Here is a 43,202-nt window from a genome sequence, read left to right as displayed (position 1 = left end):
TTCCAGATCTCCATTACGCGGGGATCGTCCATATTCACCAGATCTCGGCCGGGTTTCTTTTTACGTTCTTCATCTGAACGGAGATCGATGTGTACTTCCGAGCAAGGTCCGCATGGACCGGTTTCGCCCATCTCCCAGAAGTTGTCTTTTTTACTGCACTTCAGAATGTGGTCATGATCAATACTCGTCTCGCTTTTCCAAAGCTCGATGGCTTCGTCATCCACGGGTAATCCGTCAGCTTCATCTCCTTCAAAAACGGTGGCGTAGAGTCGGTCGGGATCGAGACCCCATTTTTCAACCAACAGCTCCCAAGCCCAACCGATGGCTTCCTTTTTGAAATAATCGCCAAAGGACCAGTTGCCCAGCATCTCAAACAACGTGTGGTGGTAGGTATCATGACCCACTTCTTCCAGGTCGTTGTGCTTGCCGCTTACGCGAATACATTTTTGGGTATCGGCTGCACGTTTCCAGGTTTTCCCATCATGCTTAAGGGCATCCTCTTCCCCAAGAAAAATAGATTTGAACTGATTCATCCCTGCGTTGGTGAATAGCAGGGTTGGATCGTTTTTGGGGACTACGGGGGCACTGTCAACAATGGCGTGATCTTTTTCAGCAAAGAAATCAAAAAATTCCTGGCGGATCTGAGCAGAAGTCTTGTGCGACATTAAATTTGATGTGTGAATGTTGAATTTTACAGAGCCTTAAAGATAGGAAAAATATGGTTTGAACTCATGTGTGGTTCGAAATTCGTTAATCGTTAATTGATTAATCGCAGAACAGGTAATCATAGTTCATCAATTATTTTGTAATTAATCATATTAAAATTTATCTAAGTACATATTATGCTAACCATAAATTAAACGGGAGGCGGGGAAAAATGACATCATTAAAAGGAAAAAAAGTACTTGTAACTGGGGCTACGGGATTTTTGGGCTCACGTTTAGCAGAACTTTTAGCGGATAAAGAAAAGTCTGTGGTAACCGGTATCGGACGTAATCTTGAACGGGTTGCTCATCTTAGAGAAAAAGGAATCGACCTTAAAAAAGTGGACATCCTTAATACGGAAGATATCGAGAAGGTTGTTACCGGTCAGGATTATGTATTTCATTCCGCAGCTATCATCGATGGTGATCATGATGCTGGACAAAAGGTAAATGTTGATGCAACAAAAGCATTGGTTGAGACCTCCGGGAAAAAAGGTGTTTCCCGTTTCATCCATGTTAGCACCCTGGCGGTTTATGATATGCCACAAACCGGCGAGATTGGGGAATCAACACCGCTGGCTCTAAATCACTCAGCGATGTACAACCGAACCAAATCTCAAGCGGAAAAAGTTGCAAGAGAGATGGCTGAAAAGACAAATCTGGAATTGTCAATAATTCGACCTTCCATGATATATGGTCCTGGTTATGGTATCTGGAGTGAAGGAATGTTCAATCTTATTCTGAATGATAAACCCGTGTATATAGGAGATGGCTCTACAAATTTCTACCCGGTATATGTAGATGATGTGGTTCAGGCTTTAATACTTTGTGCTAAATCTCCCAATGCAGTAGGTGAAGCCTATAACATCGTGCATGAAGTAACTGACTGGAAGACTTTTATGGATCACTATGCAAAGATCGTCAATAAGGAAACCAAAGGAATACCTTTATTTATTGCTCGCATGATGGCTTGGGGAAATAAAATTCCCGGTATAAAAACTCCTATCGATCAGGGCTTTATAGAAATGGCAAATTCTTACAACACTTTTCCAACTCAAAAAGCAAAAAACCAGCTCGGATGGAAACCAGAAACATCGCTCAGGGAAGGCCTTCAAAATACCACAGAGTGGCTCAAACAAGAAATTTATAAGGGTTAAAGTTATCAAAATTATACTACTAGTGAGTCAGTGATAAAGAAATTAGAATCCGATTTGAAGAAACAAAATTATCCTTGGCGACATTTACCCTCCTCTTGTTATCCTCCCGGGAGGAGAAACTCTTTGGCTAGCACGTAAGTAAATATCAACCTTTGAATAGTAGCAATCCGCGGAATCCCCTAATCCGCCAAATCTGCGGTTCAAACTATATGGTAGCCAAAACATGAAAAGCAGAACTTCAACAGAAGTAAAAGAGTAACACACTCAATGAAATCATCTTTAGACTTTCTTTGTTAAGTAATTACAATAGGATCAGTTAATTAGAGTATCTAATTAATCCTAACATACTATGTTTGTAACTTATGATGAATTCAAAGATGCGTTAAAAAATTTTCACCCCGAAAAAATTGGTTATACCTACTGTACATTAAATCATGGTTGGATTGATGATGAAAATTCTCCTACCTATAAGTTCACAGAAGGTGATGGTACATGGATGTTATGGTTAGTAAAAGAAAAACCAGAATCCCATGTAGAGAGTGTAACTCAAAATGAGCCTTTACAAACTCGCAACCTATTACATAGGTTAGATATAATTGCTCTTGAAGATTATTGGCAAGAATTACACGATGATCATGATTTAGATTATCCTTAAGACTAAACCTCAAGCAACCTCTGAAAAAGAGCTCCACGGGTGCTCTATAGATAGTATCCACAAACACGAAGAACAGAATCTCCAATAGGAACGATACGTAGCATAGGTGGGGATCATATTAATCTCGTTCCCAATGCCCGTTTAGAATGCTATCTTCATCCGCATGCAGCTAAACCATGGTCACTATTCAATATTCATTCCCACGGAGCCGGGAAGCCAGTAATTAGAATCGAGCTTATTAAAACAGGCTAATCCGTGGCGGTATTTACCCTCCTCTTGTGCTCCTCTTGTGCTCCTCCCAGGCGAAGAAACTCTTTGGCTAGCATTGGAGTAAATATTCGTCACAACATCGTAGAGATCAGCGGAATCCCCTCATCCGCCAAATCCGCGCTTCAAACTATCAGACTTCCACCTCCACAGATATGATCCCAAAAAACTTCTGCGTTGGATGTTGGATGTTCCTTGTTCGATGTTGAAATCCCCTCTTGAACTTTCCATTTTTAAAATTGAGTGAATTATTGAATATTCCGAACAATAAACACAACAAACCAACTGATCGCTATTTTGTTTATGGTGTTCAAAAAACCGCCTTTCAGCTATGAAGAATGACAAAAAAAAATCCACTTCTATCTCACGAAAATCATTTATTAAGAAAAGCGCTCTTGCCTCTTCCTTCTTCTTTGTACCGAGGCATGTACTTGGCGGAATCGGTTATACCGCTCCCAGCGATCAGTTGAATATTGCCGCTATTGGGTCAGGTGGAAAGGGATTCAGTGATATTCGAAATGCTTCGGTAAACGGAAGAGAGCGGGTAGCGGCCCTGTGTGATGTGGATTTTTCCGGATCTGCACAGCGGGCTGTGGAAGCATTTCCGAATGCAAAAAAATACAGTGATTATCGTGTAATGCTGGATGAAGAGCCTGACTTAGATGCTGTAACTATTTCCACTCCGGACCATAACCACGGCCCTGCTGCCAAAAATGCAATGGAGCGTGGAATCCATGTGTATGTCCAAAAACCGATGACCCACAATATCAGAGAAGCACGACTTTTGACGGAAATGGCACGTGAACAAAAAATAGTGACCCAAATGGGAAATCAAGGAGCTTCTAACCCCTTGCTCAACATGGTACAGGATTGGATCGATTCCGGAGTTTTGGGTCGCATATCCGAAGTAAAAGTTTGGACAAACCGTCCCGTTTGGCCTCAGGGATTTGCCATGCCCGAACCGGATCCAAGTCAGAAACCTGACGCCTTAGACTGGGATTTGTGGCTGGGGCCTGCCGAATACAGGCCGTACACCCCAAATTTACATCCTTTTAACTGGAGAGGCTGGTGGGACTTTGGAACCGGGGCTTTGGGAGATGTAGGCTGCCACCTGATCGATATTCCATACAGAACACTGGGCCTCACCTATCCTACCGATGCGGAATGCAGTGTAGGTACTATTTACACACAAATGTGGACTCCAGATTATCATCCCGAGGGCTGCCCTGCTTCTTCGTTCATTACCATGCACTATGAAGCTACTGATAAAACAAAATCACGGGTCAAAATGACCTGGAGTGATGGTGGAATCAAGCCATCTCGTCCTGAGATCATCCCTCCGGACCATGATATGGGAGGGCCTGAGAGTGCAAACGGTGTTTTGATCATCGGAGAAAATGGTGTGATATCAACCAATATCAATGACAGCTCACCCATTATGCCTAAACTGTATCTGAATGATGGAACTACCGAATTTGGCCCGGAAACGGAAGAAAACGAAGAGCCGGAATACGGGCACCACAGGAAATGGATCGATGCCTGTAAAGCAGGTTTTGACAGTGCCGAACACCGGGCTCTAACCTCATCATTTGACTATGCCGGTCCTATGACAGAAACCGTGCTGATGGGAAATCTTGCCATCCGCAGCTACTTGTTGAGAAGAGAGAATAGCGAGGGACAACTGGAATACTACGGCCGTAAAAAACTACTCTGGGATGGTGAAAACATGGAGATCACAAATCTCCAAGAAGCCAATCAGTTTGTCGGGCGCACCTATCGCGATGGCTGGGTAGTCTGATCTTCTAGACCTTTGTAACATACAAAATCACTTAAATTGAATGGTAGTGTTCTCTGTTCAATGTTCCATCGGCCTTAGAAAAGAGAGCGTTAAGAAGATGATGGAATGGAGCGTTAAGAAATAAATCATACCGCTAAGAACCAATGAAACAAATAATTCCCGTGATGGAGCATTGATTTATTTTAGCGGAATGGAATCAGCTTTAGCTCTTTTTTTCGCTGCCGGGAGTTTTTGGTTCTTTTGTCGGCACAAAAGAACAAGGAAATTGAATCAGGCATTAATTCATTACAAAGCACCGGAAGGTCACCTTCGTAACCAGAGCTAAGATTCCTGCCTCCGCAGGAATGCCCCCTAAATACTTCTTCCTTCGATGTTGAATGTTCGATATTCTAAAAATTTTCACTTTCCCTATTGCAAAACAAAAAATTCATACTTACTTTGAAATAAAAAGTACTTTGCATGAAAGAAGAACAAGATTACATTAAGGATATCGCAGAGATACGTTCCATGATGGAGCGATCTTCTAAATTTTTATCGCTCTCGGGATGGGCAGGAATACTGGCAGGTGTTTATGCCCTCTCCGGTGCATGGATCGCTTACAGCGTTCTTGAGTTTCATCCAAATGAGGCCTTCTATTCCTATCCGGATCTGACCAACATCATATTAACAGCAACCGGAGTTCTCTTCCTTTCACTGATAAGCGCCCTTCTGGATTCCCGAAGAAAAGCCCGTAAAAATGATAAGAAAGCCTGGAATGCAACTTCCCGCAGACTATTGACAAGTATGGCCATTCCACTCTTCACCGGAGGAATTTTGATCGCGCTTCTGATCTCCAAAGGTCTTCTAGGATTGATCGCTCCACTCACCCTCCTGTTCTATGGACTCGCTCTTTACAACGCAGGATCTTACACCATCAAAGAAGTGCGGGTAATGGGTTTTACGCAGATGATCCTGGGATTATTGAATGTGGCTTTTATCAGCTATGGACTCCTTTTTTGGGCTATCGGGTTCGGTGTAGTTCACATCGTGTACGGTATTTATATGTACTTCAGGTTTGAGAGGTGATAGCAAGTGAATGTATCATTCGACGATTTGCATAAAGCATTTGAGAACCGGGTAAGACTGGGGATCATGTCGGCCCTGGCCGTCAACGATTCTCTGGATTTTACCTCTCTGAAGGAGTTTCTGGAAGTGACCGACGGAAACCTGGCCACACATATAAAAAAGCTGGAACAGGAAGGATTTGTGGAAGTAGAAAAATCCTTCATTGATAATAAACCAAACACCAGTTACTCCATGACACCGAAAGGAAAAAAAGCGTTTGACGAACACCTCAAAGTCCTCGAAACCATCATTAGATCACAAAAATAACTATGGAAACAGATCACTCAAAAAAACTAAAAATGCACAAGCGGCTTTCACTCTTGACCATCTTCATCGGCCTCCTTTTGGTGACCTTCATGATCGTAGTTGAAAGTGAACCGGGTGCACTTCCACTCGCGCTGATCTTAATCGGAACCGGATGGTATTTCATTACCCGATCCAAACTTCGTTCTCAGCAGATTTAACTAAACTCAAAAAAATTTAACCAATCACTTTGTAATACAAAGTTCTTTCAATCTGAAATTCTAACTCCATAATAATCATGACCACACTTCAAAAGTCTGCCGATAAAAATGCTTTTACCGAAGCCTTAGTTGCTTTCTCCCTCGCGATTGCAGCAGCTATACTCGTTAAGTTACCTTCACTATTTGGCCTCGACCTGGATCAGAACGAGAGTTTCTATATCCGAAACATAAGTCTCTTCGTGTTGCCACTCCTAACCGGCTATTTTGTGTGGAAACGGAAGATTGAGTCCCACACTCTTATCCTGCTGGTTTCTGCTTTTAGTCTGGCATTGCTCTTCGCCAATAGCTATCCCTTTGAACAAGGAGGTGATACCGAGGCTCTTTTTGCCTTGCATTTGCCGATCGCACTGTGGCTGATCGTTGGGGTCGCATTTTCAGGTGGAAAGTGGAGTGAGGTTAGCAGCCGCATGGATTTCATCCGGTTTTCCGGTGAGATGTTCATCTATTACGTATTGATCGCTCTCGGTGGCGTGGTTCTTGTCGGGTTCATGGCCCTAATATTCGGAACCATCGGCATTGATATTGAACCGGTATTTGAATCCTGGGTTCTTTCTTGTGTAGCCGGAGCCGTTATTATTGCAGCATGGCTTGCTGAGATTAGAAATGAATTGGCCGGGAATTTTGCTCCGGTCCTGGCTAAACTGTTCTCCCCTCTTTTTGCCATCGTGATCATCGCCTTCCTGGGAACTCTCCTATTTACAGGAAATGAGTTGATCATGGATCGCGACGTGCTCATCGCTTTTGATCTGCTGTTGGTCATGGTTCTATGCCTTCTTATCTACTCCATTTCTGCACGAGATCCTGAAGCTACCCCTGGTGGATTTGATGTGATCCAGGTTATACTTGTGATCAGCGCCCTACTAGCGGATGGCGTCGCACTTTGGGGTATCTCGGAACGAATTGCAGAGTTTGGTTTTACCCCCAACAGAGTGGCCGCTCTTGGTATGAATTTGATTCTTTTGGTAAATCTGACTTGGTCGGCAGTACTGTACATACGTTTTCTGCGTGGGCGTTCATCATTTCAGGCTCTCGAAAAATGGCAAACCGATTATTTACCAGTCTTTGTCGTTTGGGCAGCGGCCGTTGTGATCATTTTCCCTCTCGTATTTGGCTTTCAATAACACTTAGTAATCTTTTTATAAATTCATTTTAAACAACAAACATAACATAGGTAACACCATGAATTCAGAACATAATATAAAGCAAGCAATCACCTACCCTGCAATCGCTACAGCCGCTCTTTTAATGATACCCTTGATCGCCATGCAGTTTTCAAATGATGTCGTATGGACACTTTCCGATTTTATCTTTGCCGGTATAATGATCTTCGGAACCGGATTCACCTATAAACTGGTCACCGGAAAATCAGGAAATGTGGCCTATCGAGTCGCTGTTGGATTTGCCCTTTTTACCGGTTTCTTTCTTATATGGAGCAATCTTGCCGTAGGCCTAATCGGCTCCGAAAATAACGAGTTCAACCTGTTATACTTTCTAGTGATCGGTGTAGGAGTAATGGGCGCTTTTATCGCAAGATTCAAAGCTATTGGCCTGATGATTACCTTATTATCTATGGCCGCGACTCAGGCTATAATTGCCATAGCCGCGCTTTTCTCGGGTATGGCCGAAGTACCGGAAAGTTCCGCATATGAGATTCTGGCTGTAAACGGATTCTTCGTCACCCTATTTGTTGTAGCAGCTATGTTGTTTCGTTATGCAGCAGAGGAACAAGCATCGGAAAACGAATAGAATCCATCAAAAATTGGTTGATCTATAATAGTTAATCGGTTTTCTCAGATCAATTACACAAAGGCACTGAAGGCTCAAGTTTGCAGGAACATGTTCTGAAGAATTATCTTCGGAACTCGTTCTAATCTCGAAGCTTAGAAAGGGTATTCACATCTTTTACGTTTAAATAGTAGATTCAGATAAAATCAAAATCATCTGTGCTACTATGAAAACCATCCTGAATTATTTCTTCCGCGGAATGCTGATCATTCTGCCTCTCTTTGTAACCGGTTATGTTGTGTATGCCACAATGATCTGGATGAATGATCTGTTCAATAACCTGCTGTTCAGTTGGTTTAAATACGAAGTTCCGGGACTTGGGATCATTACAGGTTTTCTGCTTATCACCTGCTTTGGTTTTATTATGACCCAAACGTTCACCAAGCCTATTCTATATCTCTTTGAAAAACTGATCACAAAGACACCGCTGATAAACATTGTGTATTCTTCATTCAAGGATCTGACTGAAGCTTTTGTAGGCGATAAAAAGAAATTCAAGAAACCGGTTTATGTGGAGTTCAGTGAGCCGGCAGGCATGAAGCGATTCGGGTTCATCACAGAAGAATCGCTGGAGCATTTTGGCCTGGAAGATGAGGTAGCCGTTTATTGCCCGCATTCTTATAACTTTTCAGGGAATTTATACATCGTCCCAAGAGATAAGATCACCCCGATCAAAACTGATTCTACCGATTTTATGCGTTTTGTGGTTTCAGGAGGAGTTACGAAAATTCATTCTTAGAAATATCATTCCACCAACCAGTAGGGGCGCGTATTGCAATACGCCCCTACTGGTTGGCTATTTCAAACATTTGGTCTAATACACTTCCTCGAAACAACGGGAACCGGGTTTTACATTTCGGCGCATTTCTTCCCAGTCCCACTCGTCAGGATTCATATCCACATAATCTCCTTTAAGGAGTAAGTATTCAGAGTGTCCTTTTTTAGCCAGACTTTTATAGATCCCGGCCTCCATTCCTTTTATCCCACAAATATAGATAAGTGTATTCTCTTGGCTTAAGATCGGGTCGAGGATATCTTCTTCATCTTCAATGGCTGTTTGCACATAATATTTTGACCCGTCCGGTCGCCGGTCTTCCCTTGAAATTTTGGCTATGTATCTAAAATTTTCATGTTTCTTTTCCATCTCCATGAAATAATCGGGATAGATAAGATCGGTACGATAGGCTGCTCCAAACACCAAGGCGATTTTTCCTTTATAGTCCGATTCCAGCAGCTCCATTATCATTCCCCTAAAAGGAGCAATCCCTGTTCCCGTAGCAAAAAATACATAATTGAAGTCTTTTGGATTTTCCGGGAGTAAGAACCTCTTGCCACTCGGGCCGGTTGCTTTCACTTTATCACCGGGTTTCAGATCAGCTAAATAATTGGAACAAACTCCTGTGTATAGTTTTCCATCCAGTTCTTCTATCGTTCTTTTTACCGTTGTGGAAATCAGGTTAGACTTACCTTCTTCACCTTTAGTGGGAGAAGAAACAGAATAGAGTCTAAGTTTGTGCGGTTTCCCTCTTTCATCTTCTCCGGGGGGAAGAATCCCGATGGACTGGCCAATTTGTACTCTGCCTTCCAGATCGGTTCCTGAAACATCAAAAGTTACATGTCGCACAAAATTAGGACTGCTTTCTTTAGTGCAAACATAATTTTCGACTACTGTGATTTCTGTCGGGTCTTTCGGTGAATAAATATTGAGCTCAACTTCAGGAAGCGTTATTTCCGCCATTATACTTTTCGGTAAATTAAATTCATAAAAAAATCCCGCATCGGTTTTGATGCGGGATTATAAAAGTAAGGCTTTTTCAGCTTAGAAATAAAATGTGAGTCCGGCCGATATTACATTTCCGCTATATTCTTTTTCAGTGATGTCATCATTCCCGTTAAGAAATAAGTAGCGATAATCAATATTGAAGGCAGCAGATTCAGATAGAGCTACATCAGCACCAAAACCTAGATGGTAACCCACATTAACATCGGTATCATCACCGGGATTAAGAAATCCACCTTCATAATCGTAGATAGTATAATATGCTCCTAAACCGGCCAATCCATACGGCGAAAAATTTTGAGCAAGAGGAGCAAACAACAAGAGTGATCCCGTCAAAGGAATTTGCCGGACTGTTAATTCACCGTTTGTCGTATTGTATCTTTGCTCACCTCTGTATTCAATAGAAAACTCAGCACCCAGATATTTAGCTTTTGTTCTGGACTGAAGTCCAATGAACATGGTGCCATCTTCAGCATCGGGAGCTTTATAAAAGCCGAATTTAGGCCCTATTCCGGATGCATTTTCGATCAAATATTGTTGTGCATTAGCCTGAGAAAACATGGCTGTAATAGCGATTACGGATATAAAAGTAACTAACTTTTTCATTTTAGTATTGTTTAATTTGTATTCACTACTTGAACTGAATTAAAGCAGATATTGTTCCAAATAATAATCCTACTGATTACTTATTCGGTTCCGTATTAGTTCATCAACGGTTGGCCGTTCACCTTTTTCATTAATGAGCTGTTCAGCCTGCTGATGAGTCACCCCAATATTCCTCATTCTGATAAGATTCTCCTTGGTCAGCTCTTCCATTGTGTAACCTAGATCAAGCATGTTACTAGTAAAATATGCCGTTACATCTCCCGCTTCGAGATCCAGTAAATCCTGAACCGTAAGTTCGTAACCCAATTCACTCATCATCCGGGTGAATGTAGCACTAACCCCTGCATTTTCTAACTCTATGATTTGATCAAGGGTGATTTCGGAATAACCGGCATCCTGAATTTCAGTGATATACGATGCACTAACCCCTGCATTTCCTAATTCAATCATTTCCTCGAGGGTGACATTCGTAAAACCAGCCTCTCTGACTTGAGAAGTAAACGTTGCAGTTACCCCTTCATTTCGTAAATTTATTAGCTCCTCGTGTGTAAAGGTGCCGTATCCCATCTCTTCCATTGAGGCTCCCATTTGGTTCAGGAGATCTTCACTGGGTTGATTGAGTCCCTGAACAAAATTTTCGATAGGATTTAACTGAATCCCCGAAAAATTAAGCTTTGATCCTGCATAAAATGTCAGAGTAGCTATAAAAGCAAAAAGCAGAATATAATTTGCTAGTTTAGAAGTTGATCTTCCTGACGACGTTGATGAGCTTCCATCAATTTCAAACTGCCCTTCATGTTCCAGGTCTTCCAGATCATTCTTTAGATTTCTAAATTTTGTACTCATAGTATTTGCCCATTTTTTTATAGGTACTAATGTACGTTAGAGTCCTAAAAAAGATTCAAAAAAATGCTTAGGAAATTAAGTCGAGCGATCTGGTCAATTCACCTATAGTAAAAGGTTTTGAGATCAGGTCAATACACCCTGAATCTTTAGCCCGATCATAGTTTGCCTTATCTGAATTCCCGGTCAAATAAATAACAGATGTTTCGATATGTTTTTTTATTTCGGTGACCGCTTCAATGCCATCCATATCACCTTTTAACCTGATGTCCATTAAGATAATATCGGGTTTATGCTCCATTGCTAACTCAATTGCTTCATTCCCGGAAGCCGCCTTACCAACTAAATCATGTCCTAATTTTTTGATCATGTTTTCAACAACTAACGAAATGATCATATCGTCTTCTACTACAAGTATCTTTTTTACTGATTCTGCCAAAGTACTTCCTTTTCAGCTTGTGATTAATGTTTTACTTACCCTAACTGTTAAGAGTATTCAAACGGAGAAATGTTACAGTTTTAAATAAACTTTTTAATTTTTTTGCTGGAACTCTACTTGTTTTGAGACCAAGTCTACCAAAAAACCTTCCTCAATATCTATATAGGCTATCCAGCCGGGGAAATTTAAGTTCACTGTATTTATTGAAACAGCCCAGCATGTCCTGACCTCTAATTCATTTCCGCTATCGCTCTTTATGGGTAAATAAACCTTTTGTGGAATTTCTGTTAAGTCTCCCTCCTGAACGGTATAAATAAATTCTTCTCCATAATACTCGGTCATATCAATTTCCCAACCAACCATTCCCTCTTGTACTTCCAGATAACCAAAATTCACAAAATCCGGAACTTCAAGGTCCGGGTACCAGTTACCCCAGATTCTGTTAACTCCTTTAGCATCAATAAAGACTGTGATCTCTGTATCCATTACTTCCGTTGAGTCAATCAATTGATTCTCAAAAGTAAGCTTCCACTCAATATCAGCACTGTACTCATCAGGTCGCCCACAATTAATACAACCCGGCTGTGGGAGCATTTCTTCCAATACCAGCTCTGAGGAATCGTTTACGCCCGTATATTTGCTATTTTGTACGATCACCCGCTTAGCGGCAGCAAGTAATGTGTCTGTATTGTCTATTCCGATTCGCACAACATCACGATTAACTCTTTCACAAGGATTTTTGCCGTCTTCAAAAAGAACTTCACTGAAACCAGTAAAACCATATTCATTTAAAGTGGAGCACAAACGACCATTATTTTCCTTTTTGTACTCTGCATTCAAGGCCACTAGTTCAGCCATATCAAGGCTGGGATATTTGGTCGGATACGCCTGTTCTTCAAGACTAACGGTAAGTAAATCACAGGAATATGTACCTAGCAGAAGAGTTAATACTATTGCAAGAAAAGTTAGTTTTTTCACGTATTTAAAACCTGTATGGTGAATAGTAAAAGTACCAAAATTAGTCACTTGAAACAACATCAATAAACTTTGAACAAACAGTTTATTTGAATTTCAAAGCTACTATATTTTAACATGATAAAGAAAAAAACAGTATGCATTATCGGCTCCGGGGTAAGTGGTCTATCTTGTGCATTCATATTGTTGAGACAAGGCTGGCAAGTAACTATCATTTCAAAAGACGATCCAAGGTCAACAAGTCCAGACCCGGATTTTGCAAGTAAATTTCCGGCCGCTTCAATTATTCCCCACTCAGTATACTCTGATAATTTGGAAGAGATCTTCCTCAAGAGTAAAAGCTATTTTCAGCATTTATATGATCAACAATTTCCGGGTATAGATATTCATGAACATTTTGAACTTTTTGCAAATGAACACGCGGTTGAGGATTATTTGCTGCTGATGGATAATGTCCGTGGGTTTAATGATTTTAAAAGCGAATTTTATCCCAAACATCCTGATATCCAGGTTCAGACCGGTTGGCAGTTTAAATGCTTTTTTGCTGATTGGAATTTGTATTGGCCTGCTTTGGTCAAAGAAGTAGTGAACAAAGGCGCAGATATTCAGCTAAAAAAGTTAATCAAAAGCGATATAGACAAACTTCCCTTCGACTATATCATTAATTGTTCCGAACTGGGATCCGTCCGGCTTTTTGAAGATCAAAATGATCTTATTTACCGGGGGCATATCATACATATATTTGATGCACCTAAATTACTGGACAGTAAGGGAAAAGTGGTTTCTTATAATTTTTCGCCCGGACCCGATATTTATATGACAGAATCAGGTGTTTCTCAGGATGTATACTGTTATTCCCGAAGTGACGGGTGGGTCTTAGGCGGGAGCAGGCAACAAGGTAAAATAGATAAGTCCGGAGAATGGAAAGGTGAAAAGAATATTGCTCCCATTCTTAATTTTGACGGGTTAGAAGTACCTGCACAAATTATTGACCTGCACTCTAAGATCATTAAAAATACTTTTGACATAAACTTAAGTGAGTTTAAAAAGACAAGATCCAAGCTTGGATACCGCTATATCCGCAGTAAAGAAAAGGGGCTGCGGCTTGAACCTGAGATAAAGGGTAATAAGTTGATCATACATAACTACGGTCATGGTGGAGCCGGTGTAACCCTAAGCTGGGGGTGTGCCCTAAAAGCAGCTGAACTCTTAGAAAAAAACCTATCGGCTTAGTACTGATTGGGACTGACGAACCTCTTTATTTCATAATTGCGTTTCTTATGGTGTTTGGTCTTTCGTCCTGAAACCCGCTTTCTCCACATCTTGAAGCTGGAAGACTTCATTTCTGATCGCATGAACTCAATAGTTTCTTCCTCAGTGAGTCCGAATTGAAATTCGATGGCATCAAATGGTGTACGGTCTTCCCACGCCATTTCTATGATCCTGTTTTTATCAGCCATTGAGAGTTTCTTTGATTTATCCATAATCTTCTTTTTCCCGGAAATACAAAGATTATGAGAATTTCAGTCCGATAAAATTACAGGGGATTACAAATATGCCCTTTACAATCAACTTATTTACGCTGCCCGAAGATCCTCAACAGCATAATAAAAAGGTTGATGAAATCCAGATAAAGGGTTAACGCGCCCATAATGGCACCTTTGCTTCCCTCTTCAGAATCCACATCCAGTTCCAGGCTCATCTTTTTGATCTTCTGCGTGTCGTAAGCCGTAAGCCCCACAAAGACCAAAACCCCGATATAAGTAATTCCCCAATACAACATCTCACTTTGGAAAAAGAAATTAACTACGCTTGCAATAATGATCCCTATCAAGCCCATAAAAAGAATATTCCCCCAGCTGGTGAGATCTTTTTTGGTGAAATAACCATAGGCACTCATCACTCCGAACGTACCGGCAGTAATGAAAAAAGTTGAGGCTATAGAGCCTGAGGTATACATCAGAAAGAGTATCGAAAATGTGAGTCCGTTTAATGCAGAGTAGAGTAAGAATAATGAAATTGCCTTAGTCGCATTCATACTCTCAATTCTACTTGAAAGCCAGATTACAAGTCCCAGTTCAGCAATAATGATCCCAAAGAACAATATCTGATTACCTGCTAGTACATCGACCAATCCGGAATTAGCTGTACGTAATGCTACAAATCCTGTAATAGCAAGCGCCAAAGCCATCCATCCATATACTTTATTGATAAAACTAACCTGAATCGACTTAACCTGTTCTGCTGTTAAATGCTGTGTATTCATTTCTTCTTTTTGATAAATAGTTAATTAAAATTCTTGCTGTAGTAACAAGTTCACAAAACCTTCAAAGATAATGTTTATTGTGGGGTGAAAATACTAAAACTAATTATCGTTTGTATACTTTGTGTACTGATCATTACAGGTTTGGCATTTGTTTTTGAACGAATTTTCTAACCAAAAATGAGATCATTATGAAAAATAATATGGGTTCTTCCGACAAGATTATTCGCTTTATATTGGCTGCCATTTTTGTGGCATTATATTTCACAGGCACTGTTACCGGAACCTGGGGAATTGTATTGCTGGCACTGGCCTGTCTATTTGTGCTAACCAGCCTGATCAGTTTTTGTCCGCTTTATGCTCCTTTTTGGTTAAGCAGTTGCAAGACAAGTGTAGAATAGTCTTGTAAAAAGTAAGGGCGCAACTAAGTGCGCCCTTTTTTACTGCAAAATAATATTGAGCCGGTCGGAAAGCCCTTGATCAAGCTACATGATCATCAGTTACCAAACCAGTAACTCAGCTTTACTAAGAATACATTTGTGGGTTTGGCTCTGAATAATCCATCCAGATCGCGACCAAGATCGAAATTTCCCATTCCTACGAAATCGCTGCGTTGTTGCTGCCATACAAAGTAAAGGGTTGACCCGGGCATGTACTCCCATCGGAATACGGCATTCCCTTGTACCGAGCGGAAGTTGAAATCAGGATCTGAGAAAGTAATTTCAGGTGAACTTCCGGCACCATCGGGATCAATGGTATATGTTCCGTTGGATTTTGAAATACTTCCTTTATCCTCCCCATACACATCAAAATTAAAGGTTCGCGGTTCAGCAAATTCTTTGTAATTCGTATAGGCTCCTGTTGAGACAAATGGCCGGAAGTAGGTTTGTAAACTCATGGTTGTAGAAAACGTCCAGTTTAACCGAATGCTTGTCATTAAAGTATGCTGTTTGATATCGGCAAAAACATAGCGGTTGCCATAGGTCTGAGTAGCATTTAGATCAGTGGCTGTGGTTATATACTGGTCGGTATCCTTCTGATAACTGTACTCGGGAGAAACTGATATCTGCAGATAAGGAGCAGGATTCAAATTCAATCCGATCCAAATATTATTATCAAATTCTCCGGACACATCTTGTCTTTGATGGGTTCCCGCATTGAAAGACACCTTTTTACTGGGATTTGAATTTATGTTCAGATTCATACTCAAATCATTTGGGCGCTTCATCACCGGGCCTCCCCTGGTGATATTATCCATATACTGGTGTAGATTCCACTGAAGTTCGTAATTGATATTCCAAAGGTTTTCAAACCGTAGAAACCCTCCAGTTACAATCCAATTGCTTATTAAATCTCCATCATAATTCCAGGCAGTTCCTTTAAACATAAAATTCTCAAAATATTGTATGTTTTTTGGATCGATCTCCCTGTAGATCAAACCGCCATTTAGTGAACGGTAATTCGCCCGGTTTTGGAATCCCAGGTCATTGGCTTCATAACCGGGACTTACTTCCGAATATGTGAGCGAGGTCATCCAGTTATCATCTCCCCCGCGCTTTTGAATGCTTACTTCCGTTGCAAATCCGGAAAGATTGGTCTTTTCGGGATCAACCGATAATACATCCGAATCCACACGATTGTAATATCTGACCGGAGATCGCTGGGCTAATTCAATGGCTTCAGGGCTTCCATTTATGCTGCTGAATGAAAGTGCTCCGCTGGTAACCCAGTTTCTGTTATTAAAACTATGTTCGAAATCCACACCACCCAAATATGCCGAAGAACGCAGAAAATCTTCGAAATAACTTCCGTTGATATTCCGGTTCACTGCACTGGCAAATCCGCCAAAATAAGTGTTACCCGAGTTGAAGTCTTTCTTGGTTCTGGCCACCATATAATTAGTTGCAGGCTCTACAGTAAATGCATTTTCATCGCCTGAAGGAGTTACATAATTTGCGTCTTCATTCAGGGTGTAAGCATCAAGAAATCCTATTGACCAACCACTTTTGGTCTTACCACTCAGCTTAGCTGCTGTCGCGATGGTCGTAAAATCAGGGCGATCCACATATTCTGCATTCACTCCTGCCCGGCTTGTACTACCCTGCGGAGAGCGACCAATCCTTCTTGAATAAAAAGTAACCGGATTACCCATTCGGCTGAAGGTCTTTGTATTCCCAAATTGGAAAATATCGCTTCCCTCTAAAAAGAAAGGGCGGCGTTCTGAGAAAAAGTTTTCATTTGCTGTCAGATTTATAACCGCCGGATCAGCTTCAACCTGACCAAAATCGGGGTTAATGGTAGCTGTGAGAGTCAAGTCTGAGGTAATACCGTACTTAATATCTCCTCCAACATTTCCGCCAAATTGATTTCGACTGTAATAGGGATTGTCCGTAGAAATTTCAGGAACACGGGTTACCTTGCCGGAAACATAAGGGCTTATTTCTAGTCGATTAGGCTTTTTCAGATTTGCAATACCGTGCAATCTTCCAAATCTGGATACCATTGCGTTATCATTTTGTGAGACCGGTGCCCAAAAAGAGATCTCACCATTTCTGGATATTCGTCGCTGAAAGTTGACTCCCCATTCCTGCACTTTATTACTGGAGCTGTAACGAAGCTGAGAAAGTGGGATCTTCATCTCAGCCGTCCAGCCATAATCTGTAATATTTGTCTTAGCCTCCCAAACGGCATCCCATAAAATATCTTCGCCGGTATCATCAAAATAAAGGACATCTTTTTGTACTCCTTTTGGGTTGACAGCAAAAGTGAATGCGGTTCGCCGGTCGTTGTAGCTGTCAAAACTTACATACACCCAATCACTTGATTGTTCTCCATCCCTCCGGAAAAGTGGGGCTTTAATGGAATCAGGATTAGACTCAAAAGCAGTTATCCCTACGTAAATATGCGTATTAGTATACAGCAGTCGAACTTCTGTTCTTTGAGAAGGACGCTCGCCGTCACTTGGAAAGCGCTGGGTGAACTGTGAGGCAGCAGGGGCATTCATCCATTCAGATTCAGATAATTGTCCATCTAAATCAATCACCTCTCCGGAAGAAATCCTGATCGCCTCCATAGTTGGATTTTCAGCCAAACCCGATCTCAGATCTCCTTCACTTACTTTTATGGTATCGCCTTGTTTCTGATAGGAATTTTGAGCTGAAGCACTCGTTACAAGACATAGATATAGCACGGGTAGTAATAGTAGTTTTCTCATAGTTTTTTCTTTTTGGAAGGAGTCCTATCCCTGTAAACACTTACGAGGCCATGTGTTACAGCTCCTTGTTTATATTTAAATCTTACACGAAAAGCAAAAGAGAAAGTTACTCTTTAATTTATTTTTTTCGGATTGAAATATCTCCGTGCAGCGTCTTGAATAAAAACTCAGGTCCGCCACCATTTACTTTTCCAAAGATCCATCTGTTTACTGCAACCTTAAAGGTACCGTCCTCAGAATCTGATTGGTTGCTGGTTCCTTCCCTTTCGATATCCATATCGAAATTAGTGTATACATCACCCCATTCGGTCTTCATTTTTGCAGTGAATTTAGCGTCTGAGGGGAAGGCAACTTCTATATCTCCATTTACGCCGGTAAATGACATGGGTGAATTTTGGGGAATACGATTAAAGTCGATATTCATATCTCCATTCACACTGTTTACCAATACGGTTCCTGAAATATCAGAAAGTTCAATGTCTCCATTTACCGCACTTATTTCCATCTCACCGGAAAGTCCTGATACACTCACATCCCCCTGAACAGTATTAAGCTTCAGAGAAAAATTACGGGGTACCAGCACCACCATCTCAAAATCACCTGTGGGCATAGGTCCGGTGGTTATACGGACTTCATTATTTTCTTCTGTGACCTCAAGGCCAAGTCCGCCCCCGGAAATACGTCGCATTCCGTTTTTCATGGCATCTTCTTCCTCTTCCCTAACATTATCGCCATCGTAATTCACAATTACGTTATTTTGATTATGCGTACGGATCTCGATCTCATCCGAGAACATGGCACTGATAATCAGCTTCCCGGGCTGATCCGGATTTGTCAGAGGCACTTCGATGTTATTTTGTGCAAGCGCCGGGATAGTAAAAACGCTAATTAGGATTCCTAAAATTAACTGCTTAGTTCGTCTTTTCATGATATTAATTTATGATTGTCTATGATTTTCTTTGTTTGATGTAGGCGTTTCCATTTAATAGTTGTAAACGCATTTCGGGACCGCCTTCGCCAAATTGTATCGGTGAAGATCGTTCGATCTTCAATCGGTGATTCCCATCCGAATTTCTTTTCACCCGATTTTGCAGATACTCGATCTGTTCGAAGTCGGTATATAGTTCACCGTGCAAACTCTTAAAGGTTACAACTGCAGATAAGTCTTTTGGCGCTATCACTTCAATTGTTCCATTCACAGTGTGAAAGTCAGCTGTGCCGGAAGGAGTTTCTTCATACTCTACCCTGATATTCCCATTCACGGTCTGGGCTTTAACCGGGCCGGCTACATTATTCACGAAGACGCTTCCATTTATATTCGCTGCATTTATTCCATTAGACATGCCCTCAACCACTACTTCTCCCCCATTGATAGTTGAAATATGAGACATCAGGTAATGAGGGATCTTAAGCTGAAGGTTGAATTCAAATTCCAGGGAATTCTCATTCCAGCTTCTTTTATTTTTTCGGTTTGATGTATAGTGAAGCTCATCTCCCCTCACCTCCACCTCGACACCGGGATGTTGAACAAACACGAAAATACTGTTAGTTCCCCTGAGCCGGTCAAGATATATCTCTTCCGGATTGAAGTTGTCCCTGGTTGCGGGATTACCGGTCACGATCTTAGTTCCGGTGATAAGAATTTCATCCCCGTCATATCCCACAGCATTAAGATCTCCATTTATATTTTTAAGATGAAAAATGGTTTCATCATTAAATTCCGAAGCAGGAATCCGCATTTCAACGTTTTCGTTGGTTCGCTGTGACACCACCGGCGTTTGGGCTTCCACAGAATGACCAAGCACCCAAATTATAATTAATAACATCCACTTCATTGTAACCTCACAGTATTGCAGCGATGCTGCTTTGCAGTTTTTGTTGTACGGTATAGTCAAGTTCTCGTTCACGGAGCAGCTGCTTAAATTCCTGAGCTCCGTTTTCAAGTTCAAGTTCTATCATGGCATCGGCCAGTTCAATGATCACTATAGGGGATTCTTGTTGTGCAATAGCTCTTACCAATCCTTCCCTCACAACCTCATTTTCTCCCCAACGCTTTAATGCTTCTATCGTTTGAACGCGCACATTCACGCTGGGATCATTATTCAAAGTAAACAGCAGCGCATGGATGGCTTCTGAATCTGCCCTTGGCAGCTCCGTGCTGATATTCACTGCTTTGAGGCGGTCTGCCGCCGAAGCTCCTTCCAGCATATTCACCATCATCATTTCTTTCATGGTTTGCATTTCCTGACTCAACTGCTCGATCTCGGATTGGCTTCCATTTATCTGTGAACCTATGAATCCGCCGAGCACCAGTAAAACTATCGCATAAGCCACTCGTAGCATAGTGAGTTCTGCCAATGCTACTTTGAATCTCATAAATAAAAATTCGGTCCAACTTTCTCGTTGATTTTGCTTTTCCTCTTCCAGCATCGCATAAAAGCGGCTGCTCATTTCCTTGCCGGGTTTTGGTGTGGTGATAGAGCCTAGGTCTTCGTGCATTTTCTCAAGCTCACGGAATTCCATAAAGTCGATATCGCCTGCAGCGATCAGTTCCTCGACTTTGCTTTTGTCCTCGGCACCTAAATCTCCGGATAAATAATCAGCGATCAGTTGTTCATGTTTTTCATTCATAGCTGCATTCCTCACTTAAAGTGGTTACCAGATCTTTTAACTCTTTCATTGCCCTAAACATCTTTACTTTTATCGCGCCTTCCGTAGTATTCAGGATATCGGCGATCTCCTTGTATTTCAATCCTTCGTAGCGACTCAGGATCACGATCTCTCTTTTTTCTTCATCCAGACGCTCGAGCGCCATTTCCAGCAAACTCTTCTTTTGTTCTTTTTGATCAATGATGGCGGTTTCATCCTCTTCAACTTCCAAACGCTCTTCATCAATTTCAACCGGGATTGCACGTCGCTTCACTTTTCTATAATGATCAATATGTGCATTTCTTGCGATACTGAACATCCAGGTAGTAAAGGTGCCGCTGCCGGTATAGCTTTCCCGATATTTCAGCATGCGCTCAAATACGGATTGCACCAGGTCTTCGCTGGTATCGGAATCTTTGCACATCCGGTAGAAAAAACTGAACAACGGACGGTTATACCGTTCAAAAAGAAGCCCCAGTTTATCCAGGTCCCCTTTTTTCACTTTCATCATTAAAGCCTTATCCGAAGTTGAATCCACCTATTTATCCCGGGTTTTGTGTTTTCACCCTTATACACTGATGAAATAGGAAAAGGTTACACTTTTTTTCGTTACCGGTTATTCGTTATTAGAAAATCGTTATCAGTTATTAGCAAATATTGCCAACCAATAACTATTAACGATTTAACGAATAACCAAAATTATATTCAACATTTCCCCATTCCCTTCTTATTTTCAGTATCTAAATTTTGAAATTAATATCATCAATGAGCGATACCAAGATCTTTAGTTTTTTAGCATCTCAACTTAATTTTTCAGGTAAACAGATCAGCACCGTAGCCAAGTTTTTGGATGAAGGTGCTACGGTTCCTTTCCTGGCCCGATATCGAAAAGAAGCCACCGACGGGCTGGACGAAGAACAGATCCGTGCAATCCGCGACGGACTCGAAACACAGCGTACCCTGGAAGCCCGCAAGGAAACCATTCTGAAATCTATCAAAGAACAGGATAAACTGACGCCGGAGCTGGAAGAGCAGATCAAAGCCTGCACCGACCTTAAGACGCTGGAGGATATCTATCTCCCCTATAAACAAAAGCGCAAAACACGTGGAGATAAAGCCAAGGAAAAAGGCTTGGAGCCGCTTGCAAAATTGATCTGGGAACAGGAGATCACTTCAGGTGATCCTATGAAATACGCCAAGGAGTATATCGATCCGGAAAAAGAAGTAGAAACCGTGGAAGAAGCATTTGACGGAGCCACTGATATTGTAGCCGAATGGATAAACGAAAACCTGGAGGTTCGAGAAATGCTTCGGAAGGTATTTTCGGAGCACTCGAACATCGTCACCAAGAAGAATCCAACAGTAAAAGATCGAACCAATTTTGAGGATTATTACGAGTTTTCAGCGAAAGTCAGCAAACTGAAGCCCTATCAAATTTTGGCCATCAATCGCGGGGAAAGAGAGAATATTCTATTTGTGAATGTGGATATTTGGGAAGAACGAACGCTCGAAAATATTGATGATATTGTTATCAGCAACGACCGGAGCATCTTCACCGAATACCTTCAAGATTCTGTGGAGGATGCCTACAAACGACTCCTCTTCCCCTCCCTGGAACGTGAACTCCGCAGCGAACTCACCGACAAAGCCGATGCCCATGCCATTGAGACTTTTGCTACCAACCTCGGTAACCTGCTCATGCAACCACCCTTAGATAAGAAAGTTGTTATGGGTATTGACCCTGCATTCCGAAGTGGGTGTAAAGTAGCAGTTGTGGATCAACATGGAAAGTATCTGGAAGGTACAACAACCTATCCTACTCCTCCGCAAAAGAAAGTAGCTGAAGCAGAAGTTGTATTCGAGCAATTTATCGACAAATATGGGGTGGAGTTGATCGCCATTGGTAACGGAACAGCGAGTCGAGAGACAGAACAAATCGTAGCCGAGTTCATCCAAAAGCGAAAAGAGAAGCATCCCAATGAAGAACTTCACTATATGATCGTTAACGAAGCCGGTGCTTCGGTCTATTCTGCTTCAACTATTGCCCGCGAGGAATTCCCGGAACTGGATGCCGCTCAGCGTGGCAATATCTCTATCGCCAGAAGAGTTCAGGATCCTTTGGCTGAGCTTGTAAAGATCGATCCGAAATCCATTGGTGTAGGGTTATATCAACATGATGTAAACCAAAATCAGCTTTCCTCAAAACTAGACGACGTCGTGGAGAGCTGTGTGAATGAGGTTGGCGTTAATTTGAATACTGCCAGCGCGCCACTTCTTGCTCATATTTCAGGACTGAGCAAAAAAGTTGCTCAAAACATTGTGAAGCAGCGAGAAGAAAAAGGCATTTTCATCGACCGCGAGCAAATCAAGAATATAGACGGCGTGGGCGATTTCCGTTTTCAGCAGGCGGCCGGTTTCATGCGTATCCCCGAATCCAAGAATCCGCTGGATAACACTGCCATTCACCCCGAGAGTTATGAAGCGGCTGAGAAACTGTGTAATCTCTTTGGCATAAATCTGGACAACCTCTCTCAAGAAAAAGACAAGATCGCAGGCAAGTTCAAGAACGTGAATTTGAAGGAAACGGCAGAGCAGGTCGGTGTGGGTGTTCCAACGCTCGAGCTCATTATCGAAAATCTTCAGAAACCCGGTCGTGATCCGCGGGAATCCCTGCCCAAACCATTACTCCGCACGGATGTCATGAAGATGGAAGATCTAAAGGAAGGTCAAAAGCTGGAAGGCACAGTTCGCAACGTAGTTGATTTTGGCGCTTTTGTGGATATCGGTGTAAAACAGGATGGATTGCTTCACATCTCCAATATGGCAGAAAACAGAAAGATCGAAGATCCTCACGATGTTGTAAGTGTGGGGGATATTATCAGTATTGAAATTCTTACTTTGGATTTAGAACGAGGACGAATCGGACTCAAATTGGTTGGTAGCTAGTTTGGTATTAAAAACCAAAGGTTCAGCAGGCGTTCCCAACCCGCGGTTGGGAACGAGAGCTACTGTGAGAACTATACTCAACAATTATTTGATTTCTTGAATCAACTTTTGAGTTGCATTCTTCATGAATAATTCCAGTTCAGATTTTGATATATACTGAAATGGATCATCGTTAGGTTCTTCCTCTTCTCTCTCAACTATTGCGTATGCTTCATATGTTGTTGTATTTATTTTGATTGGACAACCTAACTCACATGGTGCATATGTGAAAGAATAACTTCCTGCAAATTCGTTATCCTTTAATAGTACAACCCTAAATTCAGCGTTTGCACCATAATATGTAATTGAATTATTACCTCTAAAAGTTTCTTTTTTTTCGTCACTAAAGTAGGCATTAGTTGTGAAAGGAACTTCTGTATCAAAATCTACTAACTCTAAAATCAAATCAGTATCAGTTTGTTCACTTAATTTAGAATAGGACGTTTGACTACCAGATTCGCTTATTCTATTAAAAACTGCTCTATCACGAACAACAAAATCAGCTTTTAGCAATTCTTTTTCTATTGTATTAAAGATTGGACTCAAAGTACCATCTTCTGTAAGACTTTCAGATTCATAAGCTGTTCTCAAAACTATTTTAATCTCATCCTTATCTGATAGAAATGTATTTAATTTATTTGTAGTTATAAGCTCAGGTTCTGGCTCATCAAACTTAACTTGGTAAGTTGGAGAGCAGTTTGATATACAAAGCGAAGTCTCATAAAGTTAAGCTCTTATAAATCCTAGTCATTCATCAAGGTTTTTTATCTTTTCTGAACTCGTTCCGAACGTCTCGTTCGGAATGCATGCTGGAACCTCTGATTCAATTGAGGAATCCAAATCCTGTCTTATTTTGTTATATTGTCGGATATAACATCAAAGCCTTTAGCTCATGACAACTTCTCAATTAGAAAAAGAGTTAATTAAGTACACCAAAGGACTTCCTAAAGAAGCTCTAAAGGAGATTTTAGAGTTTGCGCAATTTGTTCGTCAAAAGAGAATCAAGAAATCTGCGGACAGTATCTCTGGAGAGTTATCATCACTAAGCGATTCACAAACAGCTCATCTCGAAGAAGAGTTTAACGACTATAAAAAGCTCTATCCAAGTGAATAAGTATGTTGCAGATACAATGGCATTGATTCTCTGGCTGGAGAAAAGAAAAATGCCCGCCAATGTTAAGAAGACATTTCAACAAGTTGACCGGGAACAAGCTGAAGTTATTATACCAGCTATGGTTTTTGCAGAGTTGGCTTACTTATCAGAGAAAAGCCGAATCGATACAACCATTGATGAAGCACAACACTTAATCAAGAATAACTCTAGTGTCTTCGAACATCCTATCTCTTTAGAAACCGTAACGCATGCATTCGAAATTGATGATATTCCTGAATTACATGACCGGTTAATCGCCACTTCGGGTAAAGAGTTAGGCCTTCCTATTCTAACCAATGATCCTGATATCCAAAACTCAACATTTGTGAAGACTATTTGGGATTAGAAAATAATTCAAATTAACGCTCTTGGCTAACAACTAACCAATACACTCTTACACCAATAATCACATGGACAAAGCACAGCAGCTTGAAAAACAATATCACTTCCAGGTGTATAATCGCCTGCCGGTAACACTTTCACATGGCAAAGGTGCACTGGTTTGGGATACCGAAGGCAACGAGTACCTAGATGCCTTTGGCGGGTTGGCGGTGAATAATCTTGGCCATTGTCATCCAAAAATTGTTGTGGCCATCAAGGAGCAGTCGGAGAAGCTGCTGCATGCCTCTAATTTCTTTTATAATGAACCACAGAGTTTGCTTGCTGAGAAACTGGCTAAAGTATCAGGATTGGATCGGGTGTTCTTTTGCAACAGCGGCGTGGAGGCGATGGAAGCTTGTGTAAAACTGGCTCGCAAATGGGGTAAAAAACATGGGAAGTCCGGAAATTTCATTACGCTGAATGAAGGTTTTCATGGGCGTTCGCTGGCTACCATCGCAATGGGAATGCCAAGTTACACCGAAGGTTTCGATCCCATGCCGGAAGGATTTGAGCAACTACCTTTTAACGATTTTGAAGCACTTAAAGCCGCAGCAAATGAAGACACGATCGCTATTGCCTTTGAGACCATTCAGGGCTCCGGCGGGGTGAATGTGATCGATGCAGAATTCATAAAGAAAACCAGGCAGCTTTGCGATGATTTAAACATCCTGATGATCATTGATGAAGTGCAGTGTGGTGTGGGAAGATCCGGGAAATTTTATGCCTATCAACACTTTGATGTAATGCCTGATATCGTGGCTTCAGCCAAAGCACTGGCCGGAGGAGTTCCCATTGGTGCCATCATGGCAAAAGAAGAAGTGGCCTCGGCTTTTGGTTTCGGAGATCACGGTACCACCTTTGGAGGTAATCCCTTTGCCACACATGTAGCCAACGCCGCGCTGGATGCCATCGAGGAAGAACACCTTGTGGAACAAGCCCAAGAAAAAGGGGCTTTTATGATGAACCTGCTGAAAGAAAAATTATCCAAAAATCCATCTGTAAAAGACATCCGCGGACTTGGACTCATGATCGGCGTTGAACTGGATCGCCCCGCCCGACCCGTTGTCGATAAAATGTTTGAGCATAAGGTGCTTGGAAATGCCGCCCATGGAACGGTTGTGAGATTCTTACCTCCCCTTGTCATCACTATAGAACAAATTGAACGGGTGGTTGAGGTACTTGTTTTGGCTCTGGAGCAAACACCTTAATTGAGCATAAATGGCACTGATATTGTATTAATCATTCAAACTAAAATGAATGGCTAGTGAATTTCATCCATCATTTTTGTACTATTATTTTAGACAAATTAGAGTGAATCCCATGGATGCAATTCAAATAAATCCGAAAATTTTAGGTGGCACCCCTGTTTTTAAGGGAACTCGTGTCCCGGTAGAAACCTTATTTGACTACCTTGAAGAAGGTGCCTCTATTGATACTTTTCTTAAAGATTATCCCACAGTAAAAAAAGAACAAGCCGTAGCCGTTTTAGAAGTGGCCGGGAAAGTAGTTTCTTCCAAAGATTTCAAATCAAAATATGAAGCTACTTCTTGATGAAAATATTCCAAATCCCTTAAAAAAGGAACTTTCTGATTTTGATGTGTTTACAGTTCAGGATCAAGACTGGCAGGGAAAAGAAAATGGTGAGTTACTTAAGTTGATGTTTGAGAATAATTTTGACGCATTAATTACAGCCGATAAGAACCTCCAAAGTCAACAAAACTTTAAAACCTATCCCATTCCTGTTTCGGTTTTAAATGTGCCTCGACTAACCTATAAGCATATTCTTGAGCTGATTCCTAAACTAAAGGAAATTTTAAATACAGATCTGAAACCCGGCTCAGTTGTTATTAAAAATAATTAACGATTCATTTTCCAAACTTGAATCTTGAATTTCCTACCCAGGCAAACTTATCTTCCCCAAATGCACTTTCTCTTCCGTTACTCCCGGAATCGAGAATCCCTCTCCTGCCACTAATTCGTTACCGAAAAAGGCCATCATGGCGGCTTCTTTGGCATCAGCCGGAATACCTAATTCTTCAAAGGATCGAAAATCAGCTTGAGGTATTCTTTTTCGCAGATCATCCATCAGGGTTTTGTTATGGATTCCTCCGCCGCTTACAAAGCATACAAATTTCTGATCTCCGGCAACTTCATCTACCGCTCTGCTAATACTTTGGGAAGTTATGGCCATCAGAGATGCCACCACATCTTCCGGCAATAACTCAATTTGATGCCCCTCCATTAACTCTTCAATGTATGTCAGTCGGAAATCTTCCTGTCCTGTTGTTTTTGGAAAGGGTTTACGGAAATAGGGCTCAAGCAGGACATATCGGACCAATTCCGAGTGGACCATTCCTTTGGCTGCGACTTTACCATCTTCATCATAAGGTTGCTGAAAATACTTTTGCATGGCTTCGTTGATGAGTGTGTTGGCCGGACCGGTATCACTTGTAATGACCTTTTCTCCACTTTCAATCGTCGGCAGCCAGGTGAAATTTGCAATACCTCCCAAATTCAACAGCATTCGGCTTTGGGATTCCGATCGAAACAGGACTTCATCAAATATTCCTGCCAGTGGAGCACCTTCTCCCCCAACCGCCGTATGTTTTTGTCGAAAATCTGATATGGTGATGATGCCTGTCTTTTGACCAATATGATCTCCATCCACCATTTGAAAAGTCGCGTTCAGGTTGTTTTCGGTTTCGGCGGGGGCGTGATAAACGGTCTGTCCGTGGCTGGCGATCAGGTCAATATCTTCAGTTTTGATTCCCCACTCACCTAAAACACTCAATATCCAATCTCCATAAAAATCCCCTAATTCTGAATGAAGATAGGTGAGTGACCGGGTATCGATCTTATCTTTAGATTGTATGGCTGCTAATTTACCCCTCGATTCCGAATCATACTCAATGGTCGTGAACCTAATTACTTCGATACTAGAAGACCGGCCTGTACCCGATATTTTACAGAGAGCAATATCAAGTCCGTCAAGTGAAGTTCCGGACATCAGACCAATAATTAGTCGTTCCGGTTTTTCAGAAATTTCCCGGAGTTTTGCTATGTATTTATTCATAGTTTCAGGCTTAACATTTAAGTAAGAACCTACACAAAATGAGCGAACCTACCGAAGACGAAATTAAAGCATTTATCGAAGATGTGGAATTTCTGATCAATACGCTGAAGGATATCTTTGAATCTGATGATGCTCAGTTTTTCATTGATGAACAAAATGAGATCCTGTATGTGAAACTGGAAGGACTTAATGATTACACTGAGGATGAAATTGAAGAAATTGCCTCTCCTGTTCTTTCTGAATTAGATCTCGATTTCGAGGAGATCATTCTTCTTCCATTGTAATCAGATAAGCTGAAAAAGCGCTTTTTTCTTAATTTTTTGATACCTTCAGGTTCATAAAATCTGAGCGAATACCAACTTATTTCCTAATGAAAGCAACAAATTCCGGATATACAATGAGCTGCATCATGTGCGGCCGGGAAAATAACGAAAGAGAGACGAGTACGTACTGTACCTATTGCGGAGGTGTGTTAGAAATAGAGTACAAGGAGTCTGCAAAGAATATTCAATATCCGCTCAAAGAAATTCTACCTGATCCGCTCAAAAATAATTATACAGCTTTGAAGAGACTCAACCGGCTCTCAGAAAAGTACGGAGCTGATTTATACGGTAAGCTTGAATTTGAACACCCTACCGGTTGCTTTAAAGATCGCGGAAGCTATATTGAAGTTCAGAAAGCCTTAGAGCTTGGCGCCGATGCCATTTGCCTGGCCTCAACAGGTAATATGGCCGCATCTGTGGCTGCTTATGCCTGCTACTTCAAGATCCCATGTTTTGTGTTCGTACCGGAAAAAACCCCGGAAGTGAAGCTTGCTCAGGCCACGATATACGATGCCAACATAATTAAGATCAAAGGCGATTTCATGATTTGTGAAAAGCTCTGTCGTGAATTTGCCAAGTCAGGTAATTACTATTTGGCCGGTGATTATGTTTTCAGACAGGAAGGGCAAAAATCATTCTCGTATGAACTGCATGATCAGGGAATGACAGACTTTGACTACATTTTTGTGCCCATTGGGGCCGGAACTAATTTCGCTGCGATATATAAAGGATATAAGGAACTAAAAGCAGCCGGACAGATCGATAAGATCCCGAAATTTGTAGCGGTTCAACCCGAACAAAGTTCACCGGTTGTAGAAGGAATTTTCAAGAAAGACAAGATCGTAAAGGATCAGGTGAACACGATGGCTGATGCTGTGGCAGTTGCTGATCCTCTGGATTTCTACAAAGTATTTCGTGGTATTGAAGAAACCGATGGGCTTGCTTTCACGGCTACCGAAAATGAACTCCTGGATTCCATGAAGGAAATGACGGTAGAAGAAGGATATTTCACGGAGCCGGCCTGTGCTATTCCATTGGCTACATTCAAAAATAACCTGGATACTTTTAAAGATAAAAAGTGCCTTTTTGTACTCACGGGAACCGGACTCAAGAGTTCGCATATTGTAGCCAAATATTCTCTCTCATCCCCTGTACTTCCCCCAAACACCGAACGAATTCAACAGTATATCGAATCCGGTTTTATTGATATGCAAAAAAACAGCTGGGGACAGACCCGTAATACCGGTTTTGAAAATGTGAATATGGATGAGGGACACACCAAGCTTTACGATGAATATGTTCACAACATCAATCGTAAAGGAAAAACTTTAAAAGAAGAAGAGATAAAGGTTCTGCGCTCGCTGGTTTATAATGAAGATACCGACCTGAAATATCCTGTTGAGGTGGTAGATTATAAGATCACTATGCGAAAGCACGGATTGGTTAGTGCTGCTGTAAAACTGAAGATCGAGGACAAAGATGAGGTTATTTCATTGGATCAGGGTGTTGGCCCGATCGATGCCATCCTCACGGCCATAAAAGCAGAAACCGATGGATTTCTACCGCTCGAGGTTATCAATCACGAAGTGGAGATTTTAAGTCCTGATACAGATTCATTGGTGGTTGTTACCCTCACTCTCGAAAAAGAAGGACATAAATTTACCTCAAAAGGAGCCTCCCCTGATACGTTGGAAGCCGTTATTCAAGCCTTTGTGAAGGGACTTGCCGTAGCTAATAAGGCGCTGGCAGTATAATTCAAAGTGTTACGGTGTGAAAGTGTTAAGGTGTTACCGTTTTATAAGGAAACAACCTTAACACGGTAACACCTTCGCGCAGTAACACTATCTAAGCGCATTTTCTAATTCAAGAGAGGCGTTGCTTCCTTCATCTCTGTACTTCACAATAATAGGGCACGCCATGCTGAGGCCTTTTTCTTTGGCCCAGTCGTTATTTACGGGACGGGTTCCGGGAATTACAACCGCATTTTCAGGAATGTCAGCACCGCGATCCAGCATTTTTTCATTCACAATGTCATACACTGGAACAGCTTTGGAAAGCGTAACACCGGGAGCTATTACCGCTCCTTTCTTCACTAAAATTCCCTCTACAATCACCGCGCCGGCACCGATAAAGCAATCATCTTCAATGATCACCGGATTCATTCCAACAGGCTCTAATACCCCACCGATCTGAACACCGGCAGACAAGTGTACATTTTTTCCAATTTGGGCACATGACCCAACCAATGCGTGACTATCAACCATAGAACCTTCGTCCACATAAGCTCCAACATTGATGTAAGCCGGAGGCATGATGATCACTCCTTCAGAAACAAAAGCTCCTCTTCGAACAGAAGAACCGCCAGGCACTAATCGCACTCCGTCTTCGGGTGCAAAAAATCGAGGCGGGAGATTGTGCTTATCTACAAACCCCTCATATATGCCCTCATAAGATGTATTTTCGCCATCTTTGAAGGAAGCAAGGATCGCTTCCTTCACTTCAACATTTGCTTCCCAGCCGTTTTCCGTCTTATTCGCGGCACGTAAGGTTCCTTCTTCTAATTGATCTAAAACTTCTTCGTAATTCATTCTGTGTTTTTGATTATTGAATTCATTTCTTGAGTCATCCTGATCCCGGTTTATCGGGACGAAGGATCTGCACATATCAAATTTGTGAAGGTTCTTCGCTTTTGCTCAGAATGACTTTATAGTATCATTACTGTTTTTCCAGCCAGCTGCTGATCTCTTTATCCGCTTTGAGAAGCTCCTGCTCTACTTCTTCGGAAATATCTCCCAATGATAGTGGCAACCGGACGGTATCATTTGTAATCCATCCTTTTCGGTTCAACAACACTTTGGCAGGAACCGGATTGGGAGCCTTGAACAAAGCATCCGTTGCATTTTTCCAAAGGGGAAACAGATTATCTGTATTTCCTTCTATACACATTTCCGTATATCTGTGAGTTGCTTTTGGCCATACATTTGAGGCTACGGAAACCAATCCGACCGCGCCCTCTTTGGCAAATGCAGGAGTTAATCCATCATCACCACTGTAGAATTTCACATCCGGAGCTTCTCTTCTGAATGCCTTGAATTCTTCCACACTTCCGCTGGCTTCCTTCACTCCCATCAGGTGATCAAATTCCTTGCTTAATCGCGCAGGAATGGAAGGATGCATTTTAACCCCCGTTCTGGATGGTACATTGTATAGCATACATGGAATTTCAGTCTCACCCATCAGCTCACTGAACCATTCAAACTGACCCTCGGCACCGGGTTTGGCATATAACGGAGTCACTAAAAGCAAGGCATCCGGTTTGATCTCATTACAAAAATGGATGAAATCGGCTTGAGCCGGAAGGTCAAATCCTCCAACACCAACCATCATTGGCACGACCAAATCCAAGCCATTGGTGAACTCAACTACTTCTCGTTTTTCTTCTTCATTTAAATTCAGTCCCTCACCGGTACTTCCCAACACCAACACGCCATTTCCGGCTTCTTCTTGTTTTCTAAGTAGCATCTCAAAACTTTTGTAATCAACGCTTCCGTCCGTATTCATTGGGGTTACTATTGCTGTCCAAAGTGGAAATTGTTCCATTATTTTTGTTCCTCTATTACTTGATCAAATAACTGTCCAAAGGTACGAATTCCTGCTTCCATCTTCGAATTGTTGACCAACTGTTTGGCAGCCCAAATTGCGCCTTCGGCAAATAAAGCCCGGTCCAGGGCTTTGTGTCTCAAGGTGATCTCTTCTGTTCCGGTTTTCATAGTCAATTCGTGAATTCCTTTCACATCACCTTCGCGGGCTGAAGTTACTTCAGCTTCTTTATCCAGCCATTCTTTCCATGAAAGAGCTGTTCCACTTGGAGCATCTTTTTTGTGAATATGATGTACTTCGTGAATGTGAAATTCCGGATCCTTCAGAATAGTTGATCCTGCTGAAATAGCTTCAATGCTTTTTCGGATGACGTTCATCCCCAAACTAAAGTTGGAAGCCAGCACCCATTTGGCATTTTTAGCTTTAATTCTTTCTTCAAGATCATCCGGCCAATCGTAACCTGTACTTCCCCAAGCTGCAGGGATTCCTGATTCAATCACATCATCAATAACACCCGAGACTGCATCGCCGGGTACAAAAATTATTACGGCATCTGCCTGTTTCAGTTTTTCTGCGGTAGGTTTGTTGCTTGCATCAAAAGCTTCTGAAAGCTCATCACCAAGCAATTCGACTACTTTCCCACCGGTTTTTCCTGTTCCTATAACTGCAATTTTCATATTCTCTTTGTTCTATTCCTTTATAAATTTCTCGTGAAGCGTACGTACAACATCTTCGGCCTGATCATGATCTATCAAAAAGCATAAGTTATTGGGACTTGCACCGTGACAAATAAGCCGCACGTTGTATTTCTCCAAAGCAGTAAATAATGGTCCGCCAAGTCCGGATGTCTTCTGCATATTATTTCCGATCAGGGCTATAAGCGCAAGACCTTCCTCAACCACCACTTCTGCAAAGCGACCCAGTTCTTCCAGCACTCTATCTGTCAGTTCAACTTTATTGGCCGCATTAACAGCAGTATCCAGTGTCAAAGCCACACTTACCTCACTTGTACTTACCAAGTCAACTGAGATCTTATGCTCTGCCAATACTTTGAACAAATGCGCCAAAAATCCATGTTGGTGAAGCATTTCCAGGCTATTAACAGTAAGCAAAGTCTGATCTCTTCTTAAAGAAATGGCCCGGATCGGGGGTTTTTTATCTGCTTCTTTCACGATAAAAGTGCCCGGATTATCCGGATCAGAACTTGATGCCACCCGAACATTTACTCCCCCACGAATGGCCGGTTTTAATGTTGCGGGATGAAGAACCTTTCCTCCAAAAACAGAAAGCTCGGCAGCTTCATCAAAAGAGATCTCATGTATTGGGAATGCACCCGGAACAATTCTTGGGTCGGTCGTGTAAACTCCGGCAACATCCGTCCAGATCTCAAGGGTATCAGCACCAACTGCTTCAGCAAATAAGGATGCCGAAAAATCACTCCCTCCCCGCCCCAGTGTAGTCGTATTTCCAAAAACATCAGAACCGATAAATCCCTGAGTCAAATAGGTCTTTCCCTGTTGAATATATTTTTTAGCCTTCTTCTGTATGGATTCCCAGATCGGCTCGGCATTTCCAAAGGTGGAATCGGTTTTCATAACCTCACGCGCATCAAGCCATTCGGCATTAACACCGTTCTCTTTCAGCACTTCCACAAATATCTTTGTGGACATCAATTCCCCAAAAGAATACAGCCGGTCTTTCCAGCGCTTATCGCGACCTACAAAATCCAGGTGTTCACGAAGTTCTGAGAATTGGGTATAAAATCCTTCCCGGAGTTTCTCTTCCTCCTTGCACTGTTCAATAATTTCAAGATGCCTTTTTTCAATATTTCCGAGCAGTTCTTCCCGCATGGTGGAATCAATATTAGCGGCAGAAAGAGCTACAAGATCATTGGTAGTACCTGAAGTTGCACTTATCACAATAAGTCGGCGGTTTTCATCAGCCGCCACTATGTTGGCACTGCGCTGCATGGCTTCAAACGTGCCTACGCTGGTGCCTCCGAATTTAGATACGATCATTCTTTATTAAATAGTTGATTTGATAAAATGAGTAGCATCAAAAATAAAGACAAATCGACCCAATACCTTATTTAAATAGTTTATCAGAATGATTTTCATATACTTTAATAAGTGATCCACACTATGCCAGGTAGTAATCACGCTTCTGATTTCTGGGCACAAAATCAAAACTGTCACATTCCTCAGAATTTTGTATTCTCACACAAATTTATAATCTGAAAATAATCTACTTCATGGACTCAGCACTGATCACCAGCGATGCGGTTACCTTTGGACTGTTGATGGCAATTTTAGCCGGAATCTTTATCACCTCGCATAGTGATAATCCCAAATGGCAGAAATTTTATAAGTTCATTCCTTCTTTGTTGCTTTGCTATTTCCTGCCCTCGCTCTTAACAACTTTCGGGATCATATCCGAAGCGGATTCCAATCTATATTATGTAGCTTCCCGTTATCTGCTGCCTGCGAGTTTGGTTTTGTTAACCCTCAGTATTGATTTTAAAGGTATTCTCAATCTTGGTCCTAAAGCGGTGATCATGTTTCTTGCCGGTACTTTCAGCATTATGCTGGGTGGCCCCATTGCCATTTTAATAGTAGGCACTATAAATCCGGAGATCATTGGCGGAACCGGACCTGATGAAGTTTGGCGCGGACTTGCAACGGTTGCCGGAAGCTGGATCGGTGGCGGTGCAAACCAAACCGCCATGCTGGAGATCTATGAACCGAGTGCCGATCTGTTTGGAGCCATGGTTACGGTAGATATTATAGTAGCTAACATCTGGATGGCCTTCCTTTTATATGGAGCCGGAATTTCGGATAAAGTAGACAGGTGGTTTAAAGCAGACTCCTCTGCCATTGAAGAACTAAAACACAAGATCGCAGACTATCAGGCTGAAATTGCAAAAGTTCCAACCCTGGTTGATTTTACTAAGATCATAGCGGTGGCATTTAGTCTGGTCGCCCTTGGACATCTTGCCGGAGACTCCATTGCTCCATGGATCACTGAAAATGCTCCAAATTTATCCCGCCTTAGTTTGAATTCCTCCTTTTTCTGGATCATTGTAGTAGCCACTACAGGCGGTCTTATATTATCCTTTACAAAAGCACGTAACCTCGAAGGTGCCGGAGCTTCCAAGATCGGGAGTCTTTTCCTCTACATTTTGGTCATGACCATAGGAATGAAAATGAACATTGCTTCTATGTTGGATGCTCCCGGCTATTTCGTTATCGGTGCGGTATGGATCCTGATTCACGTTATCATTTTATTGATCGTTGGAAAATTCATTAAGGCACCGTTCTTTTTTGTGGCGGTTGGAAGTCAAGCCAACGTAGGCGGTGCAGCGTCTGCCCCCATTGTAGCATCAGCATTTCATCCGGCTTTAGCACCTGTAGGTGTTCTGCTCGCTGTTCTTGGTTATGCACTCGGGACCTACGGAGCGTGGATCAGCGCTGAGATGATGCGCATTGTGTCCGGTTTCTGATCATAGCTAATTGTTACTCGTGGATAAGGTTAATTCCGAATTCACGAATAACAATTATCTGTTACAAACTCAGGATAAGCTCTTTTCTTCTTTGTATCTTTAGGCTGAAATTATAATCCTGTTTAAAATCTCATTTCTTGAAGAGAGCTCTAAAATTTTTATTCATCTTTCTGTTCGTTGCGGCTGCTGTTTTTGCGATGGTTATAGGCCTCAATTATTCCGGTTTTAAAACCCTTTTTGAAAATAAAGCCGGAATGGCGGAAGGCAGTCAATACATCGAAAACACCTATTCACTAGAAGGGCTTGCCCAATTTGTAGGTGAACATCCTGAGTGGGTTTCCATCACTTCCTATAATGTGAATGATCCTGATTCCGGGATCTTTTATCAGGAAAATATTCCCAGAGCTTTGGGTGCTACCTCAAATATTTTCTTATTGATGGAATATGAACGTCAGGTTGCGGAAGGGATAATTGATCCTGCCGAAATAGTGACTCTTGAAGAGATCAAAAAGTTTGCCCTGCCGGAGATCAGCGAAAATAATCATCAAAAATTGGTAGAGAAATTCGAGGGCAGAAGTGCCACACTTGATGATATAGTAAAAGCGATGCTGCAAAACAGTGACCTAGTTGTTGCTGACTATTTGTGGTTTAAACTTGGTGAACAAAATATCCGTGCCTTGATGGACACACTTAATATGCCTGAAACTTCACTCCCCCTTCCTTTTTCAGGGATGTACATGAGGATCAACCCAAGTCTTAATGACACCGCCGGTTTGGATTCTGTGAGTTACAGCGAATTTGCGGAACAGGCTATCGAGTCTGCCCGAAACCTAAAAGACGATTCAATCTTCAACATGGAAGTAAAAGCACAATTTGAAGATGACCGGCTTTCCCTGAGCTTTATGCAAGAACGAGATGCACTTGCCTATTTTCCGCAGGCTACGACCAGAGAATTGGCAGACATGATGGCCCTTTTACTCTCTGATGAAATATTATCGAAAGAGATCTCTCAGCAAATAAAACAAAAATTGAGGTGGCCCATGGGATCAGAACCAATTGCCCGGAGCTTTTCAGATTATGGTGCTATCTATGACAACCGGATGGGACTTTTAGGCGGTATCGATTTCGGTACTTCTATTTATGACGGACATACTTCTGTACAGGCTGTATTTTTCGATCAGCTTCCGGTTGGGTTTTGGGTGCATATGTCGGCCAACCACATGCAAGAAGATTACCAACAGCGACTGATATGGGATCCGGCTTTGTATGAAACTACCATCAAAGAAATTGCCAAGAACAATGAATAAATACCGGCTTTTAAATCTCTATTGGGTTGTGCCTGCTTATCTTCTCTTTTTGGTGTTCCAACAAGGAATGGTTTACAAAGGAGCCATTGATACCTACGAAAATGGAGAAACCTATCTTGCTGAAGTTACCGATTTCGATATCAAGCAAATTGCAGCTCAAAGTAATGGATACGTTGATCTCCGGTTTGAGGCAAATGGCGATGTGATAGAACGAAGAATGTCGCTATCCATACAAATGGCACAGGAACTGATGGAAAGCTCCAATATTCCCATTCGCTACCAACCGGATTCATTCCAGGAGATCGTACTCTATCCAACTTATCAAATACAGAAAAGTACCTCTCTTGTTAATATGGGTGTGGCTTTCATTGGATTGGTTGTTACTGTGATAGCCGGCTTTTTTGTAAACCGATACATCCGCCGAAAAGTGGCTGATGAAAATGACGAGAAATTTGAAATTGAAATGGTTTATTAATGGCTGGTACTTTATACCTCATACCAACTACTCTTGGTAATACACCTGAAAATAACACCATACCGGAATACACGCTAAGTATCCTAAGGGAGCTTGATGTTTTGATGGTTGAAAATATTCGCAGTGCTTCTTCATTTCTTCAGTGGGTTGGCAATACTGTTCCTGAGTATGAAATAGAATTTTATCATCTCAATAAGAACACTCCCGATCAGGAGATCCACTCCTTTCTTAAACCTGTTAAACAAGGAAGAAATGCGGGTGTTCTTTCAGAAGCCGGAGCTCCGGCCGTAGCTGATCCCGGTGCAAAACTGGTGAAAATGGCCCATCAAAGTGGGATCCGGGTAGTTCCATTAGTTGGACCCTCTTCTATTCTTTTGGCTTTGATGGCATCAGGATTCAATGGACAAAATTTCGCCTTTCATGGATACTTACCTATGGATCAAAACAAGCGAAGGTCTATGATCACTCAGTTAGAAGGGGAATCTCGCCGGCATGACCGCACACAGATTTTTATGGAAGCTCCCTATCGTAATAACGAAATTTTGAAGGATATACTCTCAACTTGTTCTGAAGCTACTCACCTTTGCACGGCAACAGATATAACACTTCCCACCGAAGAGATCACTTCTCAATATATCTCTGATTGGAAATCAGCTAAACTTCCGAACCTCAATAAACGCCCTACTATTTTTATTATTTACGGGAAGTGATCTTTGGTTAACCCCTCCTAAAATCTTACTCAGCATTTTATCAGATATCAATTATATTAGAGCACGGCTTTTTGACCTAACGACTGTTGTCCATGCAATTATGGATCAAGCACAAATAATTCAGGCTTAGTTCTTTGCGCTGAGTCCCATAAGTTTTGATATTCATAAAGCCGTTCTGTGGATTATAACTCTCACTAAAACGAATTCTCTATGAAACTCAGCTACCGTAAAACAGCATTCTTTTCTTATGCAGTTCTCATCTTTGTCATCCTCTTCAGTTTTAGTTCATCAAACTCAGCTAATGCTCAGGTTTTTGGACACGGCGAGGACATTAGTAACCCTGACTACGAACAAACATTATTTCAGGAATTAGAATACAGGAATATTGGGCCATTCCGTGGCGGACGTTCTGTAGCCGTTTCAGGACATGCCGATCAGCCTCATACCTATTATACGGGATTTACCGGGGGTGGAGTTTACAAAACCACTGATGGTGGAATTAACTGGTATAATGTGTCAGACGGATATTTTAAAACCGGTTCGGTTGGTGCAATTTCTGTTGCTCCATCCAATGCAAATGTGATCTATGCAGGAATGGGCGAGACTTGTATTCGCGGAAACATGTCGGCCGGAGACGGAATGTACCGTTCTGTGGATGGCGGTAAAACCTGGGAACATATCGGTTTGGGAGATTCTCATTTCATTGGTGAGATCGTCGTACATCCGGACAATGAAGATGTTGTTTGGGTAGCCGTATTAGGTCATGCTTTTGGAAACGAAGGTAATTCAGAACGCGGTGTTTTTAAAACCACTGATGGTGGCGAAAATTGGAAACGTGTACTCTATCACAATGAAAAAACGGGTGCCGTTGATGTTGAGATAGATCCAAATAACCCCCGAATTTTATATGCCTCTTTATGGGAAGCTTATCGTAACGCATGGGAAATGTCGAGTGGCGGCGAAGGCAGCGGTCTTTACAAAAGTACAGATGGCGGTGAAAACTGGGAGAATATATCCCAGCGCCCAGGACTTCCTAAAGGAATTTCGGGAAAGATAGGTGTTGCAATCTCACCATTGAATTCAGAACGAATCTGGACAATCATCGAAAATGAGAACGGTGGACTTTTCCGTTCTGATGATGGAGGTGAAACCTGGAATCGAACTACAGCTGACCGCAATCTTCGTCAGCGTGCATGGTATTACACACACGTTGTAGCAGGAACCAACCACGAAGATGAAGTTTATGTATTGAATGTTGGATTCCATAAATCTACCGATGGAGGAAACAGCTTTGAACGCATCGGAACACCTCACGGCGATCATCACGATCTTTGGATCTCTCCTACAGATGGTAACCGCATGGTTATTGCCGATGATGGCGGTGGACAGGTGAGTTACAACGGTGGTGAAAGCTGGTCATCTTATTACACATCCGCTACGGCACAGTTTTATCAGGTGATCACTGACAATCAATTCCCATACAGAATATACGGTGCCCAGCAGGATAATAGTACCGTTGGAATTTTGAGTCGTACTGCCGGCAGTGGAATTACTGAAAGAGACTGGGCCCCTGTTGCAGGTGGTGAAAGCGGATATATAGCACCCGATCCGGATAATCCAAATGTTACTTATGGAGGAAGTTATGGTGGTTACTTCAACAAGTTTAATGACTTCACCAACCAAAGTGATCGTATCGATGTTTGGCCTGATAATCCAATGGGAGCCGGAGCTGAGGATCTGAAATATCGATTTCAATGGACCTTTCCTATCTACATCTCTCCTCATGATTCTGATATTCTGTATGCTACATCACAGTACGTACACCGATCGGATGATGAAGGAATGAGCTGGGAAACCATTAGTGGTGATCTGACTCGCAATGATAAGTCGAAACAAGGCGAATCCGGCGGCCCAATCACCAAAGATGATACAAGTGTTGAATACTATAATACAGTCTTTACCTTTGCAGAATCTACCGTTCAGCCCGGAGTATTATGGACCGGAGCTGATGATGGCCTCATTCATGTAAGCCGGGATAATGGGGAAACATGGACCGAAGTAACACCCGAGGGAATGCCGGAAGCCATGGCAAGTATCATAGATCCTTCTCCACACGATGCGGGTACCGCTTACTTGGCCGCTACCAGATATAAGTTCGATGACTTCTCTCCTATGTTGTACAAGACCACTAATTATGGTCGCAGCTGGACCGAGATCACCAATGGGATTCCTGAAGGAGATTTTACACGGGTGATTCGCGAAGATCCTAACAAAAAAGGTTTGCTATATGCCGGAACCGAAACCGGAGTCTATGTCTCATTTAATGACGGTGACAAATGGCAGCCTCTTCAATTGAATTTACCTGCTGTGCCTATTACAGATCTAACCATCCACAAAAGAGATAAAGATTTGATTATAGCGACTCAAGGGCGTTCTTTCTGGATCCTGGATGATCTTTCAGTGTTACACCAGCTTAGTGACGAAGTGAGAAATTCAGAGTATTATTTGTTCAAGCCCGAAACAACCTATTTATTTGGACGACACAGTGAACCTTCACCCGGGGAAACCTTAGGAGAAAATCCTAAAGACGGCGTGGTGGTTTATTATAACCTTAATAATGTTCCTGATAGTGAAGTTAAACTTCGGTTTCTCGAACCTGATGGATCAGTTATCAGAACTTTTTCCAGCAAAGAAACATTAGAAGGTGACCCCGTGGAAGAATCTGATGAATTCTATGAAGAATCCCACAATGTTCCATCAGATGTGGTTTCAACTAAACAAGGAAACAATATCTTTGAATGGAATATGCGCTATCCTGGGGCAACAAACCTGGATGGTATCCAGATCTTATGGTCCGGAAATACTAATGGTCCCAGAGCTATACCCGGAACCTATCAGGTTCAACTTCTCGTAGATGACGAAGTAGTTGGAACTCAAAGTTTTGAGTTAACTAAAGACCCTCGTATTGAAACTACACAGCAAGATTTCCAGGCTCAGTTTGATCTTCATCAAACCATCGTTGCTAAACTTGATACCACCCACAAAATGATCAACCGAATCAGGGAAGTGCGTTCGCAGATCAATGAGGTGAAATCCGATTATTCCGATAATACTGAGATCCAGAAACGTGCCGACGCCATGCTAAAAGTTCTTGAAGAAGTAGAGGGTGAGTTAGTACAAACCAAAGCCGAGTCTTATCAGGATGTGTTGAACTTCCCTATAAAGCTGAACAACAAATTAGCTTCTCTTGCAAATACCGTGGCTACCGGAGACGGACGCCCAACCCAGCAGCAATATGAGGTCTATGTTGACCTTGAAAACCGAATTGAAGAACAATTTGAACGAATTGCTCCAATATTTGAAGGTGAATTACCTAATTTAATTCAGGAGATAGAACAACGAACTATTCCTATCGATAGTTAACCAAGTCATGGAAAACAAAAAAGCAGTGATAGTTTCTATCACTGCTTTTTTTTATGAATAATATTTTTAGTTACTAACTATTAGTGTGCCCCTGCAGCATTTAATAATTCAACTACATTATTGTGATGATGGGTTATAGCTTGATCTTTAGCTGACCATCCTCTGTCGTCATAAACATCAACATCTCCACTATGTTCAATCAGATACTGAACTATGGAATGATGGCCATTGCAAGATGCCCAGTATAAAGCCGATGTCCCTCTATTATCACGAATATCTACTTCAGCCCCATGTTGTACCAAAAACTCAACAATATCCTTATGTCCATGCTTGGCTGCTTTTAACAATGCAGTTCGGTCATGATTGTCTTTGGTGTTAACGTCGATCCCATCATTAGCTAATCCCACGATGGTTTCCAGATCGCCGGTCTCTGCGGCTTCGAGAAATGATTCTTCATTCATAACGTATCCTCCTCAACTATGTATTTTAGATTGGCACTTGTATTGTAATTTGTGGATGGTCAAATGTCAAATTAGAAATACCACCCTATTTTGAAGATTGAATGAATTCAGAAAAAGGAAAGGCATAAAAAAACCCGATATCCATTTTCGAGGTTAAGAGTGAAAAGCTACTTTCTATTTATTCTCTTACAGATATCGGGCCTAAAAAGCTACATACATAAAGACGAAAGCCAACGTAAATAGTTTCTTTCTTTGTGTAAAAAAGTATAAACCTTTAAAAAAGATTTAGTTGTGCCCCTTTAATGCGGATAAAATGGTCTGTCGTCAAATGTCTTTTAGTTTCGTTCAAACCCAATCTTTTAGTATGGACTTTAAAAAGATCTGAGATCTGCTTTGCAAAGTTTCCTTCCCCTTTCATCCTTGTGCCCCATTCCGAATTATTCAATTTTCCATCTCTAATATCCAGGATCTTCCGTAATACTTTCTTCTTACGTTCAGGGTAATGCTGTTCCAGCCAATCAATAAATATGTCTTTAACTTTATAGGGCAGACGCACTATCGTGTAACCTGCAAAAGAAGCACCTGCCAAAGATGCTTTTTCCAGGATCTTAACAACCTCGTGATCCGTAAGTCCGGGTATGATCGGGGCTACATTGACTCCAACCGGAATCCCGGCATCAGATAATTTACGAATGGCTTCCAATCTTCTATTCGGTCTTGATGTTCTGGGTTCCATTACGGCTGTTAAGTCGTTATCAAGGGTTGTAACCGAAACAGTCACACTTACGCATTGAAAATCGTTCAGTTCACAAAGCAGGTCGATATCCCGGGTTATAAGATGATTCTTGGTTATGAGTCCTACAGGATTTCGAAATTCCGCAAGTACTTCAAGGCAACCACGGGTAAGCTTTAATTTCTTTTCTATGGGTTGATAGATATCGGTCACCCCACTCATAGCAATTACTTGGGGTTTCCACTTGGGGGAACTCAACTCTTTCCTGAGTAACCCCGGAGCATCATATTTCACCACGATCTTTGATTCAAAATCG

The 43,202-nt window shown here is 41.8% G+C and carries 45 protein-coding genes; 24 read left to right on the top strand and 21 right to left on the bottom strand.

Annotation, left to right across the window (positions count from 1 at the left end; translation table 11 throughout):
* A partial coding sequence (locus VFM80_RS07795) for an alanine--tRNA ligase-related protein (RefSeq protein WP_395071210.1) occupies positions 1 to 665 on the bottom strand: 665 nt, incomplete at its 3' end.
* Between the two features lie 212 nt (positions 666 to 877).
* Between VFM80_RS07795 and VFM80_RS07790 the strand changes: the two genes are divergently transcribed.
* The 9 genes from VFM80_RS07790 (at position 878) to VFM80_RS07750 (ending at position 8,733) form a co-directional block, all read left to right on the top strand.
* Positions 878 to 1,861 (top strand): NAD-dependent epimerase/dehydratase family protein, encoded by a 984-nt coding sequence (locus VFM80_RS07790; protein ID WP_395071208.1) that lies wholly within the window; start codon positions 878 to 880, stop codon positions 1,859 to 1,861.
* Between the two features lie 349 nt (positions 1,862 to 2,210).
* Positions 2,211 to 2,516 (top strand): hypothetical protein, encoded by a 306-nt coding sequence (locus VFM80_RS07785; protein WP_395071206.1) that lies wholly within the window; start codon positions 2,211 to 2,213, stop codon positions 2,514 to 2,516.
* A gap of 598 nt (positions 2,517 to 3,114) precedes the next feature.
* Positions 3,115 to 4,581 (top strand): Gfo/Idh/MocA family protein, encoded by a 1,467-nt coding sequence (locus VFM80_RS07780; RefSeq protein WP_395071204.1) that lies wholly within the window; start codon positions 3,115 to 3,117, stop codon positions 4,579 to 4,581.
* Positions 4,582 to 5,040: 459 nt separating this feature from the next.
* Positions 5,041 to 5,646, top strand: a complete 606-nt coding sequence (locus VFM80_RS07775) for a hypothetical protein (protein WP_395071202.1) — start codon at positions 5,041 to 5,043, stop codon at positions 5,644 to 5,646.
* Between the two features lie 6 nt (positions 5,647 to 5,652).
* The gene (locus VFM80_RS07770; protein WP_395071200.1) at positions 5,653 to 5,952 is read left to right on the top strand and encodes a winged helix-turn-helix domain-containing protein; all 300 of its coding nucleotides are present in this window, start codon (positions 5,653 to 5,655) and stop codon (positions 5,950 to 5,952) included.
* A gap of 2 nt (positions 5,953 to 5,954) precedes the next feature.
* Complete coding sequence (locus VFM80_RS07765) at positions 5,955 to 6,149, top strand: hypothetical protein (protein WP_395071198.1); 195 nt, start codon at positions 5,955 to 5,957, stop codon at positions 6,147 to 6,149.
* Between the two features lie 77 nt (positions 6,150 to 6,226).
* Positions 6,227 to 7,330 carry a hypothetical protein gene (locus tag VFM80_RS07760; protein ID WP_395071196.1) on the top strand — a complete coding sequence of 368 codons (1,104 nt, stop codon included), beginning with the start codon at positions 6,227 to 6,229 and terminating at the stop codon, positions 7,328 to 7,330.
* Between the two features lie 58 nt (positions 7,331 to 7,388).
* Positions 7,389 to 7,955 carry a hypothetical protein gene (locus tag VFM80_RS07755; protein WP_395071194.1) on the top strand — a complete coding sequence of 189 codons (567 nt, stop codon included), beginning with the start codon at positions 7,389 to 7,391 and terminating at the stop codon, positions 7,953 to 7,955.
* A gap of 205 nt (positions 7,956 to 8,160) precedes the next feature.
* Positions 8,161 to 8,733, top strand: coding sequence for a DUF502 domain-containing protein (locus VFM80_RS07750; RefSeq protein WP_395071192.1), 573 nt, complete (start codon positions 8,161 to 8,163; stop codon positions 8,731 to 8,733).
* A 75-nt stretch (positions 8,734 to 8,808) separates the two neighbouring features.
* On the opposite strand, the gene VFM80_RS07745 is transcribed toward VFM80_RS07750, so the two are convergent.
* From VFM80_RS07745 to VFM80_RS07725, 5 genes are all read right to left on the bottom strand, one after another.
* A complete protein-coding gene (locus VFM80_RS07745) occupies positions 8,809 to 9,732 on the bottom strand; it encodes an FAD-binding oxidoreductase (protein ID WP_395071190.1) in 924 nt (307 codons plus the stop codon).
* A gap of 81 nt (positions 9,733 to 9,813) precedes the next feature.
* Positions 9,814 to 10,380 (bottom strand): outer membrane protein, encoded by a 567-nt coding sequence (locus VFM80_RS07740; RefSeq protein ID WP_395071188.1) that lies wholly within the window; start codon positions 10,378 to 10,380, stop codon positions 9,814 to 9,816.
* 69 nt (positions 10,381 to 10,449) lie between these two features.
* The gene (locus VFM80_RS07735) at positions 10,450 to 11,226 is read right to left on the bottom strand and encodes a hypothetical protein (RefSeq protein WP_395071186.1); all 777 of its coding nucleotides are present in this window, start codon (positions 11,224 to 11,226) and stop codon (positions 10,450 to 10,452) included.
* A 67-nt stretch (positions 11,227 to 11,293) separates the two neighbouring features.
* Positions 11,294 to 11,662: a response regulator gene (locus VFM80_RS07730; protein WP_395071184.1), complete on the bottom strand. Its 369-nt coding sequence runs from the start codon at positions 11,660 to 11,662 to the stop codon at positions 11,294 to 11,296.
* Positions 11,663 to 11,755: 93 nt separating this feature from the next.
* Positions 11,756 to 12,640, bottom strand: coding sequence for a hypothetical protein (locus VFM80_RS07725; RefSeq protein WP_395071182.1), 885 nt, complete (start codon positions 12,638 to 12,640; stop codon positions 11,756 to 11,758).
* Between the two features lie 114 nt (positions 12,641 to 12,754).
* On the opposite strand from VFM80_RS07725, the gene VFM80_RS07720 reads away from it, so the two are divergent.
* Positions 12,755 to 13,870, top strand: coding sequence for an FAD-dependent oxidoreductase (locus VFM80_RS07720; protein WP_395071180.1), 1,116 nt, complete (start codon positions 12,755 to 12,757; stop codon positions 13,868 to 13,870).
* Here the strand turns inward: VFM80_RS07720 and VFM80_RS07715 are convergent.
* Together VFM80_RS07715 and VFM80_RS07710 are read right to left on the bottom strand one after the other, a co-directional pair.
* Positions 13,867 to 14,121, bottom strand: coding sequence for a TIGR03643 family protein (locus tag VFM80_RS07715; RefSeq protein WP_395071178.1), 255 nt, complete (start codon positions 14,119 to 14,121; stop codon positions 13,867 to 13,869). The genes VFM80_RS07720 and VFM80_RS07715 overlap by 4 nt on opposite strands.
* An 89-nt stretch (positions 14,122 to 14,210) precedes the next feature.
* Positions 14,211 to 14,903, bottom strand: a complete 693-nt coding sequence (locus VFM80_RS07710; protein WP_395071176.1) for a Bax inhibitor-1/YccA family protein — start codon at positions 14,901 to 14,903, stop codon at positions 14,211 to 14,213.
* 188 nt (positions 14,904 to 15,091) lie between these two features.
* On the opposite strand from VFM80_RS07710, the gene VFM80_RS07705 reads away from it, so the two are divergent.
* Positions 15,092 to 15,301 (top strand): YgaP family membrane protein, encoded by a 210-nt coding sequence (locus VFM80_RS07705; RefSeq protein ID WP_395071174.1) that lies wholly within the window; start codon positions 15,092 to 15,094, stop codon positions 15,299 to 15,301.
* Between the two features lie 95 nt (positions 15,302 to 15,396).
* Here the strand turns inward: VFM80_RS07705 and VFM80_RS07700 are convergent, their stop codons facing one another.
* The 5 genes from VFM80_RS07700 to VFM80_RS07680 all read right to left on the bottom strand — a co-directional run bounded on the left by VFM80_RS07700 (position 15,397) and on the right by VFM80_RS07680 (position 21,274).
* Complete coding sequence (locus tag VFM80_RS07700) at positions 15,397 to 18,114, bottom strand: DUF5916 domain-containing protein (protein ID WP_395071172.1); 2,718 nt, start codon at positions 18,112 to 18,114, stop codon at positions 15,397 to 15,399.
* A gap of 118 nt (positions 18,115 to 18,232) precedes the next feature.
* Entirely contained in the window at positions 18,233 to 19,042 is an 810-nt protein-coding gene (locus VFM80_RS07695; protein ID WP_395071170.1) for a DUF4097 family beta strand repeat-containing protein, read from the bottom strand.
* 19 nt (positions 19,043 to 19,061) lie between these two features.
* Positions 19,062 to 19,940 carry a DUF4097 family beta strand repeat-containing protein gene (locus tag VFM80_RS07690; RefSeq protein ID WP_395071168.1) on the bottom strand — a complete coding sequence of 293 codons (879 nt, stop codon included), beginning with the start codon at positions 19,938 to 19,940 and terminating at the stop codon, positions 19,062 to 19,064.
* A gap of 16 nt (positions 19,941 to 19,956) precedes the next feature.
* Positions 19,957 to 20,745: a hypothetical protein gene (locus tag VFM80_RS07685; RefSeq protein ID WP_395071166.1), complete on the bottom strand. Its 789-nt coding sequence runs from the start codon at positions 20,743 to 20,745 to the stop codon at positions 19,957 to 19,959.
* Positions 20,738 to 21,274, bottom strand: coding sequence for an RNA polymerase sigma factor (locus tag VFM80_RS07680; protein WP_395071164.1), 537 nt, complete (start codon positions 21,272 to 21,274; stop codon positions 20,738 to 20,740). Before VFM80_RS07680 ends, VFM80_RS07685 begins: the two co-directional genes overlap by 8 nt.
* Positions 21,275 to 21,528: 254 nt before the next feature.
* On the opposite strand from VFM80_RS07680, the gene VFM80_RS07675 reads away from it, so the two are divergent.
* Positions 21,529 to 23,709: a Tex family protein gene (locus VFM80_RS07675; protein WP_395071162.1), complete on the top strand. Its 2,181-nt coding sequence runs from the start codon at positions 21,529 to 21,531 to the stop codon at positions 23,707 to 23,709.
* Positions 23,710 to 23,793: 84 nt separating this feature from the next.
* On the opposite strand, the gene VFM80_RS07670 is transcribed toward VFM80_RS07675, so the two are convergent.
* The gene (locus VFM80_RS07670) at positions 23,794 to 24,339 is read right to left on the bottom strand and encodes a hypothetical protein (protein ID WP_395071160.1); all 546 of its coding nucleotides are present in this window, start codon (positions 24,337 to 24,339) and stop codon (positions 23,794 to 23,796) included.
* Between the two features lie 301 nt (positions 24,340 to 24,640).
* On the opposite strand from VFM80_RS07670, the gene VFM80_RS07665 reads away from it, so the two are divergent.
* The 5 genes from VFM80_RS07665 (at position 24,641) to VFM80_RS07645 (ending at position 27,143) form a co-directional block, all read left to right on the top strand.
* Positions 24,641 to 24,862, top strand: coding sequence for a hypothetical protein (locus VFM80_RS07665; RefSeq protein WP_395071158.1), 222 nt, complete (start codon positions 24,641 to 24,643; stop codon positions 24,860 to 24,862).
* Positions 24,855 to 25,247, top strand: a complete 393-nt coding sequence (locus VFM80_RS07660; RefSeq protein WP_395071156.1) for a type II toxin-antitoxin system VapC family toxin — start codon at positions 24,855 to 24,857, stop codon at positions 25,245 to 25,247. The genes VFM80_RS07665 and VFM80_RS07660 overlap by 8 nt, the downstream gene beginning before the upstream one ends.
* Before the next feature lie 64 nt (positions 25,248 to 25,311).
* A complete protein-coding gene (locus VFM80_RS07655; RefSeq protein ID WP_395071154.1) occupies positions 25,312 to 26,490 on the top strand; it encodes an aspartate aminotransferase family protein in 1,179 nt (392 codons plus the stop codon).
* A gap of 112 nt (positions 26,491 to 26,602) precedes the next feature.
* Complete coding sequence (locus VFM80_RS07650) at positions 26,603 to 26,833, top strand: DUF433 domain-containing protein (protein ID WP_395071152.1); 231 nt, start codon at positions 26,603 to 26,605, stop codon at positions 26,831 to 26,833.
* Entirely contained in the window at positions 26,817 to 27,143 is a 327-nt protein-coding gene (locus tag VFM80_RS07645; RefSeq protein WP_395071150.1) for a DUF5615 family PIN-like protein, read from the top strand. The genes VFM80_RS07650 and VFM80_RS07645 overlap by 17 nt, the downstream gene beginning before the upstream one ends.
* Positions 27,144 to 27,176: 33 nt before the next feature.
* Here the strand turns inward: VFM80_RS07645 and VFM80_RS07640 are convergent, their stop codons facing one another.
* Complete coding sequence (locus VFM80_RS07640) at positions 27,177 to 28,355, bottom strand: anhydro-N-acetylmuramic acid kinase (protein ID WP_395071149.1); 1,179 nt, start codon at positions 28,353 to 28,355, stop codon at positions 27,177 to 27,179.
* A gap of 38 nt (positions 28,356 to 28,393) precedes the next feature.
* Between VFM80_RS07640 and VFM80_RS07635 the strand changes: the two genes are divergently transcribed.
* Together VFM80_RS07635 and VFM80_RS07630 are read left to right on the top strand one after the other, a co-directional pair.
* Positions 28,394 to 28,639 carry a hypothetical protein gene (locus VFM80_RS07635; protein ID WP_395071147.1) on the top strand — a complete coding sequence of 82 codons (246 nt, stop codon included), beginning with the start codon at positions 28,394 to 28,396 and terminating at the stop codon, positions 28,637 to 28,639.
* 86 nt (positions 28,640 to 28,725) lie between these two features.
* Positions 28,726 to 30,432, top strand: coding sequence for a pyridoxal-phosphate dependent enzyme (locus VFM80_RS07630; protein WP_395071145.1), 1,707 nt, complete (start codon positions 28,726 to 28,728; stop codon positions 30,430 to 30,432).
* Positions 30,433 to 30,519: 87 nt separating this feature from the next.
* Here VFM80_RS07630 and VFM80_RS07625 read toward each other — a convergent pair whose 3' ends face one another.
* The 4 genes from VFM80_RS07625 to lysC are packed head-to-tail and all read right to left on the bottom strand — an operon-like array spanning position 30,520 to position 34,296.
* Positions 30,520 to 31,341 carry a 2,3,4,5-tetrahydropyridine-2,6-dicarboxylate N-succinyltransferase gene (locus VFM80_RS07625; RefSeq protein ID WP_395071143.1) on the bottom strand — a complete coding sequence of 274 codons (822 nt, stop codon included), beginning with the start codon at positions 31,339 to 31,341 and terminating at the stop codon, positions 30,520 to 30,522.
* 52 nt (positions 31,342 to 31,393) lie between these two features.
* Positions 31,394 to 32,278 (bottom strand): 4-hydroxy-tetrahydrodipicolinate synthase, encoded by an 885-nt coding sequence (dapA, locus tag VFM80_RS07620; protein WP_395071141.1) that lies wholly within the window; start codon positions 32,276 to 32,278, stop codon positions 31,394 to 31,396.
* Entirely contained in the window at positions 32,278 to 32,955 is a 678-nt protein-coding gene (locus tag VFM80_RS07615) for a dihydrodipicolinate reductase C-terminal domain-containing protein (protein ID WP_395071139.1), read from the bottom strand. Before VFM80_RS07615 ends, dapA begins: the two co-directional genes overlap by 1 nt.
* Positions 32,956 to 32,967: 12 nt before the next feature.
* Complete coding sequence (lysC, locus tag VFM80_RS07610; protein WP_395071137.1) at positions 32,968 to 34,296, bottom strand: lysine-sensitive aspartokinase 3; 1,329 nt, start codon at positions 34,294 to 34,296, stop codon at positions 32,968 to 32,970.
* A gap of 233 nt (positions 34,297 to 34,529) precedes the next feature.
* Between lysC and VFM80_RS07605 the strand changes: the two genes are divergently transcribed.
* The 5 genes from VFM80_RS07605 (at position 34,530) to VFM80_RS07585 (ending at position 41,692) form a co-directional block, all read left to right on the top strand.
* Positions 34,530 to 35,777, top strand: a complete 1,248-nt coding sequence (locus VFM80_RS07605; protein WP_395071135.1) for a DUF819 domain-containing protein — start codon at positions 34,530 to 34,532, stop codon at positions 35,775 to 35,777.
* A gap of 137 nt (positions 35,778 to 35,914) precedes the next feature.
* The gene (locus VFM80_RS07600) at positions 35,915 to 37,084 is read left to right on the top strand and encodes a serine hydrolase (protein ID WP_395071134.1); all 1,170 of its coding nucleotides are present in this window, start codon (positions 35,915 to 35,917) and stop codon (positions 37,082 to 37,084) included.
* Complete coding sequence (locus VFM80_RS07595) at positions 37,077 to 37,559, top strand: hypothetical protein (protein ID WP_395071132.1); 483 nt, start codon at positions 37,077 to 37,079, stop codon at positions 37,557 to 37,559. Before VFM80_RS07600 ends, VFM80_RS07595 begins: the two co-directional genes overlap by 8 nt.
* Positions 37,559 to 38,269, top strand: a complete 711-nt coding sequence (locus VFM80_RS07590; protein ID WP_395071130.1) for an SAM-dependent methyltransferase — start codon at positions 37,559 to 37,561, stop codon at positions 38,267 to 38,269. Before VFM80_RS07595 ends, VFM80_RS07590 begins: the two co-directional genes overlap by 1 nt.
* 210 nt (positions 38,270 to 38,479) lie before the next feature.
* Positions 38,480 to 41,692, top strand: a complete 3,213-nt coding sequence (locus VFM80_RS07585; protein WP_395071128.1) for a WD40/YVTN/BNR-like repeat-containing protein — start codon at positions 38,480 to 38,482, stop codon at positions 41,690 to 41,692.
* Between the two features lie 80 nt (positions 41,693 to 41,772).
* Here the strand turns inward: VFM80_RS07585 and VFM80_RS07580 are convergent, their stop codons facing one another.
* A complete protein-coding gene (locus VFM80_RS07580) occupies positions 41,773 to 42,153 on the bottom strand; it encodes an ankyrin repeat domain-containing protein (RefSeq protein WP_395071126.1) in 381 nt (126 codons plus the stop codon).
* Between the two features lie 274 nt (positions 42,154 to 42,427).
* Positions 42,428 to 43,202, bottom strand: a 775-nt coding sequence (locus VFM80_RS07575) for a radical SAM protein (protein WP_395071124.1), incomplete at its 5' end; no start/stop codon positions are given.

Origin of the sequence: Gracilimonas sp. (genome assembly GCF_035704785.1) — a bacterium.
GTDB lineage: Bacteria > Bacteroidota > Rhodothermia > Balneolales > Balneolaceae > Gracilimonas.
This window is presented reverse-complemented; position numbering and strand designations above follow the sequence as displayed.

Bases quoted from the DNA above. Each gene is read 5' to 3' on its own strand.
- VFM80_RS07735 (WP_395071186.1), bottom strand. From the start codon at position 11,226: ATGAGTACAAAATTTAGAAATCTAAAGAATGATCTGGAAGACCTGGAA.
- VFM80_RS07720 (WP_395071180.1), top strand. From the start codon at position 12,755: ATGATAAAGAAAAAAACAGTATGCATTATCGGCTCCGGGGTAAGTGGT.
- VFM80_RS07715 (WP_395071178.1), bottom strand. From the start codon at position 14,121: ATGGATAAATCAAAGAAACTCTCAATGGCTGATAAAAACAGGATCATA.
- dapA (WP_395071141.1), bottom strand. From the start codon at position 32,278: ATGGAACAATTTCCACTTTGGACAGCAATAGTAACCCCAATGAATACG.
- VFM80_RS07765 (WP_395071198.1), top strand. From the start codon at position 5,955: ATGGAAACAGATCACTCAAAAAAACTAAAAATGCACAAGCGGCTTTCA.
- VFM80_RS07745 (WP_395071190.1), bottom strand. From the start codon at position 9,732: ATGGCGGAAATAACGCTTCCTGAAGTTGAGCTCAATATTTATTCACCG.
- VFM80_RS07635 (WP_395071147.1), top strand. From the start codon at position 28,394: ATGAGCGAACCTACCGAAGACGAAATTAAAGCATTTATCGAAGATGTG.
- VFM80_RS07590 (WP_395071130.1), top strand. From the start codon at position 37,559: ATGGCTGGTACTTTATACCTCATACCAACTACTCTTGGTAATACACCT.
- VFM80_RS07675 (WP_395071162.1), top strand. From the start codon at position 21,529: ATGAGCGATACCAAGATCTTTAGTTTTTTAGCATCTCAACTTAATTTT.
- VFM80_RS07785 (WP_395071206.1), top strand. From the start codon at position 2,211: ATGTTTGTAACTTATGATGAATTCAAAGATGCGTTAAAAAATTTTCAC.
- VFM80_RS07640 (WP_395071149.1), bottom strand. From the start codon at position 28,355: ATGAATAAATACATAGCAAAACTCCGGGAAATTTCTGAAAAACCGGAA.
- VFM80_RS07685 (WP_395071166.1), bottom strand. From the start codon at position 20,745: ATGAATGAAAAACATGAACAACTGATCGCTGATTATTTATCCGGAGAT.
- VFM80_RS07680 (WP_395071164.1), bottom strand. From the start codon at position 21,274: ATGATGAAAGTGAAAAAAGGGGACCTGGATAAACTGGGGCTTCTTTTT.
- VFM80_RS07695 (WP_395071170.1), bottom strand. From the start codon at position 19,042: ATGAAAAGACGAACTAAGCAGTTAATTTTAGGAATCCTAATTAGCGTT.
- VFM80_RS07585 (WP_395071128.1), top strand. From the start codon at position 38,480: ATGAAACTCAGCTACCGTAAAACAGCATTCTTTTCTTATGCAGTTCTC.
- VFM80_RS07625 (WP_395071143.1), bottom strand. From the start codon at position 31,341: ATGTGCAGATCCTTCGTCCCGATAAACCGGGATCAGGATGACTCAAGA.
- VFM80_RS07760 (WP_395071196.1), top strand. From the start codon at position 6,227: ATGACCACACTTCAAAAGTCTGCCGATAAAAATGCTTTTACCGAAGCC.
- VFM80_RS07605 (WP_395071135.1), top strand. From the start codon at position 34,530: ATGGACTCAGCACTGATCACCAGCGATGCGGTTACCTTTGGACTGTTG.
- VFM80_RS07690 (WP_395071168.1), bottom strand. From the start codon at position 19,940: ATGTTATTAATTATAATTTGGGTGCTTGGTCATTCTGTGGAAGCCCAA.
- VFM80_RS07780 (WP_395071204.1), top strand. From the start codon at position 3,115: ATGAAGAATGACAAAAAAAAATCCACTTCTATCTCACGAAAATCATTT.
- VFM80_RS07740 (WP_395071188.1), bottom strand. From the start codon at position 10,380: ATGAAAAAGTTAGTTACTTTTATATCCGTAATCGCTATTACAGCCATG.
- VFM80_RS07580 (WP_395071126.1), bottom strand. From the start codon at position 42,153: ATGAATGAAGAATCATTTCTCGAAGCCGCAGAGACCGGCGATCTGGAA.
- VFM80_RS07595 (WP_395071132.1), top strand. From the start codon at position 37,077: ATGAATAAATACCGGCTTTTAAATCTCTATTGGGTTGTGCCTGCTTAT.
- VFM80_RS07710 (WP_395071176.1), bottom strand. From the start codon at position 14,903: ATGAATACACAGCATTTAACAGCAGAACAGGTTAAGTCGATTCAGGTT.
- VFM80_RS07700 (WP_395071172.1), bottom strand. From the start codon at position 18,114: ATGAGAAAACTACTATTACTACCCGTGCTATATCTATGTCTTGTAACG.
- VFM80_RS07775 (WP_395071202.1), top strand. From the start codon at position 5,041: ATGAAAGAAGAACAAGATTACATTAAGGATATCGCAGAGATACGTTCC.
- VFM80_RS07630 (WP_395071145.1), top strand. From the start codon at position 28,726: ATGAAAGCAACAAATTCCGGATATACAATGAGCTGCATCATGTGCGGC.
- VFM80_RS07650 (WP_395071152.1), top strand. From the start codon at position 26,603: ATGGATGCAATTCAAATAAATCCGAAAATTTTAGGTGGCACCCCTGTT.
- VFM80_RS07750 (WP_395071192.1), top strand. From the start codon at position 8,161: ATGAAAACCATCCTGAATTATTTCTTCCGCGGAATGCTGATCATTCTG.
- VFM80_RS07755 (WP_395071194.1), top strand. From the start codon at position 7,389: ATGAATTCAGAACATAATATAAAGCAAGCAATCACCTACCCTGCAATC.
- VFM80_RS07665 (WP_395071158.1), top strand. From the start codon at position 24,641: ATGACAACTTCTCAATTAGAAAAAGAGTTAATTAAGTACACCAAAGGA.
- VFM80_RS07705 (WP_395071174.1), top strand. From the start codon at position 15,092: ATGAAAAATAATATGGGTTCTTCCGACAAGATTATTCGCTTTATATTG.
- VFM80_RS07655 (WP_395071154.1), top strand. From the start codon at position 25,312: ATGGACAAAGCACAGCAGCTTGAAAAACAATATCACTTCCAGGTGTAT.
- lysC (WP_395071137.1), bottom strand. From the start codon at position 34,296: ATGATCGTATCTAAATTCGGAGGCACCAGCGTAGGCACGTTTGAAGCC.
- VFM80_RS07790 (WP_395071208.1), top strand. From the start codon at position 878: ATGACATCATTAAAAGGAAAAAAAGTACTTGTAACTGGGGCTACGGGA.
- VFM80_RS07645 (WP_395071150.1), top strand. From the start codon at position 26,817: ATGAAGCTACTTCTTGATGAAAATATTCCAAATCCCTTAAAAAAGGAA.
- VFM80_RS07615 (WP_395071139.1), bottom strand. From the start codon at position 32,955: ATGAAAATTGCAGTTATAGGAACAGGAAAAACCGGTGGGAAAGTAGTC.